Genomic DNA, 57,671 nt, shown 5'->3' with positions numbered 1-57,671 from the left:
CCGATGTGAGCTGCCCGGGTCTTACCTTCTCCACCTCGACGTCGTGGACGACGCACTGTCCGCCCTCGACACGTTCGCCGTGACGGAACACGAATGCGAGCAGAGCTTCGGCCCGAACTGGCCGGACGTCGTGCGACATGCCGTGGAAGCGGCAGCCCTCCTGCACGAGAATTTCGGTGCGCTGACGCGGACGAGAAGTGTCGTCGACAGCCGTCGACGGCTCGGCGCCTGGATCTGCGCACGTGAGGCGGCCTGGGACGCGGGCCGGATCACATCCTGGTATCGCGCCCAGGACGCCGCCTGGGAACGGCACTTCATGGACGAGGCGACAGTGCGCGAGGACGAGCGACTGTGCGCGGACATCGCGACCGCGGTGCGCGACGCGGCAGCAGCGCACGCGGTTGCGGATCTCGTCGGGCGGCACGACTTCACCAGCGCGCACTTCGACACCCTGCTCGATCCGTGGCGGATGGCCGCCGCGCCTCTGTTGCCGCGGGACGATTACTGCGGGGCCGCGAGCACGGTGTCGACGAACGTCCACGGTAGCTCGGGATGACCGTTCTCCCGCAGCGCTGACAGCGTTTCAGATCCGGCGGGCGGCGCGACTACCGCTGTCATTCGCATGACCGACAGCGGAGCCGCCTGCGTCACAGGCCATTTCGCTCGCGGATACCATCATCGGAAGACGGGATCGAAATCACGAAGGCACTGTCGCGAGGCGCATGTGCCGGTGGTCCTGTCGAGGCCCCACCCACCCTGAACGAGGTAAATATGAAGGCTCGACGGTTAGTACTCAGCGTCCTCGGTTGTGCCGCCATTTCGATGGCAGCCGCGCCCTCCGCACAGGCGGCGACGATCTTCGACTTCCTTCCCCCGCAGATTGCGTCCCTGATTCCGAGCGGTTCGGCCGACGCCGTGAACCCCCTCCTGCCGCCCGCACCCGCCGCTCCGGCAGCACCGGCCCCCGCACCGCAGGTCGCGCCGGCACCGCAGGCTCCCGCACCTCGCGCGGGCTACAAGAACTGCACCGAAGCCCGCAACGCCGGTGTGACGCCCATCTACCGTGGCCAGGACGGTTACGCGCCGCACCTCGACCGCGACAACGACGGCATCGCCTGCGAGTAGTCGATCATCGGCGCGCCTCCCGCACACGCACCCCTTCTGCGCCCCCGCACCCCTTGTCGAGCCCGAGACCGGGTGCGCCTACCGAGAAGGGGTGCGTGTGTGCTTCGTGGCGCCTCGGCCGTCGTGCAGGTGTCGCCATTCCCCGTGCGGCACACGGCGCTCGGCACTAAGTTCGGCGATGACGGTTGAGGTACTACGCGAGGGGGCAGTCCGGCATGAGCAGGACACATTTCACGGCTCTGACACTGGGCGCGGTCGCGCTGGCCGGGGGTGCCGCACTCACTGCGGGCGCCGGAACGGCCGCGGCGGACGTCCTCACCGAGATCAACGGCTGCAGGATCGTGGCGAATCCGAACCCCGACGATCGCACGACCTGCCCGGGCGCCGATCTGAGTTCCGCGAATCTGGCCGGCTTGAACCTGAGCTTCGCCGACCTGTCGGGGGCGAACCTGAAACGGGCGAACCTCACCGGCACCAACTTCGCTGCCGCGAATCTGTCGTACGCCGATCTGAGCGACGCGAACATCACCGGCACGAACTTCACGGATTCGCAGCGCAATGCGGTGATCCTGTACAGCACCGAGATCGACATCTTCGGCACGATCGTCGGGGACATGAACATCACGACCGAACCCGAATGGTCCACCGAGGCCCACGAGCGCGCACTCGCCTCGGTCGTCCCGGTGACACCGACACCGACACCTCCGGCTCCGTAAACCACTCCTGACCCATTCACCCGGGCCGCGCACTGCGCGGTCCGGGTTTTCGTATGCCCACACCCCTTGACATTGGATACCCGCACTATCCACTATTAGATAGTATCGGTATCCAATATTGGGAGGCATCCGATGACGACGATCGACCCCACCCGTTCGACGCACCACTACGACGGCGAACTGGTGGTCTTCCTGATCGGAATGACCATCAACCGACCCTGGAGACCGGACCTGTGGCTGCCCACTTTCCTCGCGATGCCGAGGATGCTGCGCGAACTGTCCGAGGACCCGGATTCGGGTCTGATGGGCTACCGCCTGACGTTCGAGGGGCGCGGCCCGACGGTGATCCAGTACTGGAACTCCGTCGACAAGCTGTACGCCTACGCCAGTGACAGCCGAGCGAAGCATCGTCCGGCCTGGGCCGCATTCAACCGGCGGGCCCGCAAGGCACCCGGGGCGGTCGGCGTCTGGCACGAGACCTATCCGGTGGACCATGCCGAGTCGATCTACGTCGGCACGCCGGCGATGGGGCTGGCCCGCGCCACCGCACGTGTGCCCGTCACACAGAAGTTCAGCCGAGCCCGAGACCGGCTGTCCCGCAGCAACAACACCCACGATCAGTGATCAATTCAGGAGAAATCATGGAACCCTTGATCGCCCTCGTTGCCGTCACTCTGGCACTCCTCGTCGCAGGCGCGGCGGGTGTGCGCCGATGCCGGCCGTGGCCTGTTGCCCTGCGGGGCGGCCTCGCGGCCATGTTCACGCTGACGGGCATGGCCCATTTCGTCGGGATGCGTGCGGAACTTGTCGCCATGGTCCCGCCGTCGCTGCCGAACCCCGAGCTACTGGTGACCGTGACCGGTCTGCTCGAACTGGCCGGCGCCGCAGGGCTGCTGATACGACGCACCGCGCCGTGGGCGGCGGGCTGCCTCACCGCCCTGCTCATCGTGATGTTCCCGGCGAACGTGTACGCCGCCGTGGAGGGACTCTCTACGGGACCGTTCGAAGCCCTGATCCCCCGGACACTCCTGCAGGTCGTCTTCGTGTCGGCGACACTCGCGGTCGTGATCGCTTACCGGGGGAGCCGGGCTACGGAATCACCCTCCGAAGCCCACTCGCCCGCAGCACCCGGCGTTGCACTCCCGCCCGCACTGCATCCTCGGACCCGATGATCCGCACGTGCTTTCGTGCCCGGGTAATCGCCGTGTACAGCAATTCGCGAGTCAGCAGCGACGACGCCTCGCCGGGAAGAACCACGGACACCGTGTCGTACTGGCTGCCCTGACTGCGGTGAATCGTCATCGCGTACACCGTCTGCACCGCGGACAGATGCGTCGGATGCAACAGGAACGGTTCGTTGCCCCGCACGAATGCGGCGACGAGTTCGACGTCGTCGCGGCGCACGATCACCCCGGTGTCGCCGTTGTAGATCTTCGTTTCGTGATCATTGGCAGTCACCATCAGCGGCTGGCCCGGATACCAGCGATCCGGGTTCAGCCGCTGCCCGATCGTCTCCCCAATCCACTCCATCGCCTGCCGCGCCCACCGCTGCACGCCGTACGGACCTTCCCGGTGCGCGCACAACAGCCGGTGCCCCTCCGAATGCCGCAGTGCAGCAAAGGCATCACCGGATTCCGCGGCTGCGGTGACTGCGGCGGCCGTCCCCACCACGTCCGCCCGCAGTGCGTCCAGGTCTTCCGGACTGTGGAACGACACCTCGGGGAAACCGCTCGACAGGATTTTCATGACCTCGTCCGGTTCGCCCTTCCGCACCGCGACAGCCAACTGGGCGATGCCGCCGCCGAACCGCCGCCCGCGGCTGAGCCGGACCACTCCGCCCCGCAACCTGTCCCGTTCCCCCGCACTCAAGGCGGCCTCGAGCGGATCGTCGGCTGCCTCCAGGTCGGCGCCGACGATCCTGGCGAGCACCGGATTCTCGGTTCCCGTCACCGGCCGGGCCACGAGATCGGCCAGGACCGCGCCCGCGTCGACGGACGTCAGCTGATCGGGGTCGCCGACGAGCACCAACCGGGTGTCCGGGCGGACCGCCTCGAGGAGCCGGCACATCATCGTCAGCGACACCATCGACGTCTCGTCGACCACGATCGCGTCGTAGGGCAGGTGATTGTTCGCGTTGTAGCGGAACCGGCTGCCACGTCCGCGCTGCCAACCCAGCAGCCGGTGCAGCGTCATCGCGGTCAGGTCGGGCGGCAACCCGAGTGCGTCGGACTGCTCGCGCACCGACTCCTGCAACCGCGCCGCGGCTTTCCCGGTGGGTGCGGCGAGCGCGATCCGGAGGCCCGGACCGGGCTGCCTGGTCAGCAGCGCCAGCACCCGGGCGACGGTGTGCGTCTTACCTGTTCCGGGTCCGCCGACGACCACCGACGTCCATTGTGTGGCGGCCACCGCGGCGGCGATTCGCTGCCGGTCCGGTGCCGGAGCCGGCGCCCCGTCGTCGTGCTGGTCGCGGAACAACGCGTCCAAGCCCTCCCGCAGCGACTGCTCGTCGACGAGGGGATACCCGACGGCGCGCTGGTCGAGTACCCGCCGGATGGTCGCTTCCTGCCGGAAGTACCGGTCGAGGTAGAGCAGTCCGCCCTCGGCCGTGTCGACGAGCCGCAGCGGCCGCAGCGGACCCGCCGAACCACCGGTGACCAGCGGACTCCGCCGCAGTGCCTCGACGACGATGCCGTCGTCCGGCCAGGGCAGTGCGTCGAGATCGACTTCAGACTCCTCGTCGACGGTCACCTCACGGAGCCGCGTCAGGTCCAGGCACACCGAGCCGGACCGCACCGCGCGCACCGCCAGCGCGGTGGCCAGTACGACGTCTTCCGAGGATTCGCCTCCGAGCGCCGACAACCGCAACGCGACGTGCACGTCCGCGGCGGCGAGCACACCGGCCTCGTTGAACACTCGCAGCATCCCCTTGCCGCGCTGCGCCACCTGCACCTCGGTCATCGCGTCCCCTCGTGCTCGGAGCTCGACCCGGACAGCAGATCGGACAGCTCGGTGATCAACGCGGCGGGCGGTGCCCAGTCGAAGACTCCGCATCCGGGCGGGGTGTCGGGGCCGACCATTCCGCGAACGAACAGGTACTGGACGCCACCGAGGTGCACCGCCGGATCGTAGTTCGGTTGCCGCCAGCGCAGGTAGCGATGCAACGCAACGGAATACAGCAATGCCTGCAGCGGATAGTGCGCCCGCACCATCTCGGCGGCCATGCTCTCGCGGGTGTAGTGCGCGGTGGTGAGGTCGCCTTGCGCGAGGCGATTGGTCTTGTAGTCGACGACGACGTATCGCGGTCCGGGCAGTCGCAGCACGGCGTCGATGCTGCCGGTGAGGTATCCGCGCAGCGGGGTCGGTTCGAGTGTCTGCACGGCGTGGGCGTACGACCGCAGCGGATCGTCGACGGGAAGGTGGGTGCGCAGCAGCTCGCCGACGCCGTCGAGCATCACGGTGAGCGAGGGCGTGTCGCCGCCGGCCAGCGGCAGTTCGAAGTCGAGTTCCGCCAGCAGGTCTGCGGGTGCGATGTCGGCGAGCGTCGTTTCGGCCCCCGCGCCGAGGGGCGTCCGCAGCACGGGCAGCAGCGCCGTCGCCAGCTGGGCGGGGTCGATGTCCGACAACGTCGACGCGATCACGTCGCGGCAGCACCGCAGAACCTCTGCATCCAGGTCGGGTGCCGCGGTGTCGACGATCTCGAAGACGGCGTGGACGAGCGTGCCGAACGTCGCGCCGCCGGGCAGCTCGTTCATCGTCGACGCCACCCCCGAAGTGATGTCGGCCGGCGCCTGTAAGGGAGGTTCGGCCGGTTCGTCCGTCTTCTCCTCGACCTCGGCCTCACTGCCCACCGCGGGCGCGTCGTGCGCAGATGCCGTCAACGCCGAATACGACGTGCGACGCCATCGCGTGTCGAGCAGCCGCCGGAAGCGGGCGGCTTCCAGGTCTCCGCGGGGCTCCCGCTGTGGTGTCCACCCGACCCGCACGATCGGGTCGGAACCCACCGCCTCGACGGTCACCGTCTCCGGAGCTGCCGTCCCCCACGCGGACAACCGTTCCGCGACAACCGGATCCTCGGGAACGGTGACCTTCTGCGGGACCTCCCGCTGCCCGGGCTGCCGTCCCAGGATCATCCGGTGCAGCGGCGCGCCCGCCGTCGTGAACGCCGGTGCCCACCACACCACGAGCCCGCACATCGCCCGGGTGACCGCGACATACAGCAGCCGCAACTCCTCCCCCGCCTCTTCCGCGTCGTGCCGGTTCCTGCGGTCCGCGTAGCCGGGGCTGCCCGGACCACCGACGTCGAGGATGCGTCGTCCGTCGTCGTCGTGCAGCAGCAGTTTGCTCGGTTTCGAGATCTTGGCGGCGTCCCAGGCGTACGGCAGGTACACGAGCGGGAATTCGAGGCCCTTGCTGGCGTGGACGGTCGCGATCTGCACCGCCGCGGCGTCGCTGTCGAGTCGTCGGCTGCGGTCCACCCCACCCGAGGACGGGTCCTTCATGCGTTCGGTGAGCCAGCGGGTGACGGCCGTCAGACCGAGCGACTGCTCGACGGCGGCACCGTTGAGCAACTGCGCCACGTGCCGGAGATCGGTCAGTGCCCGCTCGCCCGCTGCCACCCGCAGGAGTCTCGCCTCCAGCGCGGCGACCGCGGACAGTCGTTCGAACAGCGCCGCGAAACCGGACTGGGCGAACACCGCGCCCAGCTCCCGGAGCTGCCCACCGACCTCGGCGACGATGTCGTCGCCGCGAGCGTCGAGTTCCTCGGCCGTGTGTCCGAGCAGCGGGGTGAGCGCGGCCAGCCGCACCCGGTCGGACCGGTGCGGTTGCTCGATGGCCTGCAGGATCCAAAGCCAGTGCTGCGCAGCCGGAGTGGTGAAGACACTGGCCCCGCCGGCGAGCACGGACGGCACACCCGCCCGGTCGAGGGCGTCGTGGACCAGTGTGATCTGCGCGTTGGTGCGCACCAGGACGGCGATGTCGCCGGGTTCGACGAGTCGGGCGCTCCCCCCGACGTCGAGTGTCGCGCCGCCGTCGAGGAGAGCGACGACGTCGGCGGCGAGGTCTGCCGCGATCCGCTTCCGGAGCGGCCCGACCGCGGGGTATCCCGACTTGTTGATCGGCCCGGCGCCGGTCCTCGGCAGATACCGCAGCCGTAGCGGCGCGGCGCCCGTCAGACGCGACTTCGGTCTCGCACCGTCGACGCGGTGCACCACGATCTCGGGATGCCCGAGCGCGGCGCCGCCGTGCAGATATTCGAGGCCGTCGAGGAGTTCCTGATCGCTGCGCCAGTTGGTGGTCAACTCCTGGTGACGGTCGGCCGACCGCACCGCGTCCAGATAGCTGAGCACCTCCGCGCCGCGGAACGCGTAGATGGCCTGCTTCGGATCGCCGACGAGCACCAGCGTTCCGCTGCCGTGGAACGTGCGGCGCAGAATGTCCCATTGCAGCGGGTCGGTGTCCTGGAACTCGTCGACGAGCACCACGCCGTAGCGTTCGCGGACACGCCGGCAGGCCGCCGCACCGTGCTCGGGATCGCTGAGGACGCGGTGGAGCAGCATCGGCAGATCGTCGAAATCACGCAGACCCACTGCGCGTTTGCGCCGTTCGACTTCGGCGCGCACCGCCTCGGCGAACGCCACCCGGTCCCCGGCCGGGGTGCCCCGCGTATCTTCCGGGGCGAGCACGGCCTGCGGGTCGAAGATGGCGGCCCGGGCGGCCGCGGTGGCCTCCGCCGGCGTGAACGGGGCCGACCCGACGCGACTGTAGGCGCGCAGGTACAGGTCGGCGATCACCTCCGTCGTGAGGTCGTCGGCGGCCTCGACCAGGACCGTGTCGGGGTCGCGTTCGCCCGCGATGCCGAGCCCGTCGAGCATGCGCTGACAGAAGCTGTGGGTGGTGACGATGGTGGCGGCGTCGAAGTCCGACAATGCTTGCAGCAGGCGCCGGCGCCGCAGCGTCACCTCGCCGGTGTCGGCTTCGGCGAGATGCCGGATCAGCTGATCCGCGCTCAGCCGTGCCGCTGCCGGATCGGCCAATGCGGCTGCGGCGGAACCGAATCGTTCACGGGTGCGTTCCCGCAGCTCCTGAGTGGCCGCCCGGCTGAACGTCACCAGCAACAGCTGGGACAGGTCCACGCCTCCCTCGGCGACGAAGCGGGCGGCCAGGCCGACGATCGCGTACGTCTTGCCGGTGCCGGCGCTCGCCTCGAGCACCGTCGTACCCTCCGGCAGCGGACCGAGGAGGTCGAAGCCGCGCGCGCCGGTCACGGCTGCGCCAACGTCTCGGCGGCGAGCAGCGGCGCCCACAGTTGCCGGGCGTAGTTCTCGATGGTCACCGCGTCGCCGAGGACGTCGATGCCCGGTGAGGACCCGTACACGTACGTGATGTGCCGGTCGCGTGAGTCACCGAAGTCACTGCTCCATTCCTTCCGGGCCGCCTCGATCGCGTCCTCCATGCTGCTGCCGCCGTGGCGTCGTTCGGCATACGCCGCCGACGCGCCCGTGGCGATCGGCAACGGCGCGTGCAGCCCCAGATCGCGCAGTTCGACGAGTCGCACCAACTCCTCTAGTGCGTTTTCGGGTGCGGTAAGGGTCGAGCGCCACGCCGGACGGCTGTACGCGCCGCGGCCGGTCGTCACGGCAGTCCATTCGGTCTCGTTGTCGGACGCCGCGACCGCCAGCAACTGCGCCCAGGCGGCGAGGCGGTGTTTCGGCCCCAACTTCGAATACGTGGTGGTCGCGATCACCGACCCGTGCACCCCGCCGACGGTGCCGGTGAGGCGCCGTCCGGAACCGAGATCGACATCGACGTCCACGGTTTCCGCCCGCCCGACGTGCACGGACCCGCTGACGGCGACGAGCGACTCGACCGCGTGCTCGATTCCACCGAGCACCGACTCCCCCAACTTGAACGGCGGCAACGTCCCGCGGCGCCACTCCGCGGCGCGGAAGTCGGCCAGTTCGACTCCCGTCAGCCTCGCGACGAGCATCCTCTGGCCGAGATCCCACCGGGCCAGCGGATCGGGCGACACCTCCAGTGCGTCGGCGAGGTCCTCGTCCACGTCGGGGACCCGCAGCCCCAGCCGTTGCCGCAGAAACGCCTGCGTCGGGTGCACCAGGAACGCGATGAGGTCGGCGAGATCGACGTCCCCGAGGGGCGGCGGCACGAGCGGTGCCGGCAGGAATGCGGGCTCCGGTTCAGGCGGGTGCTGCGCGGCACGGGCACCGGCGAGCGCCGCCCGATCGAAACTGAACGGGTGCTCGGGCCGGAAGTTGCGTGCATCGAACGGCTGCAACGGATGCCGGGTCACGATTCGGGGCAGGGCGTCGCTCCCGACGGTGGCCGCCACCGCGTCGAGCAATTCGGACAGCGGGATCGCCGGCGGCCGGGACATGCCGGTGACGGGGTCGGCGCCCGTATAGAACAGCAGGAGTTTCTCACTCGCCGACATCACGGCGTCGAGCAGCAACTGCCGATCCTCGCTGCGCGGATCACGTTCGCCGAGAAGGGGATTACGGGCCAGCACGTCGTCGCCGTCCACGCTCACCCCGCGCGGGAACACTTCGTCGTCGAGGCCGAGGAGAACGACCACGCGGTGCGGCACCGACCGCATCGGCACCATGGTGCACACCGTCAGCTCGCCGGTGCGGAAGTTCGCTCGGGTGGGACGGCCCGCGAGCCGGGTGGCCAGCATCGCGCGCACGTCCGACAGTCGCAGGACCGCGTCGCCGCCGTGCTCCATCGCCGCCCCGAGTTCTCGTCGCGCCTGCGCGAGTTGCCACGTGTCGGCGGCGCTGACGTCGACGAGCAGATCGAGTGCCCGGGTGAGCGCGCTCGACCAGTCCGCGACCGACTGCGGCCCGCCGAGCCCGCGCAGCGCGACGTCGAGCCGGTCGACGAATTCGGCCAGCCGACCGGTGAGGTCGATGTCGTTGCTGTCGACGTCGTCGAGCGGCAGCGCCAGGGCGAGCCATTCGCCGTCGGACTCGTCGGCGGCGGCACCGAGCAGGATGCGGTCGAGCGCGGTGGTGAACGTGTTCTGCGGGAAGTCGCCGAGACCGAACGCCGCGCGCTGCCGCGGACCGATTCCCCAGCGGGCTCCTGTCGCGGTCGCCCACTCCCGGATCCGTTCGAGGTCGTCGTCGCCGAACCGGAACCGCCTGCGCACCGGCGCGGCCGCCGACAGGTCGAGGACCTGGCTCGCCGTCACCCTCGCGTCGGCGAGTTCGAGGAGAGTCGACACCACGGCGAGAACCGGATTGGTCTGGTGCAGGGCACGGTCCGCGAGCCGGACCCGCAGACGATGGCCGGGATGCCCGAGCACGTCCTGCCCGAACGCCGCCCGGATCAGCGGGGCGTACGACTCGACGTCGGGGCACATGACGAGCACGTCACGCGGTTCGAGAGTCGGATCGTCCTCGAAGAGATGTAGGAGGCATTCGCGCAGGACCTCCACCTGGCGGGCCGGTCCGTGACAGGCGTGGACCTGGACGGAGGTGTCGGCCGTGCACTCGGCGAGCGCGGGCGCCCGATCGTCCCGGACATCCGCCTGCAGGCACCCCAGCAGGGAGTCGCGGGGCGCAGGCCCCTCGTGGTGGAGGTCGTCGACGTCGAGGCGGGTCAGCCTCGACTCGAGTTCGCGGACGTCCCGCGCCAGGCTCGACAGCAGCGGGTGGGCGACGGACAGCGCGGTGGGGTCGTCGGCACGTGCGAGCACGCTGTCCGCCGTCGACAACGACGACCACATGGCGGGACTCGGATGCGGAAGCCACAGGTGCACATCACGATTGACGGCGAGGGCGGCGAGGACGGCGATCTGATCGGTCGCGAGGCGCGTCGGACCGAACAGTGATAATCGGGCGGGGAGTTCGACGAGATCCGGTTCCGCGCGCAGCCGGGCGCAAGCGGAGCCGAGCCGCTCGGCGGGAGCGGGGCTGCCGATCTTCTCGCGCAGCCGCCGCCACAGTTCGGCCTGCCAGAGAAGGTCGTCGTCGAGTGGACCGCCCGCACCGTCGGTGTCGCGACCACCGGCCCAGTCGACCAGCATCGCCGGCCGCTGTGCGGCGTAGCTGCGGAACAGATCGGTGAGGTGTGACGCGGTGGCGTAGCGCCGGCCCGGCCGGTGATCGTCCGGGTCGCGGTCCGGGAGACCGTGCCCGAGGTGTTTCGCGAGGACGGCGCACCAGGGCTCACCGAGGCAGTCGTCGACGACGCCGAGCAACGCCCACAGCACCCGGGACGGATTCCACGGATCGTCGTCGGCGGACACCCCGGTGGCGGCGGCGAGGCACTCGTCGACGAGCCGGGTCGGTGACGGGAAGTCGATGTTCGCGGCCACCCCGTCGCCGACGCCGGGCCGGGCACCGAGCGCGGTCGAGAGCCGCTGTGTGAGCCAGCGCTCCACCCCCTTCGCCGGGACAGCCACGACCTCCCGGGCGAACGGATCGGACAGCGGGTTCGCGAGCACGTCGCCGAGAGCCGACGCGAGAGTGGTGGAACGCTCGGCGCGATGCAGTACGAGCACGTGGCCTCCCTTCGCTCCCCAACTCCGGTCGGCTCAGACTTACCACACCCCACCGACTCGGGAGGCCCACTCTGCAGGTGAGTGGCAAAGTGTGCCGGGGCACGCTTCGCCACGCACGTCAGCGGCCGGGGCGCGCCTGGGTGAGGTGCGGGACCCAGCCGTGGGTGGGCCACTTCTTCAGACCGACCTTGGCGGGGACGATGCGCTTGTTCACGAATTGGCTCTCCAGTTCGGTGTCGGGCTCGCCGGTGAACCGCCACAGCGCCGCGTCACCGGGTCGTGCGACCGACGACCAGGACTTGGCACGGTATGCGGCTCGAACGATGTTGTCCGCGAACACGATCACCGGGATGTCGTCGGTGTTGCGCACGGCAGCGCCCGCCGCCCACGCGCCGCGGGACAGTTCGTACACCTCTTCCGGCGTCACGCCGCGCCGGGACGCGGCGGGCACCTCGAGGACGACGCAGGGGGTGGGGAGGTTCGGGACGGGTTCTGCTGCGTACTGCAACACGAGGTCGTCGACGGGCACCGCGCGATGCTCGCCCGCGCCACCGGCGAGATTGCTGAGCACCGCACCGTCGTTAAGCCCGAGCGCTCCCACGACTCCGCTGCGCACCGCGCCGGCGACGTCACCGGTGTCGGCGATCCGATGCGCCACGACGTAGTGCTCGACCTCGTGGCCGGAGTCGTAGATCTCGCGGATGCGGGCGATCGTCGCGGCCTTCACCTCGGCGCTGTCGGTCTCCGGATCCTCGAGCGTCTTCCGGTGCTCGTTCTCGGCCAACGCCTCCCACACGTAGCCGTACACCCGGGTGCCGCGCCCGGCGCCGACGTAGAACACCGACCTGTTGCGGGGATCGAGGAGCGCGTAGACGTAGGTGCCGAGTTCCTCACCGACCCGCTTCGGGAAGGGCTGCGGCGCGTGGCGGGTCTGATACACCTCCTTCAGGATCAGGCGCAGCGCCGCCAGTTTCAACGCGACGGGTACACCGCCGTCGATGCCGTCGAAGAGTGCGGTGGCCGCGCCCTGCACGGAGGAGAAGGTGTGCCCGATGTGCCGTTCCAGCGACTTCGTGACGTCCGCGAACTGCGCGAACCGCACCCGGGGGTCGGGTGCCGCGTTGTCCAGGTCGTTGGACGCGAGGAAAGTCTGGACCTCGGAATTGTCGAGCCAGCGAGAAGTGATGTCGATCGGGATCGTCCAGACGGTAGCCATGCCCCTACCGTAAGGGAAAACCTCGGTGAAGAACTCGCACGAGGAAGGCTCGAGGAGATTCGAACCCTTTCGACGTGCTACCGAGTGCGGGAGGATGGAGTGGTACCCATTCCGACGCAGGTTGGGAGAACATTCATGACAGCGCCCAGCTACTCCACCCGCACGGCCGTCGACATCGCGGTCGGCATTCTCATCGCCTTCCGCGGATGCTCCGAGAACGACGCGTTCACCGAACTCGCGGAGACGTCGCGTCGACACAAGGTCGCCCTCGCGCGCACCGCCCGCGCACTGATCGCGTTCATCCAGACCCATCACCACGACCTTCCCGCGTCCGACATCACGGCTGCCGCTCTGCAGTGGAGCCACGCCACTCCGTACCGCGGCGCGTTCGGTACGGCCGCGTGAATTCGGTCGAAGTCTGAGAATTCTCTGGCTTCGACGGCGCGACGCTGCCCAAACCTTCAGACTCGATGTGAGACCGAACGACCAGCGCACCGAGATACGAAGAGGTAACTGAGTTGACGATCCGCAAAATCACGGTTGCCGCGGTAGCGATCGCCGCAGCCCTCACGATGTCCGCTTGTGGTTCCGACGAGCCGTCCGGGCCGAGCGCGACCACCACGTCCACGACCACGGCGGCGGCCGAGACCACCGACGACCTCGTTCTGCCCACCGCAGCCGAACTCAACGCCCTGCTGGCGAAGGGCCTCGACCCGGCCACTCCCCTCGAGGAGAAGATCGCGATGGTGGAGGGTTCGGAGCAGGACCCGAACCTGTTCAATCAGGTCGCTGCCGCCGCCCAGCAGGCGGGTGCGCAGGTCACGGTCCTGGACCCGGTGATCGACAACGGTGACGGCAGCGCCAGCGCGCAGCTGCAGCTGACGATCAACGGCCAGGTGCAGCAGAACACCCTGCCCGCCATCTTCGTGCCCGGCGAGAACGGGACGTGGAAATTGTCGAAGGCGACGGCATGCTCCATCGTGGCGATCGCGCAGCTGACGTCACCGGCCTGCCCGCCCGCCTGATCCGGACTTCCGCGTCACGCACCTTCCAGGGCCTCCCCGATCTCCTGGACGGCGCGGTTGTGCTGATCGGTGATCAGGATGTGTCCTGCCGCGATGGTCAGGGCAACCGGCCATTCGATGATCTCGACGGCGGCGAGCAAGCCGATCGCCGCGAAGAACGCCAGTTGCTCGGGCCTCGGCAGCGGCACCCTGCCGAGGATCGGTAGCTGCACCGCGAAGCCGCGTGCCTCCCGCACCCGCTGGACGGCGTCGCTCTGCGACTCCGCCTCCGACGTTTGTTGGGCCATGGTTCGTCTCCCTTGTCCGTGCCGTTTCCCGGTCAGCCACCTTGATCGCGGACCGTGTCAGCTGTGCTGAGTTCCGTCGCCCAGACCGCTGCCGGTGTCGTCTCCGCCGCCGGGGACCCGTTGACCGGGGTGGTCACCCGTGTCCTCACCCCACCGCTGCGGGAGGTGTACGCCGTGCTGCTGCGGGCGGGTGTGATCGACATCGTCGACTGATCGCCCGCAAGCTTTTCGAGCAGCCCCGGTGCGAACGCGGCTGCCGCGGTCGCCGCACCCGCGCATCCCAGCGCCTGCCCCCACCCGACCGGTCCGAGCGGGGTGCAGCCGAGGAGCTGGCTGACCCCGGGTGTACCGACCATCACGGTGAGTGCGGCCAGTGATCCGCCCGCGGTGAGCACCACGAGCGGGCTCCGCGAGTCGATCAGCGTCTGACCCAGCTGCGTGCCGACCAATGCCACCAGCCCCACCGTCGACGCCCGGCGTTGCCTGCCCGTCACGCTCGCCAGCGCCCACGCCGTCGTCGCGCCTGCCGCGGTGGCGGCGCCGCGGATCGCGACGGTCCGCCACAGCGCAGCGCTGTCCGGTCCGCGGCCCTCTCCCCGGGCCTGTTCGTTGGGCGGGCTCACCGCGAGCGCGGCAGCGGGCAGGGCGTCCGTGAGCACGTTCACCAACAGGAGCTGACGCGCCGTGAGCGGCGACCGTCCGGCGATCGCGCTGCCGATCAGGGCGAACGCCACCTCCCCGGCATTTCCGCCGAGCAGCACGGACACCCCCGCCTGCACCCGCCGCCACAGCTGACGGCCCTCGTCGAGGGCGTCGAGCAACGCGTCGACGCGGCCGTCGAGGAGTACCACATCCGCGGCGCTGCGGGCCGGGTCGCTGCCGCGCGAGCTGACACCGATCCCCACGCTGGCCGCCCGGATCGCGGCCGCGTCGTTGGCGCCGTCGCCGACCATCGCGCAGACGTGACCGACGCGTTCGAGGGTCTGGACGATCTGCACCTTGTTCTCGGGCGACATCCGGGCGAAGACGACGCACTTCTCGACGGCGTTCTCCTGCCCCCGGTGCGAGAGGGTGTCCCAGTCGGTCCCGCTGATCACCTGCTCGGACGACACGGCCAGTCCCAGCTCCCGTGTGATGGCGGTGGCGGTGACGGGATGGTCGCCGGTGATCAGCCGGACCCCGACCTGTAGCCGTTCCAGGTCCGGCAGCAGTCCGGCCGCTTCGGGTCGTGGGGTGTCGGCCAGCCCGAGCAGTCCGACGAGGTGCAGGTCGCTGCCGCACAGATCGTCGAGTACCGCGGCGTCGTCGGCCGCGCGGCGCGCCTGGAAGGACGTGACGGTCCGGCGGGCGACGGCGATGACGCGCAATCCGTCGGCAGCCATGCCGAGAACGGTGTCGTGGACGGCGTCGGCGTCGATACCGGTGCACGCCGCGACCACGACCTCCGGTGCACCCTTCACCGACAGCTGCGTCCCCGACAGCGCGGCCGAGTAGGGCCGGCCGGAGCGGAACGGCAGGACGCTGCTCCGGTCGTCCTCCCGCGGAAGCAGACCCACTGCCGCGTCGGCGATCGCGACGTCGGTGGCGTGCGCGGCCGGACCGCCGTCGGGCGTCACGGCGCTCCGGCCCGCGCACGCGAGGACGTCCTCGCGATCGAACCCCGGTTCCGGGACGGCGGTGACAACCCGCAGGCGGTTCTCGCTCAGGGTGCCCGTCTTGTCGAAGCACACCACGTCGACGCGGCCGAGCGCCTCGACGGACCGCGGTGCCCGCACCAGCGCGCCCGACTTCGTCAGTCTGCGTGCGGCGGCCTGCTGCGCCAAGGTCGCGACCAGCGGAAGACCCTCGGGAACCGCCGCCACCGCGACCGCGACGCCGCTCGTGACGGCCTGCCGCAGTCCGGTGCCTCGCAAGAACCCCACGGCTGTGACCAGGGCCCCACCGCCCACGCTGACGGGCAGCACCCGGTCGGTGAGGCTTCTGAGCTGCGCCTGCAGACCCACGTGCGACGCACTCGCGGGGGTGAGCGCACCCGCGCGTCCCGCTTCCGTTGCGTCGCCGACCGCGGTGACGATCGCCGACGCCGTGCCGGTGAGGATCGTGGTACCCGCGAACACCATGCATGCACGTTCGCTGAGCGGCGCGCCCGGGGTCGGCGACGGCTGCTTGCTCACCGGCAGCGATTCCCCGGTGAGCGAGGACTCGTCGACCTCGACGCCCGACGCCTCGACGAGCCGGCCGTCGGCGGGCACCACCTCGCCGGGGCCGATCTCGATCACGTCGCCCGGCCGCAACCGGGAGGCCTCCACCCGCTCGGTCACGCGGCGCTCCGGGGACCCGGCGACGCGGTGCGCGGGCGGATCGCCCGCCGCCAGCAACCGGTTCAGCAGACGTTCCGCGTGCAGGCGTTGCACGGCCGACAGCGCGGCGTTGCCCGCCAGCACGGACCCCACGAGCACCGCGTCGATCGGCGACCCCAGCAGGGCGCTCGCCGCCGATCCGGTGGCGAGGACGGGGGTCAGCGGATCCGACAGTTCCGTGCGCATGGCCCGGCCGAAATCCCAGGCCAGCCCGACCGGCCACGCGGTGAGCCGCCCGATCGCCTCGAACGGGGTCAGCACCAGATTCACCGACCGGCGCCGGGACGCCGCGGCCTCCTCGTCGTCGCGCGCGGGCAGCAGCCGGCGCACGTCCGTCGCCGGCATCTCGTGCCAGGCGTGAACCGGGGCGGCGGGCGGAACCTCGGCCCGCAGGACACTGCGCGCGAGGGAGTGCCCCGTCCACAGTCCTGCGGCCGCGCCGACCGTGACGGGTCCGGGTCCGCGCCCACGCACTCCCGGCAGCATGACGAGCGCACCGAGCATCGACGCCGCCGTTGCGATCTCGACGCCACGCCGGCTCGCCGTCCGCGCGTCCGGCAGGGACCGCAGCACCCGCCAGACCCCGACGAGGTCGTCGACCAGCAGGTCCGCGCACCACGGCGGCGGGGCGTCATCGGCGAGGACACCGATACCGACGTCGGCGGACGACAGGGCGTGCGGCGCCCGGCTTGCGACCACCGCCACCGTCGCGCCGTTGGCCTGCAACTGCGCGACGGCGTCGCGCAGGTCCGTGTCCAGTGATCCGCTCGAGGGGAGCAGATCGTCGAACGCCGAGCGGAGTCCGCCGAGCGTGTCCACGTTCACCGACACCACCTGGGCGCCGGACGTGCGCGCCTGCGCGAGCACGGCCGCCGCGCTCGGATGGTGGGCAGGCGTCACGAGTACGGCGGCATCTTCGTCCACAGCTGCCGCGGCGACGTCGTCCGGCAGGTCGGTCAGCGCGTGCCAGCCCACCCCGAGGGCGCCGGCCTCGACGGCAGATCGAGCGGCCTCCCACACTCTCGTCCGGTCGGCGTCCCGAACCGCACGGATGCCGCTCACCCGGAGCTCCGCTGTGTGCAGCACCGCCGGGTCCACGACCACCGCGTCGACCCGGTCCAGGCAGCGCAGCGCGCCGGGACGCAGGGCCAGCACGGCATGTCGATCGGCCAGTCCACGGCCGAGTGTCGCGGCGAAGGCCTCACGCGCGGTGCGCGCCGCCTTCGGCGCGGCGACCAGGGCCGCGTCCGCGGCGCCCGCGACGCTTCGGGTCGCCGCTCCCACCGCGGTCGCGCCCACCCACTGCGCGATCGCCGCCCGGTCCACGTCCCGCTCCACCGGTCCGGATGCGCCGCGCGCGCGGGCGGGGCGATCCGTGTCGTCCGCGGGGGCCCGGGCCAGTTCGGGTTCGCGGCGGTGCCATACCCGCCGGCCCGACCACGCCTCCGCCGCGATCGCCGACCGCAGTGCCACGTCCACGGCGAGTGACGCAGGTGCCCGCCGCAGCACGTCGCCGACGGCCTGAGCGGTGGCGAGCAGCAGTTCGGCGGCGTCCGGCCCGAGCCGGTCCTCGACCACGCTGCGCAATCGCGGTTGATAGTTGACGAACGTGACTGCGGCGGCAGGCACCGCCGCCGGCAGGGTGGGCATTGGAAGCAGGCGAACGCCGGTGGCCGCGACCAGGCCCGTCGTGACGGCGGCGAGTGCGAGGGCGCGTTCGGCGAGTGCGACGTCGTCGCCGGGAAGTTCTCGGGGCCGGTCGCGGACGGCACCGCGGGCGATCGGTCGCGCAACATCCTCCGCGCCCGCGACCACGGCACACAGCGTGGCCACCGACGGTCCGTCCTCGTCGACCGTCACCACCAGTCGGGACAGCGCGCGGTTGAGTTCCGCTCCCGCCACACCGGCGGTCTCTCGGACGGCGCGGAGAACGGTCGCGGCCACGTCATCCCCGCGAGGCCCGTCGAGTCCGCGGACCTCGATCCAGGCACGACCGTGTCCGGAACTCGCGCGGCGGGCCGGGGTTCCCCCGAGCACCTCGGTGGCGATCTGTGTCGCGGTCCGCGCGGTGGTGGATATCAGATCGACTGCGACCGCGCCTCCGAAGGACGCCACCCCGAGTCCGACACCGGCGCCGCGCACCGGCAGGGATGCAGCGGCACGGACGTATCGACCGAGTCCCACGGCAGCTACTGCCTGGAACCCACGCCGAACTGCCGCAGCACGAGCGCCGCCCCGCCCACGGTGACGAGCACCGGCCACTCGACCAGTCCGGCCGCGCCGACGGCGGCCAAGGTCAGCGCGGCGGCAGGCGTCGAATGACTCCCGCTCTCCATGCCGGACCGGACCCCGCTCGCCGCTCCGCGCACTCCGCCGACCACACCACCGATCGCGGCCCCTCCGACCGCGCCGACCGCACTGGTCGTCGCGTTCGCAGCACCTGACACGGCGTGCACTGTGCCGTCGACGATTCGCATGATGAGCTCCCATCGGCCGTGGCCACAACCGCCGATGCACGGCGGATCATGTCTGCGGTACCCACCTCAGGGTATTCTCAACCGCCGCGCGCCGGAACACTTTCAGGGAACTCTCAGCGCCTACCGGATACTGTTCTGCCCCATAGGAATTCGATCACCCTGTTCGGTGCGCCAGAATTCCCAGCCGTCGTGGGTCTCGATGTCTCCGCTGATGTGACTGGCAACAGCGGTCGCCGCCGTCGTGGGGTCGGGGAACCGGCGGCCCTGCATCGGACCACGCATGATCTCCAGAGTCTGGGTGTCGGGGTCGAACCGTCCGACCAACCGATATCCCTCGAAGTCGGCCACGACCTCGAGTCGGGTATCGATCAGTTCCTCCAACGCCGCCGCCGCCTTGGCCGGCTTCTTCCGGGCCGAAGCGCGCGCGACGGCATCGGCGTGCAACGTCGCCGCCGTCGTCGCGCGTTGCGCGTCGCTGTACCGGCTGGGGTCTTTCTCCCCCGCCAACCCGAGCAAGTCCCAGCGCCCGCGACCGTGCGCGATCCGGCTCAGCGGGATCGCGTGATGTCCGGTCCGCGTGCGGCCGGGGGTGTCCATCATCCACAGATCCACCTCGGCGCGGATGTCGTCGGCGACCTCGGAGGAGGGCACGACGAAGAACTCCTCCGGCGAACTCGCGAGATCCACGAACACCCAGAACTGCGAGCCGGTGTCGTCGTCGTCGAGCGATTCGTCCTGTTTGCGGGCCTGCCAGTCGCCGCTGAGCTTGGAGCGCACCCGCACGATGCAGCTCGTGCCGTCGTCGCCCCAGACCTGGACGGGGTTACGTCGCGAGTGGGTGAGCCGGACGGCTTTGCCGCCCCGTTCCACGACGTCGGCGATGAAAGCCTGGATTCCCCGGCTGGCGGTGTCTTCCACTGTCTACGTGTCCGTCCCTGATTCTGCGTCCCGTACGCAGGTGGAGAGAGGTGTGGCGACGGGTTTGCACAGCACGACTCGGGGGTTCTTCTCCTCACCTTACGTGCCGAGCCCCGCGCGCGGTGACTACCCGACCGTGCGGGCCGCTTCCGCGGCCTCGGCGAAGAACCACGACAGCACCAGGGCACCGGGGTCCACGACGCCGCGCGCCGCCTCACCGATGTAACTGGCCCGGCCGCGCCGCGCGGTGATGTCCGCGGTGGCCTCGGCACCGCGGGCGGCGGCGTCCGCGGCCTCGGCCAGACCCTCGGCCGGCCCCTTCCCGGCCGCGACGGCCGATTCGAGGGCGGCGACGGCGGGGGCGATGGCGTCGATCATCGTCTTGTCTCCGGGTTGCGCCCCGCCGAGTTCCTGGATCGTGTCGAGGCCTGCTCGTGCCGCGGCGGCGATCGCCTTCGTGTCCAGTTCGTGCGGTGCGTCGGCGGCCACCCGGTAGAACTGCCGGAACCAGACACCGAACAGCGCGCCGGACGTGCCACCCGCGTGACCGAGGTAGGCGTCGGACAGTGATTCGAACACCGTCGCCGGAGAGTAGCGGTCGCGGATCCCGGGAACGTCGACGTGGTCGAGGGCGGCCACCATGTTGGTGCCGAAGTCCCCGTCGCCCGCGCGGCGATCGAGGTCGGTGAGGTTCGGTTCCTCGGCGAGCACCTTCTCCACGAACGCGCCGATCCACGCACCCACCGCCGCCCGGCCCAGCGCGTCGGCGGTGCCGGGCACCTCCGCCTCGTCCTCGCGGGAGGCGACGTTCGACCGGAACCGCACCTCGGATTCGTCTGCGATGCCGCGGAATTCCCCGGCCGGGGCGTTCGGCCATCCCGGCGCGGCGGTCGGTGCGTCCCACAGGTCGAGGAGCTGGTCGTCGCAGCGCACCAGCGTGATGGACGCGCCGCCCATGTCGAGGGCGGTGACGAAGCTGCCGACCAGCGAGCGACGGATCACCACACCCCGCTCCGCGAGGTGGTCGGCGAGCTCACCGAACAGCAGTTGCAGCTCCAGCGGATGGGCCGCTCCGAGCCCGTTGACGATCGCGATCACCGGCTCGCCCCGCTCCACGCCGAGTGAGGCGAGCACGGGGTCGGTGAGCCGGCGGACCAGTTCGGCCGCCCCCATCGCGTCGACCCGTTCGGTTCCACGTTCGCCGTGGATGCCGATCCCGAGTTCGATCTGCCCCTCCGGGAGGTCGAACGACGGCGAGTCCGCCCCCGGAACGGTGCACGCGCTGAGGGCGACCGCCATGCTGCGGGAATTCCGGGCGGTGCGTCGCCCGAACTCCGCGACGGTGGCGAGGTCGTCGCCGCGTTCGGCCGAAGCGCCGCAGATCTTCTCGACCGCGATCGTGGCCGCGGTGCCGCGACGTCCGGGCCCGTCCTCCCGTTCGGAGGCGACGTCGTCGTCGACGAGCACGTGCTCGACCCTGACGCCGTCCTCCGCCGCCAGTTCGCCGGCGATGCGGAAGTTGAGGACGTCGCCGGTGTAGTTCTTCACGATGTGCACGACTCCGCCGCCCGCATCCACGGCCCGGGTCGCGGCCCGCACCTGCAGCGCGTTGGGCGAACTGAAGATCAGGCCGGGGCAGGCTCCGGTGAGCATGCCCCGGCCGACGAACCCGGCGTGCAGCGGTTCGTGCCCGGACCCGCCGCCCGACAGCAACGCGACCTGCCCGGACGGCAACGGTTCCCGCCGTGTGAGATAACCCGGTTCCGGATGCCATTCGAGATCGTCGGTGGTGGCGACGGCCCCGCGGAGCGCGTCGACGACGAAGGACTTGGGCGAGTTCAGGAACTGTGGGTGCGCCATGCCCCCAGGCTAAGCGTCCGCATGTGAGTGCCGCGGAGTGCCGGAGCACACTTTGCCACTCACGTGGGAGGCGGCGGCCAGCGCTTCCTCGAACTCCCGCAGGCCCGATTGCGATCCGAGCAGCAGCGCGAGCCGGGTCAGGAATCCCTCGCGGTCCGATTCGTCCGCCTGGTCGAGCGCCTCGGACAGTCCCATCCACACGTTCTCGCGCAGCAGGTCGTCCGGTGTCGCCGTCGTCTCCGTGTGCGCGGGGACGACGCCCAGCGTGGGGGCGGTTGCCGTTTTCAGGTGGTCGTGAACGTTGCCGAGCAGCGACAGGTCGCGGATCCGGCACAGGACGAGTCCGTCCGGGCGGATCACGAAGCACTCACCCGCGGACGCGCCGAGAGCGGTCGGCAGCGCGCTGTCGAGGTCGTCGAGGACCGTCAGGTCGGCCGCCGCGTCCACCGCCGCCCCCGGTGCCGGGACGACGACCGCCCGCACCGATTCTGGCGACAGCGCCATCGCGAGCGCGGACGCGTGTGCGGCGATCATCCGGGCACCGGCCGCGTCGACTCCGACACCGAGGAGCGCGAAACCCGTTCCCCGGACCCGGTTCAGCGAAGACTCCACCGACCCTTCGGCGGTGACGACGCGGACGCGCCGGTCCTCCATCGGATCCCCGGACAGCACGCCGGTCGTCCCCTCGGGCACCGGCCACGTGAGCGGCGACAGGTGCGCGTGCGTCGCACTCGACTGCCGCGGATTGATGAGGTGACCGAACTCCGGACGGGTGGTGGCCAGCGCCAGCACCGCGTCGCGGGTGGTGCGGTACCCGTGGCTGCCGGGCGACATGATGAGCGTCGACTTGCCCGCGTTGTCGACGTTCTGCTGCCAGGCGGCGCGACGTTCGGCCGAATACGCCTGCAGGAGAGACTCGTCCGCGGTCCCGTGGACGACGGCGGCCAGTGTCCAGGCCAGGGTCTCGGCGTCCTCCATGCCGGAGTTCAGCCCGCGGACACCGAAGATCGGCACCAGGTGGGCGGCGTCCCCGGCGAACAGGATGCGACCGTGCGTGAAGTCGTCCAGCGCGAGCGCGTGCGCGCGGTAGAAGCCGTGCCATTCCAGGGTCCACGGCACGTCGTTCTCGAGCCAGTCGAGGTGCCGGGTGATCCGGTCGCGGATGCGGTCTTCCTGCGTCTCGAGTTCGGCGTCGTCGGAACTGTCGAGTTGGTAGTCGATGCGCCAGATGTCGCGGGGTTGCTGATGCATGATGATCGTCGAGCCGGGGTTGCTCGGCGGGTCGAACCACACCATCCGTTCGGCGGGCAGCGTGGATTCCCAGTGGATGTCGGCGATCACGTAGTTGCCCTGATAGCTGTTTCCCTGCAACCGGATTCCCGCGAGTTCGCGCATCCGGCTGCGGCCGCCGTCGGCGGCCACCACCCACCGCGCACGGAGTCGGCGCGCACCGAACGCGGTGTCGACGTCGAGCGTCACGTCCTCGTCCGACCGCAGCACCCCGGCGACGCTCGACGACCAGTGGAACGTGATCAGCGGGTGCGCGAGCAGCGTGTCCGTCATGATCTGTTCGATCTCGGACTGCGACACGTTGACCATGGGCCCGCGGACGTCGTGTTCGCCGTGCGCCATCTCGAAGTGCAGCACCTGCTCGTCGCGGTAGAAGCTGCGCCCACCCACCCAGGGGAGCACGATCTTCTCGAGTTCCGGGCCGAAGCCGAGCCGGGCCGCCACCTCGAGGCTGTGCCGGGAGATACAAATGGCGCGGCTGCCGAACGACACCTGGTCGGCGGCCTCGAGCACGGTGACGGGGATCCCGCGCTGCGCGAGGCCGAGTGCGACGCCCATGCCGACCGGGCCCGCGCCCACGACGACGACGGGCAGGGCCTCGTCGGTTGCACCGGTCGACGCGAACTCCGTTACCGGGTACTTCTGTGGCTGAAAGTAGGTGGACATGTCAGGCGGCCTCCGCTTCCCGGCGCTTGGTGTTGGTTTCCGGCAACAGCAGGATCGAGACGAGACTGACCACGGCGATCACCACGAAGTAGGCGGTGACGGCCGTCGAACTGCCGAACGCTTCGAACAGCCACGTCGCCATGAACGGTGCGAGCCCGCCGCCGAGGATGGCGCCGATCTGGTAGCCGAGAGACGCACCGCTGTAGCGGATGTGGGCGGGGAAGAGTTCCGCGAACAGTGCCGACTGCGGCCCCGCGGTGGTACCGAGCACCGCCGCCATGACGATCATCGCGAGCAGCATGACGGGGATCGACGCCGTGTCGATGAGCGGGAAGAACACCGCGGCCACGATCACGAGTGCGATCGAACTCCACGTGTACACGCGGCGCCGGCCGAGCACGTCCGACTTCGAGGCCGACAGGGCCATGCCCGCCATCCAGACCGGGCACGCGACGATCAGCAGTGTGAGCATCGTGGCTCGGCTGTATCCGAGTTCCTTCGTGCCGTACGTCAGGACGTACACCATGAACACGTAGGCGATGCCGTTGGTCGCGATGAACGTGCCGGCCGCGAGCAGCACCGTCCGCCAGTTCTTCGTCAGCACCTCGACGATCGGCATCTTCACGATCGTGTCGCTCTCCTTGGCCTCCGCGAAGGCCGGGGACTCGAAGACTCCGAGCCGAATCCACATCGCGACGCCGACGAGCACGGCGCTCATCAGGAACGGCACCCGCCAGCTCCACGTCTGGAACGCGTCGTCCGGCAGCAGCTGGGTGACGGCGAGGAACACGACGTTCGCCATGATCACTCCGGCGGGGACGCCCATCTGCGGTGCCGCGCCGTACAGTCCGCGTTTGCCTTCGGGGGCGTGCTCGGTGGCCATGAGTACCGCGCCGCCCCATTCGCCGCCGACGCCGATGCCCTGGACGAACCGCAACGCCACCAGCAGGATGGGTGCGGCCACCCCGATGGCCTCGAAGTTCGGGAGCAGGCCGATGCCGACGGTCGCGGCGCCCATCATGGTCAGCGACAGCACCAGCATCGACTTGCGTCCGATGCGGTCACCGAAGTGGCCCATGACGACACCGCCGATCGGGCGGGCGATGAAGCCGACCGCGAACGTGGCGAATGCGGCGAGGGTTCCGGCGAACGTCGACGCGCCGGGGAAGAACTGCGGTCCGATCACCAGGGCTGCGGCGGTTCCGTAGATGAAGAAGTCGTACCACTCGATCGCGGTACCGACGAAGCTCGACAGGACTGCCCTGCGCGCTTCCTTGTGAGACACCGGCGGTGTCGCCTCGGTGATTGCCGTCATCGTCTGCCTTCCCGGTTCTGCTGCGCGCACACTCATCGCGCTACCGGAAAACAATGACCCGACTCACATACGTCTGAAAAGCGGGACTATCCCCACATGAATTGCGGAAAAACCGTGGAAGGCGCGAATAGGCAGGTCAGGACGTGACGAACCGGATGAATGCTCGCGCGACCCGGCTCAGCGTCGCCTCCTGATGCCATGCCACGACCACGGCCACCGACGCCGGTTTCGGTTCGGCGATCGGTTTCACGACGACGGGCAGACCCTCGTACGTGACGTCGACCCGGGGTCGTTGCAGCAGCAGCGTCCACCCCAGACCGCGTCCGACGAAGGCCCGCGCCGTCTCGAAGTTGGCGGTGCGGTACGCCACCCGGGGCGCGAAACCGGCCTCCCGGCAGACGTCCATCGCATGGTTGGTGCTCGGTGGCGCGTCCAGCAGCACCATCGGGTGCTCGGCCAGATCCGCGAGCCGCACCGGCCCGTCGACGCCCGCCAGCGGATGCTCCGCCCCGAGCACCACCATCGGCTCCCGGGTCATGAGCGGCACGGTCTGCCACTCCGGGGACAGGTCGAGGTCGTAGACGATGGCGACGTCCAGTTCGCCGCCCTCGAGCTGCGTCCGCAACCGGTTCTGGGTGTCTTCCCGGAACTCCACGGACACCCGCGGGTACTCGGCGGTGAACGCGTACAACATCGACGGCAGGATCGTCGGGCCGAGCGCGGGGTAGCAGCCGACGGCGATCGGCCCCGCGACGACACCGCCCTCCCCGGACGCGTCGGACTGCAGCTCCCCCGCCTGCTGCAACAGGGCGCGCGCCCGCGACAGCACCGCCTCCCCCGTCGGGGTCAGCTGCACACCGCGGGCGCGTCTGCGCACACACAATTGCGCCTTCAGTGCCTTCTCCAGGTCGGTCACCGCCGCGGACAGCGCCGACTGCGACAGGTGCATCCGCTCCGCCGCACCACTGATCGTTCCGGTCTCCGCGACCGCCACGAACGCCGCCAGCTGGCGCATCGTGTACACGGGGACGTTGTCGGGGCGGGGCATGCAAGAACGGTAGCGCGGACATTTCAGCGTCCGGTGGCCGCCGGAACCTGCGCGAGCACCTCCCGGGTGGCGGCGACCAGCCGCGCGAGCCACGCGTCCGTGCCGACGGCCCGCCGGAATGGCTCGTTGGGGAGTTCGATGCTCACCGGGAGACCCGCCGGCAACGTCGACCAGATGTCGGCGAGCGGGATGCCACCCGTCCCCGGAACGAGGCGCTCCTCGCGGGCCTGACGGATCAGTTCGGCGTCGTCCGGCGGCGCGGGCACCGAGCCGTCACACATCTGGGCGTAGTGCAGCCATTCCCGCGGGATCGCTGCCAGGTCGTCGAGGGTGGTGCTCGACCGTCCCACGTGCAGCCCGTCCACCAACACGCTGCGGGCCGGCCCGTCGGCCTGCGCCACGATCTCGACCGCGGTGGTCGCGTCGGGCACGGCCGTCCACGGCATGAATTCGAGGCTGGCGACGATGCCGTACTGCGCGCACAGTTCCGCCAGCCGGGCGTAGGAGTCGGCGAGCCGGGCGCGGTCGCGGTCGTCGCCGCCGACGAGCACGGCCTTCGCGCCGAGCCGTGCGCCCGCCTCGAGCAGCGGAACATACGACTTGGGATCGAAATCGGCTCCCAGCCGGATGATTTCGAGGTCGAACACCTCGATCGGCGAATCGTCGAGACGACGGATCAGCGCGTCGAGGGCGGCGTCGTCCTCGTGCAGCGGGTAGGCGGTGGTGCCGGGCGCGGCCGGCAGCAGCCGGATCCCGATGGTGTCGAAGCCGTGCTTCTCGGCGAGGTCCACCTGTTGCAGCGGCGCGGTGTCGAGCACGGTGAGTGCGGCGAGGCCGAGTGGGGCGGTCATCGCTGATCTCCTGTCGTCGAGGCGAGGCGGCGACCGGTGAGGTAGCCGAACGTCATGGCCGGGCCGAGGTTGATGCCGCCGGACGGGTAGTGGCCGCCCATGACGCTGGACTGGTCGACCCCGACGGCGAACAGCCCGTCGATCGGCTGGTCGTCGTCGTTCAGCACCCGGGACGCCGCGTCGGTGACCAGTCCGGCGAACGTGCCGAAGCTGCCGGGCACCACCTTGACCGCGTAGAACGGGCCCTCCTCGAGCGGTGCGAGGGAGGCGTTGGGCCATGGATTGTCCGGGTCTCCCGACCCGATGGTGAACGGTGTGGTGCCACGACCGAACTCGGGGTCGACGCCGTCGCGGGCGCCCTCGTTGAACGCTGCGACCGTCTTCTCCAGTCCGTCGGGGTCGACGCCGATCTTCTCGGCCAGCTCCCGCACGGTGCGGCCGCGGGTGAGATACCCCGACTTCAGGTACGGCCACGTGGGGATCGGCAGCGGCTTGGCCATGCCCAGCGGGAAATACCGCAGGTACCGCTGGTCGGCGATCAGCCAGGAGCAGACCTCGTCACCGTCGGGGACCTGGTCGACCATCGCGAGGGTGTAGTCGTGGTAGCCGAGGGCCTCGTTGACGAAGCGGCGTCCGTCGGCGAGAACGCCGATGGCGCCGGGCTTTCCGCGGTCGAGGATGTGCGGGAACACGCCCTCCTTGCCGTTGCGGTACCGGATGATCGACACCGGGCAGTACGCCACCGGCGACGCGACCGAGCGGTCCAGTCGGCCGCCGACCGATTCGCCGAGGGTGATGCCGTCGCCGGTGGTCGTGGACGGGGTGAGGGTCCGGTGTTCCCGTCCCGTGGGTGTGCGGGGGAAGAGTTCGCGACGCCGGTCGACGTCGCGACTGAAGCCACCCGTCGCGAGGACGACTCCGCGGCGCGCCTGCACGGTGTAGGCCCCGTCCGGGCCCTCCAGCCGGACACCGGTAACGGTGCCCGCGGAGTCCGTGGTCAGCGCGGTGGCCGCCGTGCTCACGCGAATCTCGACACCGGCGTCGAGCGCGGACCGCAGCAGCCGCCCGACGAGTGCGGTGCCGTTGACGAGTTGCTGGCCGCGGCGTGTGGTGGCGAGGTCGAGCAGGTGCGTGGACACCCTGCGGGCGCAGTGCACGAACGCTTTCGCCGAACGCGTCGAGTGCAGGAAGGCCTGCAGGTCCGGCCCGGCCATGATGCCCATGCCGAGGAACGACGTCTCGTAGAGCTGCCGCCGGAGCAGAGCCGCGACGTCGGGGCCGAGTCTCCGCAGGCTCACCGGCTTCGGCCCGACGGAGCGGTGCCCCGTGCCCGCTCCCGGTGTGTCGCCGTGGATGTCGGCGATCTTCGCACCCGGAACGAATTGCAGCGCCGTCTTCTTCTCGAAGAACTCCACCATCTCGGGTGCCCCGTCGAGCAGGGCGTCGACCTTGGCGGCGTCGAAGTTCTCGCCGAGTCGGTGCTCGAGATAGGTGCGCGGCAGCGAGCGGTCCTCGTTCACGCCGTCCGCCTGAGCGAACAGGTTCCGCGGAGCCCACATCCAGCCGCCGGACCATGCCGTCGCGCCGCCGCACGTGTCCGCCTTCTCGACGACGAGGACGGAGGCGGCCCCGTCGGCTGCGGCGACGGCGGCGGACAGACCGCCCGCTCCGGAGCCGATGACGACGATGTCATAGGTGGCGGTGGTGTGTTCGGGGGTCATAGCGTCTCCTGAGCGGACGTTGTTGCGAAAGTCGGTGCGGGCGTGAGGTCGACCACCCGGCCGGTGCGCGAGGACTCGTAGATCGCCGCGATGATCGCCAGCGAGGCGCGCGCGTCGCGTCCGGTGACGGCGGGGTCGCGACCGGTCAGGACGGCGTCCGCGAAGTCCTGCACCTGGAGTGTGTGGAAGTCCGCGAGTCCGGCGTTGACTTCCGTGACGTCGAGATTGGCACGGACGCCGGGCGTGAACGGTGTGCGGAACTCCACTTCGCCGGGGACCGTCCAGATCTCGTTGACACCCTCCCGGCCCTCCGGGAACTCGAGGACGCTCGCAATCGCACCGGTCTGCCCGATCACGGTGACCCGGTTGCCGAGGTTGTGGTTGGCGCCGGTGGTCGCGGTGACGGTCGCCGTGCCGCCCGACGCGAACGAGACGACGGCGGACGCACTGTCCTCAGTCTCGATGTGGTCGCCGTGCGTGTGGGTGCGGATGACGCCGCTCACCGAGACGGCCTCACCCATGAACCATTGGAGCATGTCGATCTGGTGGACGGCCTGCGTCATCAGGACTCCGCCGCCGTCGGTGTCCCACCGTCCGCGCCACTCGTCGGCGGAGTAGTAGGACGACGGGCGGTGCAGGAGCACCGACGCCTCACCGAGCACCGGAACGCCGATCCGGCCGTCGTCGACGGCCGTCCTGATGCGTCTCGCGGCCGGCCAGAACCGGCGCTGGAACAGCACACCGAACGTGATGCCGGCGCGGTCGGCGGCCGCGATCATCCGGTCGGCCGCCGCGACGTCGACCGCGATCGGCTTCTCGCACAGCACGTGGATCCCGGCCTCCGCCGCCGCGACGACCACCTGCTCGTGCACCGGATGCGGGGTGCAGACGGTGCACGCATCGAGGCCGAGGGCGATCAACTCCTCCACCGAACCGACGGCCCGCGCGATACCGTGTGCGTCCGCGAACTCGCGGGCGCGGTCGACGTCGGGGTCGCAGCAGCCGACCACGTCGACGCCGGGCACCTGCTGCAGGGCCCGCGCGTGGTTGCCGGCGATCTTTCCGCAGCCGACGATGCCGATACGTAGTGCCATCAGTAGTGCTCCTCCGTTTCGACGTCCCGGGCCGCGGATTCGCCGCGGTCGAGACGGTTCAGGGCGTCGACGTCCGCGGCGGTGAGCCGCACGTCGAGGGCGGCCAGGTTCTCGGCCTGGCGGGCGGGATTCGCGGATCTCGCGGTCGGCACGACACCCTGCGCGAAGTGCCAGGCCAGAACCACCTGCGCGGGGGTGCGGTCGAGTCGCCGGGCGATGTCGGTGACGACGGGTGAGTCGAGCACCTCGCCGCGGCCCAGCGGGCTCCACGACTGCGTGAACACGCCGAGTTCGTCGTTCGCGCGCCGGACGGGTAGCCGGGTGAGCGACGGGTCCATCTGGATCTGGTTGACCGCGGGCGCTTCTCCGGTCTCGGCGACGACGCGACGCAGGTGCTTCTCCAGGAAGTTGGAGACGCCGACGTGGCGGACGAGGCCGGCGTCGCGGCACGCGAGCATCGCCTCGAACGCCGCCACGTACCGGTCGTGGCGTGGCAGCGGCCAGTGGATGAGGAACAGGTCGAGCCGATCGAGTCCCAGATTCTTCAGGCTGCGCTCGACCGCGCCGCGGATGTCACCCGACACGTGATCGCTCCCACGCAGTTTCGTGGTGACGAACAGCTCCTCGCGGGGCAGTCCGCACTCCGCGAGCGCAACCCCCACGGCGTCCTCGTTGTCGTAGACCGTGGCGGTGTCGACGAGCCGGTAGCCGGCCTCGATGCCGGACAGCACGGCCCGGGTGGCGTCCGGGCCGGTCAGTGGCCAGGTCCCCAGACCGAGGGGCGGAATGTCCATCATGCGCTGACCTCCTCGCGGGCTTCGGCGGCCGCGGTGATCTTCACGGCGACGTCGGCTGCGGTGACGAGAGCGGCGTGGATCGAGCCGCCGTCACCACTCGCGTCGCCGACCGTGTGGACGCCGAGTCGCGGTGCCGACGACCGCACTGCGGCGAGCAGGTCGGTGCGCGGCGCGACACCGTGCGAGATCAGCAGTTCGCCGGGGGCGTCGACCACCCGCTCTTCTCCGGCGGTCGAGATCACCACCCGGTCTTCCTCGATCCGGGTCACGATCGACGACAGGTGGGTGGTGAGGTTCGCACTCGCCGCGAGCCGCGGCAGCAGCACGATCTTTCCGCGCCGGCCGACGTCGTGGGCGATCGTCTCCTGCGGGCCGATCATGACCACCTTCGTGCCGTGCTGGAGCAGGTCGTCGGCGACCGCGGCCGCTTCCCGGTCGGCGCCGAAGATCGTGATCGCCTCGGGTGCGGGGTCTCCGGATTCCAGGAACTCGCGGACGTCGCGGACCCTCCGGGTGTGTGCCCCCGGGAGGTCGACGTCAGGTCCGCGGCCGCCCGTCGCGAGCACGACGGCGTCGAAGTCGAGTTCCGCCAGTGCGGCGGCGTCGACCCGCGTACCGGTGTGGCAGGTGATGTCGAGGTCGGCGATCTCGGCGAGGTACCAGTCGACGATCCGCGCGTACTCGGGGTACTCGTGCAGTCGGGAGGCCAGCGCGAAATCGCCACCGAGGCTGTCGCGTTCGTCGTACAGGTCGACGCGGTGCCCGGCGAGCGCGAGGTCGCGGGCGGCCGCCATCCCCGACGGGCCACCGCCGACGACGGCGACACGCACCGCCACGTCCGCCGGCATCGACGGCTGCTCGAGTTCGCGGCCCACCCACGGATTGACCGAGCACGGAACGGGTCCGGCGGCGAGGCTGTCGATGCAGTAGTTGCAGGCGATGCAGGGCCGGTACCGGCCGCCGTCCAGCGCGCGGTTCGGGAAGTCCGGGTCGGCGTGCAGGGTGCGGGCCATGCTGACGAAGTCGGCCTGCCCCGATTCGATGATCTGCGCCGCGACCTCGGGTGAGCTGATCCGGCCTGCGACTCCGACGGGGAGGTCGAAGTCCCGCGTGTACTGCTCGGAGTACGGGGCGAGGAGGCCGCGGGGCCACTCGCCGGGTTGGATGATCCACTGCCCGGATTCGTAGTTGCCGGCGGAGACGTCGAGGAAGTCGAGCCGGTCGGTGTCGATCGCGTCGATCCGGGCGCGGGTCGTCTCGGCGTCGAGACCGCCGTCGACGGCCTCGAACGCCGAGAACCGCAGTCCGAGAGCGATACCCGGTGCCATCGTGCGCACGGCGTCGATCACCTTGTTGACGAACAGCGCCGGGTCGGCCCACTCGTCGTCGCGGTGGTTGTACGCCGGCGAGAGGAACTGGTGGATGAGGTAGCCGTGACCGCTGTGCAGCGAGATCACGTCGACCCTGGCCCGCTGACAGCGCGCGGCGGCCTCACCGAAGCATTCGATGATGTGCTCGATATCATCGCCGTCGAGTTGCTCGGGCATTTCGCCGCCGACCACCGCGCACGGGATCGGTGACGGTGCGACGGGGACGAATCCGCTGACGGAACCCTGCGCGGTGCGGCCGCCGTGATTGAGTTCGACGCCGGCGAGCGCACCCTGCGCGTGGATCGCCGCGGCCATCTTCGCGATGCCCGGGATGCGTTCGTCGACGTCCACGCCCATCTGCCGGATACGGCCCTTGCCGTCGGCCCGCACGTAGCTGGCCTCGGTGAAGACGAGAGCGGCACCGCCCGCCGCACGGCGCTCGAGGTACGCGACGTAGTCGTCGGTCATAGTGCCGTCGACCTCGCAGTAGTTGCGCTCCATCGGCGCCGACACGAAGCGGTTGCGCAGTCGCACGTTACCCAGGTCGAGTGGTGCGGCGAACGGACGCGCGGTCATCGGGACTCCTCGAGAACGGTCGGGGCGCACTGATCGGCGAGCAGTTCGCCCAGGTGACGTCGCATGCGGTCGGGGTCGGGGACGACACCGGTGAGGAGGGCGAACGTGTCGGCCGCCTGAGCGACGAGCATCTGACCGCCGTCGAGCACGTCGCAGCCGAGAGCGGTTGCTGCCGTGACGAGTTCGGTCCGCAGCGGGCGGTAGACGATGTCGGCGACCCACAGTCCGAGATGGAGCGCGTCGGTGTCGAACGGCGTACCCGGATGTCCGACCATGCCGATCGGAGAGGCGTTGACGACGCCGTCGCAGTGCTCCAGGTTCGCTTCGATCGCGTCGAGGGGAATGGCCGTGACCCGCGTCTGCGGGAAGGCCGCCGCGAGGCGCGCGCAGACGTCCGCGGCACGGGCCGGGTCGAGGTCGGCGACCCGCAGGTCCGTCACCCCGGCGGCGGCGAGCGCGTAGGCGACGGCCGAACCGGCACCGCCCGCACCGGCGAGGACGACGCGGCCGAGCGTGGCATCGGGCAGTCCCCGGCGCAGCGCCGCGAGGAATCCGCTGTGGTCGGTGTTGTGACCGATCAACCGCCCGTCGCGGACGACGACGGTGTTGACGGCACCGAGAAGTCGTGCGTTGTCCGACAATTCGTCGAGTGAGTCGACGACCACCTGCTTGCACGGGTGGGTGATGTTCAGTCCGGTGCAACCGGCTGCGACGGCCTGCCGCAGCGTGTCGCCGGAGTCGTCGACGGGGATGCCCTCCGCCGCGACGTCGAGCAGGTCGTAGCGGTAGTCGGTCAGGCCGAGGGCGGCGGCCTCGTGTTCGTGCAGCGCCGGCGACAGGGACGTGGCGATCGCTGCCCCGACGAGGCGGATCCGGTGCCGGGTGGATACGGGGTGCATGACAATCTCCTGCAGTGAAGGTCCGGGCCGGTCAGGCGTCGTTGCGGACGAGCGTCTGGTGCCGGGTGCCGGGTGTCGTCGTGCCGGGTTCGCCGAGCTGCTCGGTGGGGGTGCGGTACGTCTCGGGCCCGGTGAGTGCGGCGACCGACGACAGCAGCGCGAAGCCCAGGCACATCCAGGCGACAGGGGTCCAGTTCGCGGTGTCTCCCGCCGACAGCCACTGCGCGATGGCCGGGGTGAAGCCGGCCACCAGAAGTCCGAGCATCAGGCTCACGGCCATTCCGGTGTACCGGACCTTGGCGGGGAACTGCTCGGGGAAGTACGCCGGGTACACGCCGTTGGGCATCGCATAGAACAGGCCGATCAGGACGATGCCTGCCGCGAACACCATCGGCGCGCTGCCGGTTCCGATCGCGTGGAAGAACACGAACACCATGCCCGCGGCACCGACGGCGCCCGTGACGAACACCGGTTTGCGGCCGATCCGGTCGGCGAGCATTCCGAACAGCGGCTGGGTGAGGACCGCGACGAAGTTGGCGACGGCGATGGCCCACAGCATCGTGGAGCGTTCGAGCCCGGCGACCTGCACCGCATACGCCAGCGCGAAGACGTTGACGATGGTGTTGATCATCGCGAACGTCGCGCTGAGGCTGATGCGGATCACGGTGCGCCAGTGCGAGCGAAACACCTCGACGACGGGGATGCCGGCGGTGTCGTCGTGTTCCTTCAGTTCTTCGAAGACCTCGGGCTCGTCGAGCTTGCGACGCAGCCAGACCGCAACCCCCGTCACGACGATGCTGAGTAGGAAGGGCACCCGCCAGCCCCACGAATAGAGCGCGTCGTCCGGCAGGGCGGCCACGGGAATGAACACCAGACTCGAGATGACGATGCCGAACATGATGCCGCTCATGGTGAACGAGGTGTAGAACGATCGACGGTTGTCCGGTGCGTGCTCGAGAGTCAACGCGGAGGATCCTGGCGATTCGCCGCCGGCCGACAGGCCCTGCAGCAGTCGCAGGAGCACCAGGATGATGGGCGCGGCGATGCCGATCTGGTCGTACGTGGGCAGGCAGCCGACGACCACGGTCGCGACACCCATGAGCAGGAGGCAGGCCAGGAGCGAATTCTTGCGCCCGTATCGATCCCCGAGATGTCCCCACAACACTGCGCCGAGTGGACGCGCGATGTACGCCACGCCGAGCGTGCCGATCGACAGCAGGGTCGCCGTGGCTCCTCCGCCCGGGAAGAAGATTCGCGGGAAGACCAGCGCTGCCGCGGATCCGTAGATGAAGAAGTCGTAGTACTCCAGCGTGCTGCCGAGGAATCCCGAGACGGCGGCCCGGCGGGCGTTCCCGTTCGGTTGTCCCCCGGTGTCGCGAGTGGAAGTGCTTGCCATGGTGTTCCTTTCGTCCCAAGGATCCGGTGCGCCGCGAGGCTTCCTTCGGAGGTGATCCACCTCACACGAAGTTCCGGACCGTGACGAGCGTGTCATGGCGAACTATGCGCAGTCCAGCGCAAAAAAAGTCTTAGATATAGACCGAAAATGTCCTAATCGGGCGTCGGGAGAATGTCCTCCGATACCGCGAGGGCCACCCGGAGCGCGTCGGAGACCCGACGCGGTGACCAGGCGAGTCCGTGATTCATGTAGATCGGCTCGCCGGTGAGCGGCACGAACACCGTGCCCGGGGGCGTGAGCGCGGCAATGCCCGACGTCATGAGCGCCACGCCGACACCCGTCGCCACCAGCATCAGGATCATGTACGGATCGGTGATCTCCTGCACCACGCGGGGACGGAATCCCGCATCGACGCAGGCCCGCATCGCGACCTCCTGCAATGCCGAGCCGGCCGACAGCGGTGTCGTGACGAAGCCGTCTTCGGCCAGGTCGCGCAGGTCGATCTCCGGCTCGGACGCGAGCGGGTGGTCCGCCGGGAGCACGGCCCCGAACGGCTCACGGCGGATCAACCGGGTGGACACCGAGGCCGTCTCGACGGGAAGGCCGACGAACGCGAGATCGAGTGCACCACTGTCCAATTGAGTGATGGCGTCACGGGTCATGATGCGCCCGACAAGGGTGAGTTCGATGTCGGGGTAGCGCTGCCGGAGCGCGCGGGTGAGCGGGGGCAGGGACAGGTGATTGAGCACGCCCGTGAAGCCGATCTTGATGCGGCCGTACACGCCCCCGGCGGACGCGCGGGTGGCCTGCCGCGCGATGTCGACGCTCTCGAGAATCCGGTAGGCGTGCGGCAGGAACGTGTGGCCGGCCGACGTCAGGGCGACGCTGCGAGTGCTCCGCTCGAACAGCGGCACGCCGATGTCCTTCTCGAGTTTGCGCACGGTCTGACTCAGCGGCGACTGGGCCATCTGGAGTCGCGCGGCGGCCCTGCCGAAGTGCAGTTCCTCGGCGACGGCGACGAACGCTTGCAGCCAGCGAATCTCCATCGGATTCCCTTCGGCGAGTTTGACGAGTGTGGCTCAGCCCATATATTCCATATTCATACACAGTGTGAAACCGATCATACCGATTTCACACATAGAACAAGACTACTGCGCACACAGTCACGAGGAGAAACCACCATGGCCACGTATCCCGAGGGCGCCACCGCGCTCGTCACCGGCGGCGCGAGCGGAATCGGCGCGGCGTGCGCGAAGCGCCTCACCGGCGCCGGGGTCCGCGTCGTCACCGCCGACGTCGCCACGGGGGCCGACGAGCACCTCGACGTCACCGATGCCGACGCCGTCGAGAAACTCGCCGCCCGGCTCGGCCGCGTCGACATCCTCGTCAACAGCGCCGGCGTCGTGGGACCGTCGGTTCCACTGGTGAACGTCGACCTCGACGACTGGCGCCGCACGTTCCGGATCAACGTCGACGGGACATTCCTCCTCTGCCGCGCGTTCGTGCCGGCCATGACCGGCGCCGGCTGGGGGCGGGTGGTGAATCTGGCGAGCATCGCGGCGAAGGACGGGAATCCCAACCAGAGCGCCTACTCGGCGTCGAAGGCCGCCGTGATCGCGCTGACGAAATCGCTCGGCAAGGAGGTCGCGAAGACCGGTGTCCTGGCCAACGTGGTGGCACCCGCCGCGGTGGAGAGCCCGATGAATGCCGGCACCGACCCGGCGATCCTCGCGCGGTCGCAGAGCCTGACCCCGATGGCCCGGATGGGACGGCCCGAGGAGATCGCCGAACTCGTCGCATGGCTGTGCTCGGAAGCGCTCAGCTTCTCGACCGGCGCCGTCTACGACGCCAGCGGTGGCCGGGCGTCGTACTAGCTCGGTCAACATATTCGAGTCTGGGGACTGGGTCGGTGGACGCGCTTCGTCGGGGTCCGCGATCGGTCTGTCGGAGATGGCATAAAACGGTGCAGCTGAACGGGGCTCCGGTTCCTACCGCTACCAGCTCTATGTGGTGGGGCGAACCCGGCACCAACGGGCTGCATGCGTTTTACCAGTTGCTTTATCAGGGCACCCGGCTGGTAAACGAAAATCTCGATTTCGCAGAACCCACCGAGGACCTTCGCGCGATCGACGAGGAATATGCACGACATCCTCGTCAGCAACCTTCTCACGCAGCGGCGCGCCCTTGCGTTCGGCCGCACCGCCGACGAGCTAGCCGCACATGGTCTCTCCGCCGACGGACGTTCGCCGAAGACGTTCTCTGCAACATCAACCCGTCCGATCAATGGGGCGCCGAACTCGGCAAGACCCCGGACCTGGAACTACAGACGGCCCTGAGCGACCGACGAGGACGACTGGGCCCGTGCACGGTTGTTCGGTGATAAAGGCGGGCCGGTCGAAAACAATCGCCCTGACCACCTGTTAGTCGATAGGCGTCGCCACCGAGGATCATCGGAGGCCGGCCCGGGCGGATGCCGACAGCGCGCAGGGGCCACAGATCGTGTGCTTCAGTGCCGCCGCTGTGACTGTGACCGTGGTCCCGCCGTCGCGCGGTTCGGGGTCAAGTCGATCTCCGACGACGACCCGATATGGGATCTTCTGGATCAATGGGATCACAAGACCGGATAGCTTCAGCTCGGCGCACGCGGAAGCAGTAGGAAACACAACGTTAACGACCTCGCGGGCTAGCCATCGAAGCGGCGCTCGCGCCAGATGACCAGGTCAGGGCCGAAACCCGACAGCGGTTCATCAAAATGTATGAAGGTCCCACCTCTGCGTTGTTCCGTTGGCGCATGGCGGGGACGGCCGCGGGCAAGCAGGGTGACTCCCATCACAAGCTCGATCCCGCCCGCCCCGCGAAGTCGACAGGCGCGGGCACCTGATGAAGGGAATGCCATGGGTACGACTCCGAACGGGGCCCATCAGCTCAAACCCGGCCTCAAACAGCGGCACCTGACAATGCTCTCGCTCGGCGGGGTCATCGGCGCCGGCCTGTTCGTCGGGTCGAGTGCGATCATCAACCAGGCTGGCCCGCTCGCCTTTGTCACCTACGGCATCACGGGGCTGATCGTGCTGCTGGTGATGCGGATGCTCGGCGAAATGGCCGCAGCCAAACCATGTTCCGGTTCCTTTACCGACTACGCCCGAATGGCGTGGGGTGAGTGGGCAGGCTTTTCAACCGGGTGGCTGTATTGGTACTTCTGGGTCATCGTCGTCGGATTCGAGGCCGTCGTCGGCGGTCAGATGATCAACAAATGGATTCCATCGCTGCCGGTGTGGGCTATCGCGGCTGCCCTCATGGTCATCATGACCGCGGTCAACCTGCTCTCGGTGGGCGCGTTCGGTGAAGCCGAATACTGGTTCGCCAGCATCAAGGTGGTCGCCATCGTCGCTTTCATTGCGGTCGCCGCGCTGTTCGTCTTCGGGCTCTGGCCCGGCGCGAGCATCGACTTCTCCAACCTCGCCGCCCACGGCGGGCTCCTCCCGAACGGGCTGGCCACCCTGTTCATCGGAGTGGTCGTGGTGATCTTCTCCATGACCGGTGTCGAGGTCGTCACCATCGCCGCCGCCGAGTCGGCGGAACCGGCCAAAGCGATCCGCAAGGCCGTCAACTCCGTCGTCTTCCGCATCCTCGCGTTCTTCGTCATCTCCACGTTCCTGATCGCCGTGATCGTGCCCTGGGATTCGGTAGTACCGGGTGAGTCCCCGTTCGTCGCCGCCCTGGACCGGATCGGAATCCCCGGCACCGCGGACCTGCTCAACCTCGTGATCCTGGTGGCGGTGCTGTCGGTCCTCAACTCCGGCCTCTACACCTCCTCCCGGCTACTGTTCGTCATGGGCGGACGCGGCGACGCACCTGCCTGGATGACCTCGACCAACAAGCGTGGCGTTCCGGTCAAGGGCATCCTGTCCTGCACCGTCATCGGCTACGGATGCGTGGTCCTTGCGGCGCTCTTCCCGGACACGGTGTTCCTGTTCCTGATCAACGCCTCCGGTGCGGTATTCCTGTTCGTGTACTTCATGATCTGCATCTCCGAGCTGCGCCTGCGTCGACGGTGGGAGAAGGAGAACCCCGGCTCCCTCGAGTTCCGGATGTGGCTCTACCCGGGCCTTCCGATCCTGGTGACGGTGGCCATCGTCGCGGTACTGGTCAGCATGGGTTTCCGGGAAGCCAATCGGATCGAACTGATGCAGGGAATCGCGGTGTGGGTGGTGTTGACGATCGTCTACTTCGTCAAGAAGAAGGCCCGCGCCTCCACACAGGTGGCCCCGGCCGCCGACGACAGCGGACCTGACGCGTCCGGGGTGGCCACGGAGAGCATCAACTCCTGAACTTCGAGGTAGCACCTGATGAACACCAGGTGGGCTGGTCCGTGACGGACCAGCCCACCTGTGTTCCGCTCAGTCGATCAACTCGTCGAGATCGAGTTTCGCGCGCTCGGCACCGGACAGGGCGAGCCAGAACATCGCCGAGCCTTCGGTGGAGGTCGGCTTCAAGCCGGTGAGTTGCTCGACGCGGCGCAGCCGGTAGACGAGGGTCTGCCGGTGGATCTTCAACTCGTCGGCGCTCTTCTGCCACGCGCCGTCGTTCCGGAGGAACACGCGCACCGAGGTCACCAGCTCACCCTCGTTGCTCTTGTCATGGGCGATGAGCGGACCGAGTGTCGTGCGGGCCAACCTGCGGGTGTCTTCCATACTGCGGGGCAGAAAACCGACGTCGTCGATGTCTTCGCCGTAGACATTGACCGTCTGGTCCTGCTCATGGGCGCGAGCCACGGCGAGCTGGGCCTGCCGGGCCGCCTCGGCGACACTCGAATTGGCGGTCAGAGTGCTGCTGACCCCGACCGCGCAGTCCGGAGCGAGCTTGGTGTTGATCGTTGCCAGCAGGTCGAGATCGCGGGGCACCACCGCGATGAGTAGCGCCGCGCGCGGCAGCAGCAGCGGGGCGTACTGCTGCAGACAGACCTGCCGGTGGATGGTCTCGTGATGAAGTGGGTCGGCGTTCGGGGTGCTCCAGCATGCGACGACCACCCCATTGGTCATGCCGCGGTGGCGCAGTTCGGGCCACACGGCGGCGAAGGTGATGGTTTCGTCGAGAAGGCCGACGAGCAAGTCCGCCCCGGACGCACGAAGTCGGTCGCGTTGAGCGGCATCATGTTCGAGTTCGAGGGCAATCAGGCCCCCGAGGTGCTGCAGGAGCGGGCGGTCGTTGACGGGGACCCGGCCGGGACTGGCCGACAGCACGACTTCTCCTGCCCCCGGGATCGGAATTTCGACACGGTCGGCCACGGGATCCGCGTGGCTGCTCCGCTGGTGAAGCGCCAGGCGTCCGCTGACAATGACCTCGCCGCCGGCACCGTGATCGCGGACCTCGAGAGCCCATCCGGTGGTCCCTTCGAGCGCGGAGATCCGGTCCCCGAAGGTGCCGCGTGCGTGCAAGGCCTGCCAGTACACGTCGTACAGGCGGGTGATGGTGGACAGGCGCTGTCGTTCGGATTCGACGGCACTTTCGATGACGGTGCGCGCGAGCGCGACGAATTGCAGGTCGAAACTTGCCGAGAGCACGGGGAATCCGCGGCTTTCGGCGACTTCGAGCAGTGCCGGCGTGACATCCGGGGTGCCGGGGCCGCGGGCGATCACCAGGGCGCTGACGTGGCTGTCGATCAGGTGCGCCATCCACTCGGACTGCTCCGTGTCGCCGCGGGGCAGCCCGCCGCCGGTGGTCATGACGAGGTCACCGTGTTCGAACCACAACCACGGATCGGGCAGGTCACAGGCATGCGCCCAGGTCACCAGCCGCGCGCCGCCGCTCTCGCCGGCGAGATATTGCAGGCCGAGCGATGGGATCGCGGCCAGTTGATCGACGGAGATCATCGGTCTTCACCTCCTCATACAAAAGTACAGCCGCCAGTTATATGTCTGTGAATCCGGAGTATGTCGGGGCTCACACGCTGACACGACACTGGATATCGACGCACGAACGAACGAACGGCTGGAGGCTGTAAATGGTGGTCAGTAACGCCCGCGCGGAGCGCGGCGTGTCAGGTGCCGCAGACGGTACACCCCTGTGGCGCGAAGACCGAGAGCACACATCCCGGCGGCCCGCGCTGCCCGGCAACATCACCGCCGACGTGGCGATCGTCGGTGCCGGGTTCACCGGACTGTGGGCGGCCTACTATCTGCTGCAGGCCGACCCGACGCTGAAAGTAGTTCTGCTCGAACGGGAATACGCCGGCTTCGGCGCCTCGGGACGCAACGGTGGGTGGGCGTCGTCGATCTTCCCGGTGTCGCTCGGCCGCGTCGAACAGCTGTACTCGCATCGCGCCGCTCTCGATCTGCAGGCGGCGATGAACGAAACGGTCAGCGAGATCGGCGACGTCGTCGCGGCCGAGAAGATCGACTGCGAATACTCCCGCGACGGATTCGTCTCCCTCGCCCGCAGCCAGGCGCAATGGGCGCGGGCGAAGGCGACCGTCGATGGCGCCGAGAAGTTCGGCACCCACGGGCAGTGGCAGTTGCTCGGTGCCGACGCCGCGCGCGAGAAGGTCAACGCAGCCGGTGTGCTCGGCGGTATCTACACCGAGCACTGCGCGCTGCTGCATCCGGACAAGCTGGTGCGCGGTCTCGCCGGCTGGGTCGAGGAACGCGGCGGGGTCATCTACGAGGACACCGCGGTCGACGAGATCGGCAAGGGCATCGTCTGGACGCAGCACGGCTCGGTCACCGCATCCGTCGTCATCCGCGCCACCGAGGCGTTCACCCCCGAATTCCCCGAATACCGGCGCAACGTGGCGCCGCTGTACTCGCTCGTCGTCGCAACCGCCCCGCTGCCGGACGAGGTCCGTCTCGAACTCGGCCTCGACGACCGAACCGCGTTCAACGACATGCGGAACCTGCGGATCTACGCCCACCCGACCAACGACGGCCGCCTCGTCTTCGGCGGACGCGGGGCGCCGTACCACTTCCGGTCCAAGGTCCACCCGTCGTTCGACGTCGACGCGAAAATCCACGAGAAGATCATCGACACGATGCACGAGTTCTTCCCGACACTGAAGGACGAACCGATCACCCACCGGTGGGGCGGCCCACTCGGTGTCCCGCGCGACTGGTTCCCCTCGGTCGGCTACGACCAGAACAACAAAATGGCCTGGGCCGGACCGTATGTAGGCGACGGGGTCGCCACCAGCAACCTCGCCGGCCGCATCCTGCGCAACCTCATCCTCGACAAGCGCGACAACCTGAACTCACTCCCCGTGGTCAACCACCACTCCCCCAAATGGGAGGTCGAACCCTTCCGCTGGTTCGGGGTCAACGCCGGACTGCGAGCCGCCGCGACCGCGGACCTCGAAGAGCGCATCACCAGCAAACCGTCCAAGGTGTCCGCGCTGCTGGAAAAACTCACCGGCGCCCACTGACATCCCTTCGACCGATAACGGAGATATCGACCATGGCTTCACTGATCCACCTGCCCGCCACCGTCGTGAACGGTGAGCTGACCCCCGCCGGCCAGCGACCCGGCGCCGACAGCGGCGACCCCCAGCTGCGCACCCTGCCCGTCGACGGCGGCACCGACGCCCAGATCGGAATCTGGGAATGCCGGCCCGGCGGCTGGCCTGTCGTCGACCGACCCAACACCGAAACCTGCTACGTCCTCGAAGGCAAGGCCACACTCACCGACGACGAGACCGGCACCAAGGTCGAGATCTCGGCCGGCGACTTCGTGGTCCTGCCTCCGGGATGGTCCGGACGCTGGGACGTCACCGAAACCGTCCGCAAGGCATACACCATCTTCTGATGCCGATTGTGCCGCTTCCCCGACGAGACCACCAGCTACTTCTCATTCGACAGGACCCCACTTCATGACACACAACGACAGCACCCTTCGGGCGATCCCACACTGGTCCGACGGCAAGGGATTCGCCGGTACCAGCGGCAACACCGCCCCGGTCACCAACCCGGCCACCGGTGCCGTCACCGGTCAGGTCGCCCTCGCCAGTGTCGAGGACGCCCGCGCCGTCATCGACGCCGCCGCCGCCGCGTTCCCCGCCTGGCGCGACACCTCCCTCGCCAAGCGCACCCAGGTGATCTTCACGTTCCGGGAACTGCTCAACGCCCGCAAGGGCGAGTTGGCGGAGATCATCACCGCCGAGCACGGCAAGGTCGTCTCCGACGCACTCGGTGAGGTGTCCCGCGGCCAGGAGGTCGTCGAATTCGCCTGCGGCATCGCGCACCTGCTCAAGGGCGGCATGACCGAAAACGCCTCCACCAACATCGACGTCTCCTCCCTCCGCCAACCCGTCGGCCCGGTCGGGATCATCTCCCCGTTCAACTTCCCCGCCATGGTCCCGATGTGGTTCTTCCCCATCGCCATCGCCGCCGGCAACACCGTGGTGTTGAAGCCGTCGGAGAAGGACCCGACCGCCGCGATCTGGATGGCCGAACTCTGGGCCGAGGCCGGCCTCCCCGCCGGCGTGTTCAACGTCCTGCAGGGCGACAAGACCGCCGTCGACGAACTGCTCACCAACCCCGCCATCAAGGCCATCAGCTTCGTCGGCTCCACCCCCATCGCCCAGTACGTCTACGCCACCGGCACCGCCCACGGCAAACGCGTCCAGGCCCTGGGTGGGGCGAAGAACCACGCCATCGTCCTCCCCGACGCCGACCTGGATCTGGCCGCCGACGCCATGGTCAACGCCGGCTTCGGCTCCGCGGGCGAACGCTGCATGGCCATCAGTGCCCTGGTCGCGGTCGGCGACATCGCCGACGAACTGGTCGCCAAGATCAAGGACCGCACCGACACGTTGAAGATCGGCGACGGCACCCAGGACTCCGACATGGGACCACTGGTGACCAAGGTGCACCGCGACAAGGTCGCCTCCTACATCGACGCCGGCGAAAAGGACGGCGCCACGATCGTCGTGGACGGGCGCACCGTGCAGGCCAATGGCGGCAAGGACGGGTTCTGGCTCGGACCCACCCTGATCGACCACGTCACCACCGACATGTCCGTCTACACCGACGAAATCTTCGGACCCGTCCTCTCCGTCATCCGGGTCGGCTCCTACGACGAGGCCCTGGAATTGGTGAACTCGAGCCCGTTCGGCAACGGCACCGCCATCTTCACCAACGACGGCGGCGCCGCCCGACGGTTCCAGAACGAGGTCGAGGTCGGCATGGTCGGCATCAACGTCCCCATCCCCGTCCCGATGGCGTACTACAGCTTCGGTGGCTGGAAGAACTCCCTCTTCGGCGACACCCACGCGCACGGCACCGAAGGCGTCCACTTCTTCACCCGCGGCAAGGTCGTCACCACCCGCTGGCTCGACCCCAGCCACGGCGGCCTCAACCTCGGCTTCCCCCAGAACAACTAGCCCCCTTCCATAAGGCTTTCGTAGACGGAAAGCTCACCAATCACCTGTGCGGGGTGCGGATCTCGGACCGTACCCCGCACAGGCCCCACCCGCACGATCACCCATCACACCATCAAGGAGCACGTCATGCCTCTCGTTCACATCCACGTCATCGAGAACAGGCGTACTCCTGAACAGCTTCGTCACCTCGCGGACGTAGTGCAGGACGTGATGCTCGAGCACTTCGCCGCACCGGACCGAGACCGCTACCAAATCATCTCCGAGCACAAGCCAGGTCAGATCATCGCCGAGGACACCGGACTGGGATTCGAGCGCACCGACGACATCATGGTCGTGCAGGTGGCCCAACAGGGCCGCAGCCAGGAGCAGAAGAAGGCCATGTATCGGGCACTCGCTGATCGCCTGCACACCGAGACCGGTTTGGCGCCAACCGATGTGATCGTCTCGGTGCTCGCGAACACACGCGACGACTGGTCCTTCGGCAACGGCATCGCCCAATTCGTGGAAGGACACCTCTGAGCGCCGGCCACAGCAGTTGCTGGGCGGGACAGCCCCACCAGAACGGACATCGACATGGTCGGCTATCAGACAGAGATCCTCACATTCGCCGCGACATGGGCGCCCTACGACGGCGGTGACGAGCACGTACTGCCAACCTTCGGCATCAGTCTCGAGGAGTACTACCGCCGGGTTCTGCACTTGCTGGACACCCCCGCGGCCCGGTCGATCGACCCATCCACGATCCTGCGAATTCGACTCCGGTGCATGCAACGATTAGCGACCACGACAAACGTGCCCCGGCGCCGGTAAGGGACAACCCCGCAATACGTCTGCCGACTGATACCCGCGAGAGCAACACCTCAATCCGTGGTCGAGGCGATCCTGAGTTGTAACCTGGCTTCGGAGTGAGCAGGCCCTCGCAGAACGCATTTCGTTCGTGGGCGAGCCACTGCGGGGTCGTGGTGACAGCGAGATCGGCCAGCTGGCTGCCGGAGGCTTCAGGACGACGAGGTCAGCTGCTGCCACGCGTGAGTACGAAGTCGTATTGTGACGACCATGCTGTGGCGGAGTCGTCACTGTTCTTGTCGTAGGTGGCGATCAGCGCCTCTTTCACACCGAAGACGGCGTCGGACTCGAGGTAGCTGTCACCCTCCACGAAGGTGTGGGTCACCAGACGTTCGTAGCCCTCGGCGGTGACGAGGAAATGCATGTGCGCGGGTCGGTACGGATGCCGCCCGAGCCGGTCGAGCATTTGCCCCACAGGACCGTCGTCCGGGATCGGGTAAGCCGTAGGCTTGATGCCGCGGAACAGGTATCGGCCGTCTGCGCCTGTGAGGAATCGACCCCGATTGTTCCATTGGGGTTGGATGTCTGGCTGCTGAACGTCGTAGTAGCCATCCGCATTGTCCGACCAGACGTCGACGCATGCGCCCTCGATCGGATGGCCGTCGAGGTCACGGACCTGCCCCGCGAAGAGGCAGGACTCGCCTTTGCCGTCGAGGGAAATGTCATCCCCCATCTGCCGGATCGGCGCCCCCTCGACGTGGAACGGACCGAAGACGGTGTTCTCGGTGGCGCCGGTGGGCCTGCGGTGATTGATGGCGTCGACCAGCATCGATACCCCGAGGGTGTCCGACAGCAGGATGAATTCCTGCCGCTCGGGCCCACAGATCTGTCCGGTTCGCGTCAGGAAGTCGATCGCAAGGTCCCACTCGGCCTGGGTGATACCGACATCCCTGACGAACGAGTGCAGATGTCGGACAAGGCTTTCCATCACGACGGCGGCCCGGTCACCGGCGTCGATCCCCATTCGACCGTTGACAGTGCCGACGGACTGATCCTCGGTGAAGTACGTGGTCATGCCGATCCTCCTTACGGGGTTGATTCTGGGCGGGTGCCGTCGTAGGCGTGCTGCAGCAGTCGGCGGATGGAGTCGCGGTCCAACGGGCGCGGGGACCAGTAGGGCGCGGCGAGCGCCAAGTCCGCGACACGGTCCAACTGCTCGGGCGTGACCCCCAACTCGGAGAGACGGCGGGGAGCGCCGACTTCCACTGCGAAATCGTGGAGGCCCCGGCCGGCACTCCCCCCGAACAGGTCCGCGACGGGTGCAAGGACCGTGGGTTCGGTTTCCTCCACGAAGCCGATCGTGTGCGGAAGCAGGATTGCGTGGGTCTGTGCATGAGGTAAGTCGAGCGCGCCGCCGAGGGTGTGGCACAGCTTGTGGTGGACGGACATTCCGACGCCGCCGAGGACGGTCCCGCACAACCACGCGCCGTAGAGGGCGCGATCTCGCGCACCGTGGTCGGCGGGGTCGCTCGTCAGCTCACGCAGGGCGTCGCGCAGAGCGGCGAGGCCCTCCAGGGCCATGAGGGTGAAGATCGGGCTCCCGTCGCGCGCATATACCCCCTCGGCGGCATGTGCCATCGCGTTCAATCCGCTGGCGATGCTGAGGGGAATCGGCAAAGAGTCGGTGAGGGCCGGATCGTAAACAACTGTCTCGGGCAAGATCTCGGGGCCCCGCCGCGTGGTCTTCACCCCGTTCTCGGTCTCGCCGAGGATCGGGGTCACCTCCGAGCCCGCGTATGTAGTGGGCACAGCGACCTGGGGAAGACCGGTCCGAGCCGCGATCGCCTTGCCGAGACCCGTGGTCGAACCGCCTCCCAGGGCGACGACGCAGTCCGCGCCAAAGTGCTCGATCTCGACCAGTGCTCGGGCGGTGACCTCGATGGGGGTGTGCATGGTGGCGCGGTCGATGACGCCGACACCGAGCGCACCCAGGTCGTCGGCGAGGCGCCCCGCACTCTCCCTCTGCTGGGGCGTCGACAGCACCACTGCCCGTCGTGCCCCCAGGCGCTCGACTTCCTCCCGCACGCCGTCGCGGGCACCTCGCCCGAAGACGATGCGCGCTGGCGATCCGCTGTGGACGAAGGGCCGCACCGCCGACTCCTGCCGGTTCACCGGTCGAGTTTGAACAACGTGGCGGCGTTGGTCCGACCGATCTTGAGCCGGTCTGCCTCGGAGATGCTGGCAGCGTCGAACCACTCGGCGGCGTGGTTGATGTTCTCGAAGGGCCAGTCAGTCGAGAACATCACGCGCTCCGAGCCGAGCTCGAGCAACAGGTCGATCAGCGTCTGGGTGCGGAAGTTACCGGAGGTCGTGACGAAAAAGTTTTCCGTGAAGTAGTCGACCATGCGACGTTTCGCTGGGTAAGCGGGCGGCACGTCGACCCAGGCGTTGCGGTGGTCGATGCGCCAGAGCATCGCGGGGATGCCCTCACCCATGTGACCGAGGACGATCCGCAGGCCGGGGTGCTCGTCGAAGAGACCAGAGGCCATCAAGCGCAACGCATGGACGGCAGTCTCCTGCGCGAAGGCCCACGTCGGACCGAGCAGCCACGGGTGGCCCTCGTAGATTCGGGCGTCCTGGTTCAGCGGGTTGCGCGGGTGGAGGTAGAAGGGCACGTCGAGGCGCTCGACCTCTGCCCAGAAGGGTCGGTACCGGGGGAGGTCGTAGTAGAGGGGGGTACTGCCGCCGTCCACCGTCGCACTCTGGGAGAACCCGTTGACCAGTGCGCCGACGAAGCCCAGTTCGGTGACGCAGCGTCGCAGTTCCTCGGCGGCGGCGTCGGGGTCCTGGAGCGGCAGCGCAGCGAAGCCGCGGAATCGGTCCGGGCGCTTGGCGCATTCCTCGGCGAGTACGTCGTTGGCGCGGCGTGCAATGTCGATGGCGCGGTCTCGTTCGGGGATGGCCTGCACGGCAGGAGCGTTGAGCGAGAGGATCATCGTTTCGATGTTGTGCTCGTCCATCAGTTTCAGGCGAACATCCTGGATGTCGAGAAGCCGAGCCTGCAGCTCGTCCCAGTAGGTTCCGGGTACGAAGCCCGCGGAGTCGTTCAGCGTCTCCGGGATGGCGAAGTGCTCTTCCAGTGCGATCTTGCCCTGCATCAGTTTTCTCCTCGAGGTGTTTGTCGGTGGTGGGGTGTCAGGCCGTGGGCGCCCGGGGCCGGGACGGCACGGGAGCGACGGCGGCGACGAGCTCCTTGACGAGGCCTGCGAGCTCGGCGGCGTCGCGTGCGAGTCCGAAGACGTAGCCGTCGGGCCGCACGATGGCGGCGACGCACTCGTGGGCGGCGAACCATCTGGTGTACACGCCGGCGGTGTCGGAGACGGGCGCTCGGTCGAACATCGACGTGAGGCCGAAAATCACCTCTTTGCCGCCGATTTCGGTGAATGCGGTGCGGTCGCCTTCGGCGATGTCGGACAACACCTGTGGTCCGTCGGCGACGACGAGCCATCCGGTGCCGGCGATCTCGTCGAAGAGTGCGGTGGTGCTCGACGTCGACACCAGGCCCTGCGGGAACATGTCGCCGTGGTTGGCGATCAGGCCTCCCGACAACGCGGGGTATCGCAATTTGTCCGGCTTCTGGTTGGCTTTGCGCGCAGCGATCATCTGCGCATCGCGCTGGGCGGCGAGCGCGGTGTCCCGCATCGTCTGGACCCGACCCAGTTCGATTGCCTTCTCGGTGATGTAGCGGACGTGCGGTTCACGTTCGGCTTGGTAGGTGTCGAGCAGCGAGTCGGGGTGGCCGGCGAGCACCATGTCGAGCTTCCAGGCCAGGTTCCGTGCGTCGCGGATTCCCGACACCATGCCCTGCGCCAGGAACGGCGGCATCTGGTGTGCCGCGTCGCCGGCGAGAAGAATCCGACCGTGACGCCACTGCGTGGTGATGCATGACCGGAACGTGTAGTTGGCGACGCGGACGAGCTCCGCATCCTCCGGGGTGAGATACGTCGCTACGCGTGGCCACACCTTGTCCGGGTGAACAACCTCCTCGCGATTCGCTGCGCTTTCGAGCCGGAACGAGAATCGGTGGAAGCGGGGTCCGATGTTGACGATGGCGATCGGTTCGGCGGGGTCGCAGACCTGACGGAAGGTGGGGAGATCCGGCACGTCGCGGTTGAGCTGGAAGTCGCAGACGAGCCAGTTCTCGAAGAACCCGTAGTCGTCGAGTTCGCCGCCGGCGAACTGGCGGACGACGCCGTTCCCCCCGTCGCAGCCGACGACATAGCGGGCACGAACCAGGTACGCGCTGCCCTCGACGTCGGTGGCGCGGACGAGGACGTCGTCACCGTCCTGCTGGTCGACGGACTCGACCGTCATCCCGCGGCGGATCTCGACGGTTGGCAGGGACGTAATGAGCTCGTCGAGAACGGATTCGAGGTGGGGCTGGTACATCATGTACTGCGCCGGCCATCCGCAGCGGCCCGGGTTGTCGAACTCGATGTCCAGCAACACTTCGTCGTCGCCGTTCACCCATACGTAGCCGCGCTGGATATTGGTGCCGGGCAGCATCTTCTCCGCGACGCCGAGTTTCTGGAATGTGCGCATGGTCTCGTCGTCGAACGCGGCGGCGCGCGGCAGATTGTACAGACCCGTGTACCTCTCGAGGACAACGACGCTCCGGCCCTGGCGCCCCAGGAGCGCCGCCAGTGCCATCCCGGTAGGGCCGCTGCCGACGATCGCGACGTCGACTGCTTTTCTTCCCGCGCCCGGCGGCTGTGCGAAGGCAGACATGCCGTTGTTCCTTTCGACTTTCGTGACTTCGCGTCACGTGTGATTGCAACCACACCGTACGAGTTTATTATTAGTAAAGTCAATGCATAGTAGTGAATCAGTTCTCGATCACCCCCAACCTTCCAGCGAGCCATAAGGTGGTTTCCCGTGACGACCTCCCCAAATTCCGATTCCACTGCAGATGCCGAGAGCGCCGGCCCCCGTCAAGGCATCCAGTCGGTGGAGCTCGCCATGACTGTCATCGAGGCCCTCGAAAGCGGACTTGGGCCGATGAGCCTCACGCAGATCGCGAACGCCTCCGGGATGGCCGCGAGCAAGGTTCACCGCTACTTGGTCAGCCTGGGTCGCGCGGGGCTCGTCGTGCAGTCTCACCGATCCGGGCTCTATGACTTCGGACCGGCGATGCGTCGACTGGGCATCGAATCACTGCGCCGCATGGACGAGGTCGGCGTGGCGTCGGAGCACCTCCCCGGCTTGCGTGATCGCACCGGGCACGCCGTCAATCTCGCGGTATGGGGCGACCACGGTCCCGTTCTGGTGCGCTGGGACTACGGCGCGCACGCACTCCCGATCACAATCCGGGTGGGCGCGACAATGCCACTGCTCACCTCCGCGATCGGACGCATCTACCTGGCCCACCTGCCGACCACGATGACAGCATCGATCGTGGAGACCGAACTCGAGACACTCGGCGCGAACGCACCCAACAAGAGCGAGGTGGCCCGGCTACGGGCCACCGTGCGCGAGCAGGGCGTCGCCACCATCTCGGGTGAGGTGATTCCGGGCATCATGTCGGTCGCAGCTCCGGTCTACCCGGCCGGCCAGTCGATCCCCCTGGCTGTGGCAGTGGCACTTCCGTCGTCGCTCGGTGACGCGGCCACGGTCGCCGAGGTGACTATGGAACTGCTGCGCACGACGAAGGCGATCTCGCAGGACTACGGCAGCGTCGGTGGAGCCGCCGGCGGGCCAGTCGCCTGAGCGATTCCATCGCTCCTCACGGGACCAGGCACGCCCGGACAGGGATTCACTATTGCGGAATTCATTTCGCTATGTTCAAATGTGACTCGCGTCATAACCTGGTAGTGCCAGATCTGTGACGAGTGCGGCACCGAGGTTGGACCGTTGCGAACGGTCCATCGGATGGCTGCCAATCGTGAACGCACGCACCCCGCTGCGGTGCCATCGCCCTCTTCTCGACAGGAGCGTCCCATGAGTCGCGCACCCGCTCTCCCCCGCTCGGATCGCCTGCCCGGCGCCACCCGCACACTGTTAGCAGTCACCTGGCTCGTAGCGACCCTCGAGGGCTTCGACCTCGCGATCTACGGCGCCACCCTCCCGGTGCTCCTCCAGACGCCCTCGCTCGGCATGGACCGTAGCGAGGCAGGAACCATCGGCTCGCTCGTCGGCGTCGGCATGCTCATCGGAGCCGCCCTGGCCGGCGCAATCGTTCACCGCATCGGCCCCCGACGGCTCCTGGTTGGATCGATCGCCGTCTTCACCGTCGGCATGCTTGTCTCAACCTTCGCGTACAGCGCCGAAGCGTTCGGCTTCGGACGTCTCGTCGTCGGACTCGGTCTGGGCGTCGTTCTTCCGACCCTCAACGCGTACGTAGCCGACCTCAGCGCACCGCGGCGCCGCAGCCGACACATCGGACTGATGATGAGCGGGTACGCCATCGGAGCGCTCGCCGCACCCCTGCTCGGCGCCGCATTGCTTCCGGAGGTCTCGTTCCGCTGGCTCTACCTGATCGGTGTCGTCATCCCACTCGTCGCACTCCCATTGGTCTTCCGCCTTCCGGAGAGCCCATTCCACCTGCGCCTCACCGGACGCGGCGCGGAGGCCGCCGAGATCGAGACCCGCTACGGCCTTCCCTCGAGCCACGTCGCCAACGAGCAGGCCGGCCGACTCTTCGGCCTCGGCCCGCTGCTCACACGCCGACTCGCCCCCACCACCCTGCTGTTCTGGGCCATGTCCTTCTGCGGCCTCCTGCTCGTATTCGGCATCAGCGCATGGCTGCCCTCGATCATGCAGGCCGCCGGCTACTCCCTCGGTTCTGCCCTGCTCCAGACCGCAGCCATGTGGCTCGGTGTGTTCGTCGGCGTCATCGCGGCCGGCCCCGTCGCGGACCGTTTCGGACCGCGCATCGTCGTCGTGACCGCGTTCCTCACCGGAACTGTCAGCCTGGTCCTCATGAGTCTTCAGCCGCCGACGTTCCTGCTCTTCCTGCTCATGTTCGTCAGCGGATTCGGGTTCATCGGCTCCCAGATCCTCGCCAACGCCTACATCCTGTCCGTCTACGACCCTGAGAACCGCAGCAGTGGTCTCGCCTGGGCCCTGTCGGTCGGCCGCCTCGGAGCCATCGCGGGCCCGACCCTCGGCGCATTCGTGCTCGACCATGCGAACGGCGTCGACGGGAACTTCTACAGCTTCGCCATCGTGGGTCTGCTCGGCGCGCTGACCGCAGTACTCGTTCCGCGGCGCGAGTCGCGCATTGATCCGGTCCACGGCGACGCGATACCGGCCACCAGATTGGCGGATGCTCAGAATCACTCCCGGCGCTGAACGATTTTCTACACAAGGGGTCACAGAACAGGAGCGCGCAAATGCCCAGCATCGACCTACCCGGAGCAAGACTGCACTACCGCACCGTCGGAAGCGGCAAACCCTTGGTTCTCGTCCACGGCTCGGCCACAGACATGACCACGTGGGACGGCGTCATCGACAACCTGGCCTCCGACCATCGCGTCACCGTCTACGATCGCCGCGGATACGGACAGTCCGAGCACAGGCCCGTCCGTGATCACCGTATCCATGCTCGAGATCTCTGCGCCGTCCTCGACCAAGCCGTGGGAGAGCCGGCGAAGGTGCTTGGATGGAGTTCCGGCGGAAACATTGTGCTGGCATCCGCCACCGCTCGCCCGGATCTGTTCTCCGAGCTGGTCGTGGTCGAAGCCCCATTTCACGGACTGCGGCACGCCGATCGGGCGGTGCTCGCGACCGCAGTTCGCCTGAAACTGCTTCAATTGCGCGGCCACCCGCAGGAGGCGACGGAGGTGTTCTTCCGGTTCGCCACCGCCCTACAGTCCGGTGGCAACAGCTACGACCTCGCCGACGACAGCCTCCGGAACGACATTCTCCGCAACGCCACACCGGTTCTGGCCGAATGGGACCCGCACCCTTTCGGAGTCATGGCCGAGCACATCTCGGTTCGCGCCGTGGTGAAGCTGCCGATGCCGATCACGTGGGTCCTCGGCTCGGAAAGTTCACCGTGGATGACCGGACTGCACACGCGACTACAGCGCCGGCGACCGGACATCGACACCGTTGTCATCAATGGCGCCGGACACCTGATCCACCTCGACTGCCCTGCCGAGTTCGTGGCCGCCGTCCGTGGAGAACCGACCCGAACCGACCACACTGCCCACACCGGCGACGGTTCATGAGTACGACCGCTCAGCGGCGAGAGGCGATCCGACGTCCGTCAAGTTGTCGATGCATTGACTTGACCTGCGGTAGTCAACTATTCGCGGCCTACAGGCGTTCGTCGAAGGTTATCGGCTATCCACAGCCGCGGCCTCGGCGCCTGTCTATGGATCAAAGCCAACGCGGCGGTTCCCCGACTTCGCCGTCGATGTTCATGCCGACGGTGCCGCGCCCGGCGGCCCACCGCACGACCGCGGCGAGGGGCCCGGACACCTTCTCGGTGGGTGGTGAATCCGTCTGCACCGCAACCGGTTCACCTCCGTCGACCGCCAGTATCAGGCCGGCGCCGAGGTCCTTCTTTTGCCACATTCCGACGATGTCGGTGAGCAGCGACTCGAGGACCACGTCGGGGAAGTCGCCGAACCGGCCGCCGTTGCCGAGGTCGACGGCGTGGATCCAGACTTCCCGGGTGCGCATCCACGCCGTCTCCGACACCGGCACCAGACGGCCCTGCGCGGTGCGGACCTGCGCCTCCCACGCCGAGGCGGGCAGGTGACGCCACTTCTCGTCGAGGCGGGCGACGGTGTGGTCGAACAGGTTCCGTAGCGCCGCCGCCGGCAGGGTGGCGCCCTCGGCGATCTCCCGGCCCCGCTGCTCCGCCGACGCATACATCGGGGTCTCGATCCCGGTGGCCGCCCAGTCCAGCAGCCGGCACAACGCGGCCGCGTTGTAGCCGACGTGCGCGAGCAGATGCGCCCGCGACCACCCCGCCAACCCGGTCGGCTCGGACAGCTGCTCGTCGGACAGTTCGGCGAGGCGTTGCGCGAAGTACGCGGTGCCGCGGCGGGCGATCAGCAACCGCTCGGCCAGGGGAAGATCGTTAAAACCCACCGGGTGCACCCCTACTTGACGATCGTCGTGTTGCGGACGGTGCCCAGGCCCTCGATGGTGACCTCGACGGTCTGCCCGTCCTGAATGTAGAGACCGGGTTTGCGGGCGTGCCCCACCCCGCCCGGGGTGCCGGTGATCACCACGTCACCGGGCTGCAGCGTCACGATGTGCGAAATGTACTCCACCAGCCTGGCCGGGGTGAACACCAGATCGTCGGTGGTGGTGGACTGCACCACCTGCCCCTCGAGTGTGGTGACCAGGGTGCCGCCGAACGTGTACGAGTCGGTGGTGGTCAGGAACGGCCCGAAGCCGCTGGTCTTCTCGAACGTCTTGCCCTGATCCCACTGCAACGTCCGGTACTGGTAGTCGCGCATCGTGTAGTCGTTCATCACCGAATACCCGGCGATGTACTGCTCGGCGTCGGCCTCGGGCACCTGGTACGCCTGTTTGCCGACGACGAACGCCAACTCCCCCTCCCAATCCAACTGGGCGGCGGCATACGACGGGACGATCACGTCGTCGTACGGGCCGGTCAACGCCTCCTTGAACTTGGAGAACAGGGTCGGGTACTCGGGCAGATCCCGGCCCATCTCCTGGATGTGGTTGGCGTAGTTCAAACCGACGCAGATGATCTTCCCCGGGTGCGGGACCACCGGGGCGTAATCCGCCCCGTCGAGATTCACGACGTCACCGGACGCGTCCTGCGCGAGGCTCGCCCAGTCCGGGTCGGTCAGCAGCGCGGACAGGTCCGGGTATCCGTCGATGATCGTGCCGGTGGTGTCGGAATCGACGCGGACGGCGACGGTGGCACCGTTGCGGCGCAGGGTGGCAAGCTTCATGGGATTTCAGGCTCCTTCGGAGATGTACGTGCGATCAAAGTGCAGGCGCTCGACGATGGGGGCGTCGGAGAACGCGAACAGGTCGAACTCGGTGTCGGCCTCGATCGACCACTCCGTCCAGGACGGGACGACGATCATGTCCCCCGTGCCGACCTCACGGCTCTGGCCGTCGAGGACGAACCGGCCCTCGCCGTCGAACACCTGGTAGACGGTGGATCCGACATCGCGGCGGGACCGGGTGCGGGCGCCGGCGCGCAGGCGGTGGAACTCGGCGCGGATCGTGGGCATCACGTCGCCGCCGGTGGTCGGGTTGGTGTAGCGGACCGCGGCATGACCGGGTTCGGTGGTCGCCGCATACCCCTCGTCCTCCAATTGCAGTTGCTCGCGCAGCGCGGCGTCGGTGTGCTCCCACCGGTACGCCGCGATCGGCGAGGACGTCTTCGCGTCCAACCCGACCAGCGGTCGCAGCCCCGGATGCGCCCACAACCGCTCCGACCGGGACACATCCGGGGTGGAGTCGTCGGTGACGTTCTCGGACCCGAATTCGAAGAACCCGGTGTCGGTGTAATGCACGAACGGGATGTCCAGGCCGTCGATCCAGGCCATCGGCTGATCGGTTTCGTTGTGGTGGCCGTGGAAATGCCAGCCCGGGGTCAGCAGGAAGTCGCCGCGCCGCATCGCGACCGGGTCCCCGTTGACGACCGTCCACACCCCCTCCCCCTCGACGACGAACCGGAACGCGTTCTGCGCATGCCGGTGCTCGGGGGCCACCTCCTTCGGGCCCAGATACTGGATGGCCGCCCACAACGTCGGCGTCACGTACGGCACCCCACCCAGGCCGGGGTTCGCCAGGGCGATCGCCCGCCGCTCCCCACCACGGCCGACCGGCACCAGATCCCCGGCCCGCTGCGCCAACGGATACAACGTCGACCACTTCCACACGAACGGCACCGCCCGCGACGTCGGCGTCATCGGCATCAGATCACCGAGCTGGGTCCACAACGGATTCAGGTGCTCGGCCTCGAAGTCGGTATAGAGCTGCTTCAGCTCCGGAGCGTCGTCGACGTACGGTTCGGTAGCGGTCATGGCGTCGACGCTAGGAGGGCTGGCGTCCCAGCCGATAGACAATTCTTCTGTGCAGAAACCTTGTCAGGGTTCGAGGTCGGCGATGTCCACCTCGAGTTCGCGGATCGCGTTCTTGATCTGCGACACCAGCGGTCCCTGCGAGTGCTGCCGGAAGCGGGTGATCGGCACGGCCACCGTCAGCGCCCCGACGGCCGTGCGAGCCCGGTTCCGGATCGCGACACCGAACGCCGCGACCCCTTCCTCGGTCTGCTGCACGTTGACGGCGAATCCGACGGCGCGGGCGGCGCACAACTCCCGCCAGAACCGCTCGAACTCGTCGGCAGGCAGGCGGCGGTCACCCCACTCACGGTCGTCGTCGGCCAGATTCACGGGCCGCAGGTACAGCTGCTCGAGGGTCTCCCTCGGCAGTTCCGCCAGCAGAATGCGCCCTCCCGCAGTCAATTCCGCGTCGAGCACCTGCCCCTGACGGTCGCCGACGCGCAACATTCCCGTCGACTCGGCGGACGACAGGAAGCGCGCCTGGGTGCCGACGCGGATCACGAGGTTGACGGTCTCGCCGCACAGGATCGCGAGGGCTTCCATGTGGGGCCTGCAGAGGTCGTTGAACTCGCGCGTCCACCCGCGCTGGGCCGGGCCGGCGCCCATCGCCGACCCGGGGTGGTACATGCGTTTCTCGTCCTGAACGGCGAACCCCCGGTACACCAGCATCGCCAGCAGCCGGTGCGCGGTGGACGGCGCGATGCCGAGTTCCTCCGCAGCGTCCTTTAGCCGCAGCCCGCCTACGTCGCGCAGCATCTGCAGCAGGCGCAACGCGTTGTCGACGGACTCCAACATGTACGTCGGCTTTTCGATCGTTCGCTTCTTCTGCACAGCAGAACTTTATTGCACGGGAGCTGTGCGCCGCATCACCCTCGATTCATGCCCTTCACTGCCACCACTACGGTGCCGCCGACGAACCGTGTCGGATTGGACCGCAACGCCGCGATCGCCGTCGTCGTCTGCTGGCTCTTCGTGGTCTTCGACGGCTACGACCTCATCGTCTACGGCAACGTCATCCCGAGCCTGCAGAAGGAGTGGGGCATCAGCGCCGCGACCGCGGGCACGCTCGGCAGCCTCGCATTCCTCGGGATGATGATCGGCGCGGTGCTCGCGGGACGCCTCTCCGACGTGGTGGGACGCAAGCGTGCGGTGATCGGATGCGCGATCGTCCTGTCCGTGTTCACCGCGCTGTGTGCGCTGGCGACCGGACCCGTCATGTTCGGCGCGTTGCGTCTGATCGCCGGACTCGGCCTGGGCGGCCTCGTGCCCACCTCCAATGCGCTTGCCGCGGAACTGATACCTGCGAAGTGGCGCGCCGCGGTGGCCACGATGATGATGTCCGGTGTTCCCATCGGCGGTTCGATCGCGGCGCTGCTCGGCATCCCCGTCATCCCGAACTGGGGTTGGCAGCCGATGTTCGCCTTCGCGCTCGTCCCGCTGATCCTGCTGGTGCCGATCGCGTGGAAGACGCTGCCCGACCACACTGCCGCGGTGACGTCGACGGAGGTGCGGCCGGCAACCGGCTTCAGCGCACTGCTGGGTACCCGGTTCCGTTCCGTCAGCATCATGTTCGCGCTCGCCACGGTGGTCACCCTGCTCGCCTGGTACGGCCTCGGCACGTGGCTGCCCAAACTCATGCAGGGCGAGGGCACCGATCTCGGCAGCGCGCTCACGTTCGCCCTCGCGCTCAACCTCGGCGCCGTCGCGGGCTCGTTCGTCACCGCGTGGGGCGGCGTCCGGTTCGGCACGATCCCCACGAGCGTCGTCGCCGCACTCCTCGCGGGTCTCGCCCTGCTGACGTTGCTCACCGCCCCACCGGTGGCGCTGGTCTACGTCATCTTCGTGCTCGCCGGCGTCGGGACACACGGAACCCAGTGCCTCATCATCGCCGCGGTCGCGTCCTACTACCCCGATTATCT

At 68.6% G+C, this 57,671-nt stretch carries 48 protein-coding genes and 1 pseudogene (2 of these 49 cut by a window edge); 20 read left to right on the top strand and 29 right to left on the bottom strand.

The genetic code is table 11. The features are described from left to right. From JVH1_RS28190 to JVH1_RS28170, 5 genes are all read left to right on the top strand, one after another. On the top strand, positions 1-556 hold the 3' portion of the coding sequence (locus tag JVH1_RS28190; protein ID WP_009474522.1) for a hypothetical protein. The gene continues 173 nt to the left of window position 1, outside the view; the window shows 556 of its 729 coding nt (coding positions 174-729); its start codon lies beyond the left edge, outside the window; its stop codon occupies positions 554-556. A 215-nt stretch (positions 557-771) separates the two neighbouring features. Beyond that, a complete protein-coding gene (locus JVH1_RS28185) occupies positions 772-1,125 on the top strand; it encodes an excalibur calcium-binding domain-containing protein (protein ID WP_009474523.1) in 354 nt (117 codons plus the stop codon). Between the two features lie 215 nt (positions 1,126-1,340). Continuing rightward, on the top strand, positions 1,341-1,841 hold the full coding sequence (locus JVH1_RS28180) for a pentapeptide repeat-containing protein (protein WP_009474524.1): 501 nt from the start codon (positions 1,341-1,343) through the stop codon (positions 1,839-1,841). Positions 1,842-1,973: 132 nt separating this feature from the next. Next, the gene (locus JVH1_RS28175) at positions 1,974-2,465 is read left to right on the top strand and encodes a DUF4188 domain-containing protein (RefSeq protein WP_009474525.1); all 492 of its coding nucleotides are present in this window, start codon (positions 1,974-1,976) and stop codon (positions 2,463-2,465) included. 17 nt (positions 2,466-2,482) lie between these two features. Next, the gene (locus tag JVH1_RS28170; RefSeq protein ID WP_083849729.1) at positions 2,483-3,013 is read left to right on the top strand and encodes a DoxX family protein; all 531 of its coding nucleotides are present in this window, start codon (positions 2,483-2,485) and stop codon (positions 3,011-3,013) included. Here the strand turns inward: JVH1_RS28170 and recD are convergent. The 4 genes from recD to JVH1_RS28150 form a co-directional block, all read right to left on the bottom strand. After that, positions 2,931-4,799 (bottom strand): exodeoxyribonuclease V subunit alpha, encoded by a 1,869-nt coding sequence (recD, locus tag JVH1_RS28165; protein WP_009474526.1) that lies wholly within the window; start codon positions 4,797-4,799, stop codon positions 2,931-2,933. The genes JVH1_RS28170 and recD overlap by 83 nt on opposite strands. After that, positions 4,796-8,146 (bottom strand): UvrD-helicase domain-containing protein, encoded by a 3,351-nt coding sequence (locus tag JVH1_RS28160; RefSeq protein WP_043778646.1) that lies wholly within the window; start codon positions 8,144-8,146, stop codon positions 4,796-4,798. Before JVH1_RS28160 ends, recD begins: the two co-directional genes overlap by 4 nt. Then, a complete protein-coding gene (gene recC / locus JVH1_RS28155; protein ID WP_009474528.1) occupies positions 8,104-11,364 on the bottom strand; it encodes an exodeoxyribonuclease V subunit gamma in 3,261 nt (1,086 codons plus the stop codon). Before recC ends, JVH1_RS28160 begins: the two co-directional genes overlap by 43 nt. Before the next feature lie 118 nt (positions 11,365-11,482). Further along, positions 11,483-12,580, bottom strand: a complete 1,098-nt coding sequence (locus tag JVH1_RS28150) for a GIY-YIG nuclease family protein (RefSeq protein ID WP_009474529.1) — start codon at positions 12,578-12,580, stop codon at positions 11,483-11,485. Positions 12,581-12,715: 135 nt separating this feature from the next. Between JVH1_RS28150 and JVH1_RS28145 the strand changes: the two genes are divergently transcribed. After that, complete coding sequence (locus JVH1_RS28145) at positions 12,716-12,985, top strand: ANTAR domain-containing protein (protein ID WP_043778649.1); 270 nt, start codon at positions 12,716-12,718, stop codon at positions 12,983-12,985. A 113-nt stretch (positions 12,986-13,098) separates the two neighbouring features. Then, positions 13,099-13,605 (top strand): hypothetical protein, encoded by a 507-nt coding sequence (locus JVH1_RS28140; RefSeq protein WP_005252352.1) that lies wholly within the window; start codon positions 13,099-13,101, stop codon positions 13,603-13,605. Positions 13,606-13,619: 14 nt separating this feature from the next. Here JVH1_RS28140 and JVH1_RS28135 read toward each other — a convergent pair whose 3' ends face one another. Next, positions 13,620-13,892: a hypothetical protein gene (locus tag JVH1_RS28135; RefSeq protein WP_009474531.1), complete on the bottom strand. Its 273-nt coding sequence runs from the start codon at positions 13,890-13,892 to the stop codon at positions 13,620-13,622. 54 nt (positions 13,893-13,946) lie between these two features. Between JVH1_RS28135 and JVH1_RS28130 the strand changes: the two genes are divergently transcribed. Then, on the top strand, positions 13,947-14,105 hold the full coding sequence (locus JVH1_RS28130) for an Rv1535 domain-containing protein (protein ID WP_371113098.1): 159 nt from the start codon (positions 13,947-13,949) through the stop codon (positions 14,103-14,105). A 101-nt stretch (positions 14,106-14,206) separates the two neighbouring features. Here the strand turns inward: JVH1_RS28130 and JVH1_RS28125 are convergent. The 15 genes and pseudogenes from JVH1_RS28125 to JVH1_RS28055 form a co-directional block, all read right to left on the bottom strand. Then, a pseudogene (locus JVH1_RS28125) lies at positions 14,207-16,438 on the bottom strand (cation-translocating P-type ATPase); the annotation flags it as partial. Between the two features lie 2,003 nt (positions 16,439-18,441). Beyond that, the gene (locus JVH1_RS28120) at positions 18,442-18,729 is read right to left on the bottom strand and encodes a hypothetical protein (RefSeq protein ID WP_009474533.1); all 288 of its coding nucleotides are present in this window, start codon (positions 18,727-18,729) and stop codon (positions 18,442-18,444) included. Between the two features lie 120 nt (positions 18,730-18,849). Next, positions 18,850-19,647 (bottom strand): hypothetical protein, encoded by a 798-nt coding sequence (locus tag JVH1_RS28115; RefSeq protein ID WP_009474534.1) that lies wholly within the window; start codon positions 19,645-19,647, stop codon positions 18,850-18,852. Positions 19,648-19,773: 126 nt separating this feature from the next. Beyond that, positions 19,774-21,507 carry a dihydroxyacetone kinase subunit DhaL gene (gene dhaL, locus JVH1_RS28110; protein WP_009474535.1) on the bottom strand — a complete coding sequence of 578 codons (1,734 nt, stop codon included), beginning with the start codon at positions 21,505-21,507 and terminating at the stop codon, positions 19,774-19,776. Positions 21,508-21,516: 9 nt separating this feature from the next. Continuing rightward, positions 21,517-23,463, bottom strand: coding sequence for an FAD-dependent monooxygenase (locus JVH1_RS28105; RefSeq protein WP_009474536.1), 1,947 nt, complete (start codon positions 23,461-23,463; stop codon positions 21,517-21,519). 1 nt (position 23,464) lies between these two features. Then, positions 23,465-24,778, bottom strand: coding sequence for an MFS transporter (locus JVH1_RS28100; RefSeq protein WP_043778652.1), 1,314 nt, complete (start codon positions 24,776-24,778; stop codon positions 23,465-23,467). 136 nt (positions 24,779-24,914) lie between these two features. After that, positions 24,915-25,826 (bottom strand): LysR substrate-binding domain-containing protein, encoded by a 912-nt coding sequence (locus JVH1_RS28095; RefSeq protein ID WP_009474538.1) that lies wholly within the window; start codon positions 25,824-25,826, stop codon positions 24,915-24,917. Positions 25,827-25,849: 23 nt separating this feature from the next. Beyond that, entirely contained in the window at positions 25,850-26,677 is an 828-nt protein-coding gene (locus JVH1_RS28090; protein ID WP_009474539.1) for a sugar phosphate isomerase/epimerase, read from the bottom strand. After that, on the bottom strand, positions 26,674-28,398 hold the full coding sequence (locus tag JVH1_RS28085) for an FAD-dependent oxidoreductase (RefSeq protein ID WP_009474540.1): 1,725 nt from the start codon (positions 28,396-28,398) through the stop codon (positions 26,674-26,676). Before JVH1_RS28085 ends, JVH1_RS28090 begins: the two co-directional genes overlap by 4 nt. Then, positions 28,395-29,492, bottom strand: coding sequence for a Gfo/Idh/MocA family protein (locus tag JVH1_RS28080; protein ID WP_009474541.1), 1,098 nt, complete (start codon positions 29,490-29,492; stop codon positions 28,395-28,397). Before JVH1_RS28080 ends, JVH1_RS28085 begins: the two co-directional genes overlap by 4 nt. Continuing rightward, positions 29,492-30,289 (bottom strand): aldo/keto reductase, encoded by a 798-nt coding sequence (locus tag JVH1_RS28075; RefSeq protein ID WP_009474542.1) that lies wholly within the window; start codon positions 30,287-30,289, stop codon positions 29,492-29,494. Before JVH1_RS28075 ends, JVH1_RS28080 begins: the two co-directional genes overlap by 1 nt. Further along, positions 30,286-32,235, bottom strand: coding sequence for an FAD-dependent oxidoreductase (locus JVH1_RS28070; RefSeq protein WP_009474543.1), 1,950 nt, complete (start codon positions 32,233-32,235; stop codon positions 30,286-30,288). Before JVH1_RS28070 ends, JVH1_RS28075 begins: the two co-directional genes overlap by 4 nt. Further along, complete coding sequence (locus JVH1_RS28065; protein WP_009474544.1) at positions 32,232-33,134, bottom strand: shikimate dehydrogenase; 903 nt, start codon at positions 33,132-33,134, stop codon at positions 32,232-32,234. The genes JVH1_RS28070 and JVH1_RS28065 overlap by 4 nt, the downstream gene beginning before the upstream one ends. A gap of 31 nt (positions 33,135-33,165) precedes the next feature. Next, positions 33,166-34,530, bottom strand: coding sequence for an MFS transporter (locus tag JVH1_RS28060; RefSeq protein WP_009474545.1), 1,365 nt, complete (start codon positions 34,528-34,530; stop codon positions 33,166-33,168). A gap of 152 nt (positions 34,531-34,682) precedes the next feature. Next, positions 34,683-35,576, bottom strand: a complete 894-nt coding sequence (locus JVH1_RS28055) for a LysR family transcriptional regulator (protein WP_005252314.1) — start codon at positions 35,574-35,576, stop codon at positions 34,683-34,685. Between the two features lie 135 nt (positions 35,577-35,711). Between JVH1_RS28055 and JVH1_RS28050 the strand changes: the two genes are divergently transcribed. The 3 genes from JVH1_RS28050 (at position 35,712) to JVH1_RS28040 (ending at position 38,861) form a co-directional block, all read left to right on the top strand. Next, positions 35,712-36,404: an SDR family NAD(P)-dependent oxidoreductase gene (locus JVH1_RS28050; RefSeq protein WP_009474546.1), complete on the top strand. Its 693-nt coding sequence runs from the start codon at positions 35,712-35,714 to the stop codon at positions 36,402-36,404. Continuing rightward, on the top strand, positions 36,329-36,910 hold the full coding sequence (locus tag JVH1_RS28045; protein ID WP_083849727.1) for a hypothetical protein: 582 nt from the start codon (positions 36,329-36,331) through the stop codon (positions 36,908-36,910). The genes JVH1_RS28050 and JVH1_RS28045 overlap by 76 nt, the downstream gene beginning before the upstream one ends. A gap of 514 nt (positions 36,911-37,424) precedes the next feature. Then, the gene (locus JVH1_RS28040; RefSeq protein ID WP_009474550.1) at positions 37,425-38,861 is read left to right on the top strand and encodes an amino acid permease; all 1,437 of its coding nucleotides are present in this window, start codon (positions 37,425-37,427) and stop codon (positions 38,859-38,861) included. A gap of 69 nt (positions 38,862-38,930) precedes the next feature. Here JVH1_RS28040 and JVH1_RS28035 read toward each other — a convergent pair whose 3' ends face one another. Beyond that, the gene (locus JVH1_RS28035) at positions 38,931-40,403 is read right to left on the bottom strand and encodes a PucR family transcriptional regulator (RefSeq protein WP_009474551.1); all 1,473 of its coding nucleotides are present in this window, start codon (positions 40,401-40,403) and stop codon (positions 38,931-38,933) included. A gap of 131 nt (positions 40,404-40,534) precedes the next feature. Between JVH1_RS28035 and JVH1_RS28030 the strand changes: the two genes are divergently transcribed. From JVH1_RS28030 to JVH1_RS28010, 5 genes are all read left to right on the top strand, one after another. After that, positions 40,535-41,944, top strand: a complete 1,410-nt coding sequence (locus tag JVH1_RS28030; protein ID WP_009474552.1) for an FAD-binding oxidoreductase — start codon at positions 40,535-40,537, stop codon at positions 41,942-41,944. A gap of 32 nt (positions 41,945-41,976) precedes the next feature. Continuing rightward, positions 41,977-42,324, top strand: a complete 348-nt coding sequence (locus tag JVH1_RS28025) for a cupin domain-containing protein (RefSeq protein ID WP_009474553.1) — start codon at positions 41,977-41,979, stop codon at positions 42,322-42,324. Between the two features lie 64 nt (positions 42,325-42,388). Next, on the top strand, positions 42,389-43,900 hold the full coding sequence (locus JVH1_RS28020; protein WP_009474554.1) for a CoA-acylating methylmalonate-semialdehyde dehydrogenase: 1,512 nt from the start codon (positions 42,389-42,391) through the stop codon (positions 43,898-43,900). A 126-nt stretch (positions 43,901-44,026) separates the two neighbouring features. Further along, positions 44,027-44,419, top strand: coding sequence for a tautomerase family protein (locus tag JVH1_RS28015; RefSeq protein WP_009474555.1), 393 nt, complete (start codon positions 44,027-44,029; stop codon positions 44,417-44,419). 54 nt (positions 44,420-44,473) lie between these two features. Then, entirely contained in the window at positions 44,474-44,710 is a 237-nt protein-coding gene (locus tag JVH1_RS28010; protein WP_009474556.1) for a DUF3263 domain-containing protein, read from the top strand. Between the two features lie 202 nt (positions 44,711-44,912). Here the strand turns inward: JVH1_RS28010 and JVH1_RS28005 are convergent, their stop codons facing one another. The 4 genes from JVH1_RS28005 to JVH1_RS27990 are packed head-to-tail and all read right to left on the bottom strand — an operon-like array spanning position 44,913 to position 49,474. After that, a complete protein-coding gene (locus JVH1_RS28005) occupies positions 44,913-45,761 on the bottom strand; it encodes a dioxygenase (RefSeq protein ID WP_009474557.1) in 849 nt (282 codons plus the stop codon). Positions 45,762-45,772: 11 nt separating this feature from the next. Beyond that, complete coding sequence (locus JVH1_RS28000; RefSeq protein ID WP_371113053.1) at positions 45,773-46,858, bottom strand: maleylacetate reductase; 1,086 nt, start codon at positions 46,856-46,858, stop codon at positions 45,773-45,775. Further along, positions 46,855-47,844, bottom strand: a complete 990-nt coding sequence (tsdA, locus tag JVH1_RS27995; RefSeq protein WP_009474559.1) for a gamma-resorcylate decarboxylase — start codon at positions 47,842-47,844, stop codon at positions 46,855-46,857. Before tsdA ends, JVH1_RS28000 begins: the two co-directional genes overlap by 4 nt. A gap of 37 nt (positions 47,845-47,881) precedes the next feature. Beyond that, positions 47,882-49,474, bottom strand: coding sequence for a bifunctional 3-(3-hydroxy-phenyl)propionate/3-hydroxycinnamic acid hydroxylase (locus JVH1_RS27990; RefSeq protein WP_009474560.1), 1,593 nt, complete (start codon positions 49,472-49,474; stop codon positions 47,882-47,884). Between the two features lie 231 nt (positions 49,475-49,705). On the opposite strand from JVH1_RS27990, the gene JVH1_RS27985 reads away from it, so the two are divergent. The 3 genes from JVH1_RS27985 to JVH1_RS27975 all read left to right on the top strand — a co-directional run bounded on the left by JVH1_RS27985 (position 49,706) and on the right by JVH1_RS27975 (position 52,917). Beyond that, a complete protein-coding gene (locus JVH1_RS27985) occupies positions 49,706-50,452 on the top strand; it encodes an IclR family transcriptional regulator (RefSeq protein ID WP_237735122.1) in 747 nt (248 codons plus the stop codon). A 231-nt stretch (positions 50,453-50,683) separates the two neighbouring features. Continuing rightward, positions 50,684-52,036 (top strand): MFS transporter, encoded by a 1,353-nt coding sequence (locus JVH1_RS27980; RefSeq protein ID WP_009474563.1) that lies wholly within the window; start codon positions 50,684-50,686, stop codon positions 52,034-52,036. 41 nt (positions 52,037-52,077) lie between these two features. Beyond that, a complete protein-coding gene (locus JVH1_RS27975; RefSeq protein ID WP_009474564.1) occupies positions 52,078-52,917 on the top strand; it encodes an alpha/beta fold hydrolase in 840 nt (279 codons plus the stop codon). Positions 52,918-53,068: 151 nt separating this feature from the next. Here the strand turns inward: JVH1_RS27975 and JVH1_RS27970 are convergent, their stop codons facing one another. From JVH1_RS27970 to JVH1_RS27955, 4 genes are all read right to left on the bottom strand, one after another. Continuing rightward, the gene (locus JVH1_RS27970; protein ID WP_371113052.1) at positions 53,069-53,788 is read right to left on the bottom strand and encodes a maleylpyruvate isomerase family mycothiol-dependent enzyme; all 720 of its coding nucleotides are present in this window, start codon (positions 53,786-53,788) and stop codon (positions 53,069-53,071) included. 11 nt (positions 53,789-53,799) lie between these two features. Beyond that, positions 53,800-54,627: a fumarylacetoacetate hydrolase family protein gene (locus tag JVH1_RS27965; RefSeq protein WP_371113051.1), complete on the bottom strand. Its 828-nt coding sequence runs from the start codon at positions 54,625-54,627 to the stop codon at positions 53,800-53,802. A gap of 6 nt (positions 54,628-54,633) precedes the next feature. Continuing rightward, positions 54,634-55,713 carry a cupin domain-containing protein gene (locus tag JVH1_RS27960; protein WP_371113050.1) on the bottom strand — a complete coding sequence of 360 codons (1,080 nt, stop codon included), beginning with the start codon at positions 55,711-55,713 and terminating at the stop codon, positions 54,634-54,636. Positions 55,714-55,776: 63 nt separating this feature from the next. Further along, positions 55,777-56,583 carry an IclR family transcriptional regulator gene (locus JVH1_RS27955; protein ID WP_009474568.1) on the bottom strand — a complete coding sequence of 269 codons (807 nt, stop codon included), beginning with the start codon at positions 56,581-56,583 and terminating at the stop codon, positions 55,777-55,779. Between the two features lie 48 nt (positions 56,584-56,631). Between JVH1_RS27955 and JVH1_RS27950 the strand changes: the two genes are divergently transcribed. Next, positions 56,632-57,671, top strand: partial view of an aromatic acid/H+ symport family MFS transporter gene (locus JVH1_RS27950; protein ID WP_043778747.1) — the 5' portion only. The gene runs 190 nt beyond the window's last position; only the first 1,040 of its 1,230 coding nucleotides appear in the window; the start codon lies at positions 56,632-56,634; its stop codon lies off the right edge, out of view.

The organism is Rhodococcus sp. JVH1, assembly GCF_000280725.2.
Taxonomy (GTDB): domain Bacteria; phylum Actinomycetota; class Actinomycetes; order Mycobacteriales; family Mycobacteriaceae; genus Rhodococcus_F; species Rhodococcus_F jostii_A.
Note: the sequence above shows the minus strand (reverse complement) of the source record. Positions and strands in the feature narration are given on the sequence as shown.

Bases quoted from the DNA above. Each gene is read 5' to 3' on its own strand.
- JVH1_RS28095 (WP_009474538.1), bottom strand. From the start codon at position 25,826: ATGCCCCGCCCCGACAACGTCCCCGTGTACACGATGCGCCAGCTGGCG.
- JVH1_RS28090 (WP_009474539.1), bottom strand. From the start codon at position 26,677: ATGACCGCCCCACTCGGCCTCGCCGCACTCACCGTGCTCGACACCGCG.
- JVH1_RS28040 (WP_009474550.1), top strand. From the start codon at position 37,425: ATGGGTACGACTCCGAACGGGGCCCATCAGCTCAAACCCGGCCTCAAA.
- JVH1_RS28120 (WP_009474533.1), bottom strand. From the start codon at position 18,729: ATGCGAATCGTCGACGGCACAGTGCACGCCGTGTCAGGTGCTGCGAAC.
- JVH1_RS27980 (WP_009474563.1), top strand. From the start codon at position 50,684: ATGAGTCGCGCACCCGCTCTCCCCCGCTCGGATCGCCTGCCCGGCGCC.
- JVH1_RS28105 (WP_009474536.1), bottom strand. From the start codon at position 23,463: ATGTCCACCTACTTTCAGCCACAGAAGTACCCGGTAACGGAGTTCGCG.
- JVH1_RS28030 (WP_009474552.1), top strand. From the start codon at position 40,535: ATGGTGGTCAGTAACGCCCGCGCGGAGCGCGGCGTGTCAGGTGCCGCA.
- JVH1_RS28015 (WP_009474555.1), top strand. From the start codon at position 44,027: ATGCCTCTCGTTCACATCCACGTCATCGAGAACAGGCGTACTCCTGAA.
- JVH1_RS28075 (WP_009474542.1), bottom strand. From the start codon at position 30,289: ATGATGGACATTCCGCCCCTCGGTCTGGGGACCTGGCCACTGACCGGC.
- tsdA (WP_009474559.1), bottom strand. From the start codon at position 47,844: ATGCAGGGCAAGATCGCACTGGAAGAGCACTTCGCCATCCCGGAGACG.
- recD (WP_009474526.1), bottom strand. From the start codon at position 4,799: ATGACCGAGGTGCAGGTGGCGCAGCGCGGCAAGGGGATGCTGCGAGTG.
- JVH1_RS28035 (WP_009474551.1), bottom strand. From the start codon at position 40,403: ATGATCTCCGTCGATCAACTGGCCGCGATCCCATCGCTCGGCCTGCAA.
- JVH1_RS28175 (WP_009474525.1), top strand. From the start codon at position 1,974: ATGACGACGATCGACCCCACCCGTTCGACGCACCACTACGACGGCGAA.
- JVH1_RS28100 (WP_043778652.1), bottom strand. From the start codon at position 24,778: ATGACGGCAATCACCGAGGCGACACCGCCGGTGTCTCACAAGGAAGCG.
- JVH1_RS27960 (WP_371113050.1), bottom strand. From the start codon at position 55,713: ATGACCGCTACCGAACCGTACGTCGACGACGCTCCGGAGCTGAAGCAG.
- JVH1_RS27975 (WP_009474564.1), top strand. From the start codon at position 52,078: ATGCCCAGCATCGACCTACCCGGAGCAAGACTGCACTACCGCACCGTC.
- JVH1_RS28080 (WP_009474541.1), bottom strand. From the start codon at position 29,492: ATGGCACTACGTATCGGCATCGTCGGCTGCGGAAAGATCGCCGGCAAC.
- JVH1_RS28170 (WP_083849729.1), top strand. From the start codon at position 2,483: ATGGAACCCTTGATCGCCCTCGTTGCCGTCACTCTGGCACTCCTCGTC.
- JVH1_RS28135 (WP_009474531.1), bottom strand. From the start codon at position 13,892: ATGGCCCAACAAACGTCGGAGGCGGAGTCGCAGAGCGACGCCGTCCAG.
- JVH1_RS28025 (WP_009474553.1), top strand. From the start codon at position 41,977: ATGGCTTCACTGATCCACCTGCCCGCCACCGTCGTGAACGGTGAGCTG.
- JVH1_RS28065 (WP_009474544.1), bottom strand. From the start codon at position 33,134: ATGCACCCCGTATCCACCCGGCACCGGATCCGCCTCGTCGGGGCAGCG.
- JVH1_RS28010 (WP_009474556.1), top strand. From the start codon at position 44,474: ATGGTCGGCTATCAGACAGAGATCCTCACATTCGCCGCGACATGGGCG.
- JVH1_RS28020 (WP_009474554.1), top strand. From the start codon at position 42,389: ATGACACACAACGACAGCACCCTTCGGGCGATCCCACACTGGTCCGAC.
- JVH1_RS28060 (WP_009474545.1), bottom strand. From the start codon at position 34,530: ATGGCAAGCACTTCCACTCGCGACACCGGGGGACAACCGAACGGGAAC.
- JVH1_RS28055 (WP_005252314.1), bottom strand. From the start codon at position 35,576: ATGGAGATTCGCTGGCTGCAAGCGTTCGTCGCCGTCGCCGAGGAACTG.
- JVH1_RS27990 (WP_009474560.1), bottom strand. From the start codon at position 49,474: ATGTCTGCCTTCGCACAGCCGCCGGGCGCGGGAAGAAAAGCAGTCGAC.
- JVH1_RS28045 (WP_083849727.1), top strand. From the start codon at position 36,329: ATGGCTGTGCTCGGAAGCGCTCAGCTTCTCGACCGGCGCCGTCTACGA.
- JVH1_RS28150 (WP_009474529.1), bottom strand. From the start codon at position 12,580: ATGGCTACCGTCTGGACGATCCCGATCGACATCACTTCTCGCTGGCTC.
- JVH1_RS28070 (WP_009474543.1), bottom strand. From the start codon at position 32,235: ATGACCGCGCGTCCGTTCGCCGCACCACTCGACCTGGGTAACGTGCGA.
- JVH1_RS27985 (WP_237735122.1), top strand. From the start codon at position 49,706: ATGACTGTCATCGAGGCCCTCGAAAGCGGACTTGGGCCGATGAGCCTC.
- JVH1_RS28185 (WP_009474523.1), top strand. From the start codon at position 772: ATGAAGGCTCGACGGTTAGTACTCAGCGTCCTCGGTTGTGCCGCCATT.
- JVH1_RS28085 (WP_009474540.1), bottom strand. From the start codon at position 28,398: ATGACCCCCGAACACACCACCGCCACCTATGACATCGTCGTCATCGGC.
- JVH1_RS28005 (WP_009474557.1), bottom strand. From the start codon at position 45,761: ATGACCACGTACTTCACCGAGGATCAGTCCGTCGGCACTGTCAACGGT.
- dhaL (WP_009474535.1), bottom strand. From the start codon at position 21,507: ATGGCGCACCCACAGTTCCTGAACTCGCCCAAGTCCTTCGTCGTCGAC.
- JVH1_RS28180 (WP_009474524.1), top strand. From the start codon at position 1,341: ATGAGCAGGACACATTTCACGGCTCTGACACTGGGCGCGGTCGCGCTG.
- JVH1_RS27965 (WP_371113051.1), bottom strand. From the start codon at position 54,627: ATGAAGCTTGCCACCCTGCGCCGCAACGGTGCCACCGTCGCCGTCCGC.
- JVH1_RS28145 (WP_043778649.1), top strand. From the start codon at position 12,716: ATGACAGCGCCCAGCTACTCCACCCGCACGGCCGTCGACATCGCGGTC.
- JVH1_RS28050 (WP_009474546.1), top strand. From the start codon at position 35,712: ATGGCCACGTATCCCGAGGGCGCCACCGCGCTCGTCACCGGCGGCGCG.